66 protein-coding genes and 2 pseudogenes (1 of these 68 cut by a window edge) are annotated in these 56,849 nt (G+C 33.8%); 54 read left to right on the top strand and 14 right to left on the bottom strand.

Going from position 1 to position 56,849, the window contains the following annotated elements:
• From F9279_RS12125 to F9279_RS12095, 8 genes are all read left to right on the top strand, one after another.
• On the top strand, positions 1-428 hold the final stretch of the coding sequence (locus F9279_RS12125) for a restriction endonuclease subunit S (RefSeq protein ID WP_152113346.1). Its footprint begins 817 nt before the window's first position; 428 of the gene's 1,245 nt are visible here — the last part of the coding sequence; its start codon lies beyond the left edge, outside the window; it ends in the stop codon at positions 426-428.
• 34 nt (positions 429-462) lie between these two features.
• Complete coding sequence (locus tag F9279_RS12120) at positions 463-3,522, top strand: type I restriction endonuclease subunit R (protein ID WP_152113344.1); 3,060 nt, start codon at positions 463-465, stop codon at positions 3,520-3,522.
• 103 nt (positions 3,523-3,625) lie between these two features.
• Entirely contained in the window at positions 3,626-4,000 is a 375-nt protein-coding gene (locus tag F9279_RS12115; RefSeq protein WP_152113342.1) for a hypothetical protein, read from the top strand.
• An 81-nt stretch (positions 4,001-4,081) separates the two neighbouring features.
• The gene (locus F9279_RS12110; protein WP_152113340.1) at positions 4,082-4,690 is read left to right on the top strand and encodes a hypothetical protein; all 609 of its coding nucleotides are present in this window, start codon (positions 4,082-4,084) and stop codon (positions 4,688-4,690) included.
• Positions 4,691-4,869: 179 nt separating this feature from the next.
• Positions 4,870-5,445, top strand: coding sequence for a hypothetical protein (locus tag F9279_RS12105; RefSeq protein WP_152113338.1), 576 nt, complete (start codon positions 4,870-4,872; stop codon positions 5,443-5,445).
• A 15-nt stretch (positions 5,446-5,460) separates the two neighbouring features.
• Positions 5,461-5,592 (top strand): hypothetical protein, encoded by a 132-nt coding sequence (locus F9279_RS25970; protein ID WP_264298244.1) that lies wholly within the window; start codon positions 5,461-5,463, stop codon positions 5,590-5,592.
• A 279-nt stretch (positions 5,593-5,871) separates the two neighbouring features.
• Positions 5,872-6,153, top strand: a complete 282-nt coding sequence (locus F9279_RS12100; protein WP_152113336.1) for a hypothetical protein — start codon at positions 5,872-5,874, stop codon at positions 6,151-6,153.
• Between the two features lie 198 nt (positions 6,154-6,351).
• Positions 6,352-6,723, top strand: a complete 372-nt coding sequence (locus tag F9279_RS12095; RefSeq protein ID WP_152113335.1) for a hypothetical protein — start codon at positions 6,352-6,354, stop codon at positions 6,721-6,723.
• Between the two features lie 361 nt (positions 6,724-7,084).
• Here the strand turns inward: F9279_RS12095 and sda are convergent, their stop codons facing one another.
• Positions 7,085-7,255, bottom strand: a complete 171-nt coding sequence (sda, locus tag F9279_RS12090) for a sporulation histidine kinase inhibitor Sda (protein WP_152113333.1) — start codon at positions 7,253-7,255, stop codon at positions 7,085-7,087.
• 251 nt (positions 7,256-7,506) lie between these two features.
• On the opposite strand from sda, the gene F9279_RS12085 reads away from it, so the two are divergent.
• Positions 7,507-7,881: a hypothetical protein gene (locus tag F9279_RS12085; RefSeq protein ID WP_152113331.1), complete on the top strand. Its 375-nt coding sequence runs from the start codon at positions 7,507-7,509 to the stop codon at positions 7,879-7,881.
• Positions 7,882-7,988: 107 nt separating this feature from the next.
• Positions 7,989-8,354, top strand: coding sequence for a hypothetical protein (locus F9279_RS12080; RefSeq protein WP_152113329.1), 366 nt, complete (start codon positions 7,989-7,991; stop codon positions 8,352-8,354).
• A 53-nt stretch (positions 8,355-8,407) separates the two neighbouring features.
• Here the strand turns inward: F9279_RS12080 and F9279_RS12075 are convergent, their stop codons facing one another.
• Positions 8,408-8,848 (bottom strand): hypothetical protein, encoded by a 441-nt coding sequence (locus F9279_RS12075; RefSeq protein WP_152113327.1) that lies wholly within the window; start codon positions 8,846-8,848, stop codon positions 8,408-8,410.
• A gap of 332 nt (positions 8,849-9,180) precedes the next feature.
• Here F9279_RS12075 and F9279_RS12070 point away from each other — a divergent pair, with 332 nt between their 5' ends.
• On the top strand, positions 9,181-9,555 hold the full coding sequence (locus tag F9279_RS12070) for a hypothetical protein (RefSeq protein ID WP_152113325.1): 375 nt from the start codon (positions 9,181-9,183) through the stop codon (positions 9,553-9,555).
• 206 nt (positions 9,556-9,761) lie between these two features.
• Here F9279_RS12070 and F9279_RS12065 read toward each other — a convergent pair whose 3' ends face one another.
• A complete protein-coding gene (locus tag F9279_RS12065; protein WP_152113323.1) occupies positions 9,762-11,267 on the bottom strand; it encodes a TOTE conflict system archaeo-eukaryotic primase domain-containing protein in 1,506 nt (501 codons plus the stop codon).
• Positions 11,268-11,748: 481 nt separating this feature from the next.
• Here F9279_RS12065 and F9279_RS12060 point away from each other — a divergent pair, with 481 nt between their 5' ends.
• The 4 genes from F9279_RS12060 to F9279_RS12045 all read left to right on the top strand — a co-directional run bounded on the left by F9279_RS12060 (position 11,749) and on the right by F9279_RS12045 (position 14,986).
• A complete protein-coding gene (locus F9279_RS12060) occupies positions 11,749-12,657 on the top strand; it encodes a tyrosine-type recombinase/integrase (RefSeq protein ID WP_152113321.1) in 909 nt (302 codons plus the stop codon).
• Positions 12,658-13,659: 1,002 nt separating this feature from the next.
• Positions 13,660-13,953 carry a hypothetical protein gene (locus tag F9279_RS12055; RefSeq protein WP_152113319.1) on the top strand — a complete coding sequence of 98 codons (294 nt, stop codon included), beginning with the start codon at positions 13,660-13,662 and terminating at the stop codon, positions 13,951-13,953.
• A gap of 97 nt (positions 13,954-14,050) precedes the next feature.
• The gene (locus tag F9279_RS12050) at positions 14,051-14,632 is read left to right on the top strand and encodes a hypothetical protein (RefSeq protein ID WP_152113317.1); all 582 of its coding nucleotides are present in this window, start codon (positions 14,051-14,053) and stop codon (positions 14,630-14,632) included.
• 27 nt (positions 14,633-14,659) lie between these two features.
• The gene (locus tag F9279_RS12045) at positions 14,660-14,986 is read left to right on the top strand and encodes a hypothetical protein (RefSeq protein ID WP_226793459.1); all 327 of its coding nucleotides are present in this window, start codon (positions 14,660-14,662) and stop codon (positions 14,984-14,986) included.
• A 140-nt stretch (positions 14,987-15,126) separates the two neighbouring features.
• On the opposite strand, the gene F9279_RS12040 is transcribed toward F9279_RS12045, so the two are convergent.
• Complete coding sequence (locus tag F9279_RS12040) at positions 15,127-15,837, bottom strand: helix-turn-helix domain-containing protein (protein ID WP_193224551.1); 711 nt, start codon at positions 15,835-15,837, stop codon at positions 15,127-15,129.
• 209 nt (positions 15,838-16,046) lie between these two features.
• Between F9279_RS12040 and F9279_RS12035 the strand changes: the two genes are divergently transcribed.
• The 24 genes from F9279_RS12035 to F9279_RS11925 all read left to right on the top strand — a co-directional run bounded on the left by F9279_RS12035 (position 16,047) and on the right by F9279_RS11925 (position 31,258).
• Positions 16,047-16,439 carry a hypothetical protein gene (locus F9279_RS12035; RefSeq protein WP_152113311.1) on the top strand — a complete coding sequence of 131 codons (393 nt, stop codon included), beginning with the start codon at positions 16,047-16,049 and terminating at the stop codon, positions 16,437-16,439.
• Positions 16,423-16,887: a hypothetical protein gene (locus F9279_RS12030; RefSeq protein ID WP_152113309.1), complete on the top strand. Its 465-nt coding sequence runs from the start codon at positions 16,423-16,425 to the stop codon at positions 16,885-16,887. Before F9279_RS12035 ends, F9279_RS12030 begins: the two co-directional genes overlap by 17 nt.
• Positions 16,888-17,023: 136 nt before the next feature.
• Positions 17,024-17,287, top strand: coding sequence for a hypothetical protein (locus F9279_RS12025; RefSeq protein WP_152113307.1), 264 nt, complete (start codon positions 17,024-17,026; stop codon positions 17,285-17,287).
• 58 nt (positions 17,288-17,345) lie between these two features.
• Complete coding sequence (locus tag F9279_RS12020; RefSeq protein WP_152113305.1) at positions 17,346-17,735, top strand: hypothetical protein; 390 nt, start codon at positions 17,346-17,348, stop codon at positions 17,733-17,735.
• A 73-nt stretch (positions 17,736-17,808) separates the two neighbouring features.
• A complete protein-coding gene (locus F9279_RS12015) occupies positions 17,809-18,195 on the top strand; it encodes a hypothetical protein (protein ID WP_152113303.1) in 387 nt (128 codons plus the stop codon).
• 100 nt (positions 18,196-18,295) lie between these two features.
• Positions 18,296-18,820: a hypothetical protein gene (locus tag F9279_RS12010; protein WP_152113301.1), complete on the top strand. Its 525-nt coding sequence runs from the start codon at positions 18,296-18,298 to the stop codon at positions 18,818-18,820.
• Between the two features lie 76 nt (positions 18,821-18,896).
• Positions 18,897-19,247 carry a hypothetical protein gene (locus F9279_RS12005; protein ID WP_152113299.1) on the top strand — a complete coding sequence of 117 codons (351 nt, stop codon included), beginning with the start codon at positions 18,897-18,899 and terminating at the stop codon, positions 19,245-19,247.
• A gap of 153 nt (positions 19,248-19,400) precedes the next feature.
• Positions 19,401-19,616, top strand: a complete 216-nt coding sequence (locus F9279_RS12000; RefSeq protein WP_152113297.1) for a hypothetical protein — start codon at positions 19,401-19,403, stop codon at positions 19,614-19,616.
• 12 nt (positions 19,617-19,628) lie between these two features.
• Complete coding sequence (locus F9279_RS25175; protein WP_193224549.1) at positions 19,629-19,796, top strand: hypothetical protein; 168 nt, start codon at positions 19,629-19,631, stop codon at positions 19,794-19,796.
• Positions 19,797-19,919: 123 nt separating this feature from the next.
• The gene (locus tag F9279_RS11995; RefSeq protein WP_152113295.1) at positions 19,920-20,138 is read left to right on the top strand and encodes a hypothetical protein; all 219 of its coding nucleotides are present in this window, start codon (positions 19,920-19,922) and stop codon (positions 20,136-20,138) included.
• Positions 20,135-20,572: a hypothetical protein gene (locus F9279_RS11990; protein ID WP_152113293.1), complete on the top strand. Its 438-nt coding sequence runs from the start codon at positions 20,135-20,137 to the stop codon at positions 20,570-20,572. The genes F9279_RS11995 and F9279_RS11990 overlap by 4 nt, the downstream gene beginning before the upstream one ends.
• Before the next feature lie 438 nt (positions 20,573-21,010).
• The gene (locus F9279_RS11985) at positions 21,011-21,886 is read left to right on the top strand and encodes a GGDEF domain-containing protein (protein ID WP_152113291.1); all 876 of its coding nucleotides are present in this window, start codon (positions 21,011-21,013) and stop codon (positions 21,884-21,886) included.
• Positions 21,887-22,065: 179 nt separating this feature from the next.
• Positions 22,066-22,719 (top strand): phosphatase PAP2 family protein, encoded by a 654-nt coding sequence (locus tag F9279_RS11980; protein ID WP_152113289.1) that lies wholly within the window; start codon positions 22,066-22,068, stop codon positions 22,717-22,719.
• A 221-nt stretch (positions 22,720-22,940) separates the two neighbouring features.
• Entirely contained in the window at positions 22,941-23,558 is a 618-nt protein-coding gene (locus tag F9279_RS11975; protein ID WP_152113287.1) for a DedA family protein, read from the top strand.
• 24 nt (positions 23,559-23,582) lie between these two features.
• On the top strand, positions 23,583-24,398 hold the full coding sequence (locus F9279_RS11970; protein ID WP_152113390.1) for an undecaprenyl-diphosphate phosphatase: 816 nt from the start codon (positions 23,583-23,585) through the stop codon (positions 24,396-24,398).
• A gap of 173 nt (positions 24,399-24,571) precedes the next feature.
• Entirely contained in the window at positions 24,572-25,330 is a 759-nt protein-coding gene (locus F9279_RS11965) for an ABC transporter ATP-binding protein (RefSeq protein ID WP_152113285.1), read from the top strand.
• Positions 25,330-26,085, top strand: coding sequence for an ABC transporter permease (locus tag F9279_RS11960; protein ID WP_152113283.1), 756 nt, complete (start codon positions 25,330-25,332; stop codon positions 26,083-26,085). The genes F9279_RS11965 and F9279_RS11960 overlap by 1 nt, the downstream gene beginning before the upstream one ends.
• 1 nt (position 26,086) lies before the next feature.
• Positions 26,087-26,626, top strand: a complete 540-nt coding sequence (locus tag F9279_RS11955) for a DUF2393 domain-containing protein (RefSeq protein ID WP_152113281.1) — start codon at positions 26,087-26,089, stop codon at positions 26,624-26,626.
• A 10-nt stretch (positions 26,627-26,636) separates the two neighbouring features.
• Positions 26,637-26,819, top strand: a complete 183-nt coding sequence (locus F9279_RS11950; protein ID WP_226793457.1) for an aspartyl-phosphate phosphatase Spo0E family protein — start codon at positions 26,637-26,639, stop codon at positions 26,817-26,819.
• Positions 26,820-26,949: 130 nt separating this feature from the next.
• Entirely contained in the window at positions 26,950-27,618 is a 669-nt protein-coding gene (locus F9279_RS11945; RefSeq protein WP_152113279.1) for a PepSY domain-containing protein, read from the top strand.
• A 185-nt stretch (positions 27,619-27,803) separates the two neighbouring features.
• Entirely contained in the window at positions 27,804-28,484 is a 681-nt protein-coding gene (locus F9279_RS11940) for a response regulator transcription factor (protein ID WP_152113277.1), read from the top strand.
• Positions 28,481-29,881 (top strand): HAMP domain-containing histidine kinase, encoded by a 1,401-nt coding sequence (locus F9279_RS11935; RefSeq protein ID WP_152113275.1) that lies wholly within the window; start codon positions 28,481-28,483, stop codon positions 29,879-29,881. The genes F9279_RS11940 and F9279_RS11935 overlap by 4 nt, the downstream gene beginning before the upstream one ends.
• Before the next feature lie 167 nt (positions 29,882-30,048).
• Positions 30,049-30,849, top strand: coding sequence for a prolipoprotein diacylglyceryl transferase (gene lgt / locus F9279_RS11930; protein WP_152113273.1), 801 nt, complete (start codon positions 30,049-30,051; stop codon positions 30,847-30,849).
• A gap of 4 nt (positions 30,850-30,853) precedes the next feature.
• A complete protein-coding gene (locus F9279_RS11925; RefSeq protein ID WP_152113271.1) occupies positions 30,854-31,258 on the top strand; it encodes a YidH family protein in 405 nt (134 codons plus the stop codon).
• 227 nt (positions 31,259-31,485) lie between these two features.
• Here F9279_RS11925 and F9279_RS11920 read toward each other — a convergent pair whose 3' ends face one another.
• A complete protein-coding gene (locus tag F9279_RS11920) occupies positions 31,486-32,844 on the bottom strand; it encodes an MATE family efflux transporter (protein WP_152113269.1) in 1,359 nt (452 codons plus the stop codon).
• 11 nt (positions 32,845-32,855) lie between these two features.
• Complete coding sequence (locus F9279_RS11915) at positions 32,856-33,125, bottom strand: metal-sensing transcriptional repressor (RefSeq protein ID WP_152113267.1); 270 nt, start codon at positions 33,123-33,125, stop codon at positions 32,856-32,858.
• Positions 33,126-33,290: 165 nt separating this feature from the next.
• Between F9279_RS11915 and F9279_RS11910 the strand changes: the two genes are divergently transcribed.
• On the top strand, positions 33,291-33,848 hold the full coding sequence (locus tag F9279_RS11910; protein WP_152113266.1) for a TVP38/TMEM64 family protein: 558 nt from the start codon (positions 33,291-33,293) through the stop codon (positions 33,846-33,848).
• Positions 33,849-33,990: 142 nt separating this feature from the next.
• On the opposite strand, the gene F9279_RS11905 is transcribed toward F9279_RS11910, so the two are convergent.
• The 5 genes and pseudogenes from F9279_RS11905 to F9279_RS11885 all read right to left on the bottom strand — a co-directional run bounded on the left by F9279_RS11905 (position 33,991) and on the right by F9279_RS11885 (position 37,542).
• Entirely contained in the window at positions 33,991-34,557 is a 567-nt protein-coding gene (locus F9279_RS11905) for a YdhK family protein (RefSeq protein WP_152113388.1), read from the bottom strand.
• Between the two features lie 183 nt (positions 34,558-34,740).
• The gene (locus F9279_RS11900) at positions 34,741-35,193 is read right to left on the bottom strand and encodes a putative iron-sulfur cluster-binding metallochaperone (protein ID WP_152113264.1); all 453 of its coding nucleotides are present in this window, start codon (positions 35,191-35,193) and stop codon (positions 34,741-34,743) included.
• Positions 35,193-35,602 (bottom strand): annotated as a pseudogene (gene merR / locus F9279_RS11895) (Hg(II)-responsive transcriptional regulator). The gene F9279_RS11900 and the pseudogene merR overlap by 1 nt, the downstream one beginning before the upstream one ends.
• Before the next feature lie 644 nt (positions 35,603-36,246).
• Positions 36,247-37,191: a cation diffusion facilitator family transporter gene (locus F9279_RS11890; protein ID WP_152113262.1), complete on the bottom strand. Its 945-nt coding sequence runs from the start codon at positions 37,189-37,191 to the stop codon at positions 36,247-36,249.
• Between the two features lie 18 nt (positions 37,192-37,209).
• Positions 37,210-37,542 (bottom strand): ArsR/SmtB family transcription factor, encoded by a 333-nt coding sequence (locus F9279_RS11885; protein WP_152113260.1) that lies wholly within the window; start codon positions 37,540-37,542, stop codon positions 37,210-37,212.
• 323 nt (positions 37,543-37,865) lie between these two features.
• Here F9279_RS11885 and F9279_RS11880 point away from each other — a divergent pair, with 323 nt between their 5' ends.
• Together F9279_RS11880 and F9279_RS11870 are read left to right on the top strand one after the other, a co-directional pair.
• Positions 37,866-38,042, top strand: coding sequence for an aspartyl-phosphate phosphatase Spo0E family protein (locus tag F9279_RS11880; protein WP_152113258.1), 177 nt, complete (start codon positions 37,866-37,868; stop codon positions 38,040-38,042).
• A gap of 1,834 nt (positions 38,043-39,876) precedes the next feature.
• The gene (locus F9279_RS11870) at positions 39,877-40,458 is read left to right on the top strand and encodes a CBO0543 family protein (RefSeq protein WP_152113256.1); all 582 of its coding nucleotides are present in this window, start codon (positions 39,877-39,879) and stop codon (positions 40,456-40,458) included.
• Positions 40,459-41,393: 935 nt separating this feature from the next.
• Here F9279_RS11870 and F9279_RS11865 read toward each other — a convergent pair.
• Positions 41,394-41,720, bottom strand: a complete 327-nt coding sequence (locus tag F9279_RS11865; protein ID WP_134340069.1) for a YnfA family protein — start codon at positions 41,718-41,720, stop codon at positions 41,394-41,396.
• Positions 41,721-42,504: 784 nt separating this feature from the next.
• Between F9279_RS11865 and F9279_RS11860 the strand changes: the two genes are divergently transcribed.
• The 6 genes from F9279_RS11860 (at position 42,505) to F9279_RS11835 (ending at position 48,874) form a co-directional block, all read left to right on the top strand.
• Positions 42,505-43,557: an iron-siderophore ABC transporter substrate-binding protein gene (locus tag F9279_RS11860; protein ID WP_152113254.1), complete on the top strand. Its 1,053-nt coding sequence runs from the start codon at positions 42,505-42,507 to the stop codon at positions 43,555-43,557.
• Between the two features lies 1 nt (position 43,558).
• Positions 43,559-44,593 carry a FecCD family ABC transporter permease gene (locus F9279_RS11855; protein ID WP_152113252.1) on the top strand — a complete coding sequence of 345 codons (1,035 nt, stop codon included), beginning with the start codon at positions 43,559-43,561 and terminating at the stop codon, positions 44,591-44,593.
• On the top strand, positions 44,590-45,621 hold the full coding sequence (locus F9279_RS11850; protein ID WP_152113250.1) for a FecCD family ABC transporter permease: 1,032 nt from the start codon (positions 44,590-44,592) through the stop codon (positions 45,619-45,621). Before F9279_RS11855 ends, F9279_RS11850 begins: the two co-directional genes overlap by 4 nt.
• Positions 45,621-46,442, top strand: a complete 822-nt coding sequence (locus F9279_RS11845) for an ABC transporter ATP-binding protein (protein ID WP_152113248.1) — start codon at positions 45,621-45,623, stop codon at positions 46,440-46,442. The genes F9279_RS11850 and F9279_RS11845 overlap by 1 nt, the downstream gene beginning before the upstream one ends.
• Before the next feature lie 148 nt (positions 46,443-46,590).
• Positions 46,591-47,217 carry a metal-dependent hydrolase gene (locus F9279_RS11840; protein WP_152113246.1) on the top strand — a complete coding sequence of 209 codons (627 nt, stop codon included), beginning with the start codon at positions 46,591-46,593 and terminating at the stop codon, positions 47,215-47,217.
• A gap of 148 nt (positions 47,218-47,365) precedes the next feature.
• A complete protein-coding gene (locus tag F9279_RS11835) occupies positions 47,366-48,874 on the top strand; it encodes an MDR family MFS transporter (protein WP_226793473.1) in 1,509 nt (502 codons plus the stop codon).
• Positions 48,875-48,924: 50 nt separating this feature from the next.
• Here F9279_RS11835 and F9279_RS11830 read toward each other — a convergent pair whose 3' ends face one another.
• Complete coding sequence (locus tag F9279_RS11830) at positions 48,925-49,746, bottom strand: mechanosensitive ion channel family protein (RefSeq protein WP_152113242.1); 822 nt, start codon at positions 49,744-49,746, stop codon at positions 48,925-48,927.
• A 729-nt stretch (positions 49,747-50,475) separates the two neighbouring features.
• Between F9279_RS11830 and F9279_RS26240 the strand changes: the two are divergent.
• From F9279_RS26240 to F9279_RS26065, 5 genes and pseudogenes are all read left to right on the top strand, one after another.
• Positions 50,476-50,594 (top strand): annotated as a pseudogene (locus F9279_RS26240) (methyl-accepting chemotaxis protein); the annotation flags it as partial.
• A 413-nt stretch (positions 50,595-51,007) separates the two neighbouring features.
• Positions 51,008-51,571, top strand: coding sequence for a DNA-3-methyladenine glycosylase I (locus F9279_RS11815; RefSeq protein ID WP_152113387.1), 564 nt, complete (start codon positions 51,008-51,010; stop codon positions 51,569-51,571).
• Positions 51,572-51,759: 188 nt separating this feature from the next.
• Positions 51,760-53,334 carry a hypothetical protein gene (locus F9279_RS11810; protein WP_152113238.1) on the top strand — a complete coding sequence of 525 codons (1,575 nt, stop codon included), beginning with the start codon at positions 51,760-51,762 and terminating at the stop codon, positions 53,332-53,334.
• Between the two features lie 71 nt (positions 53,335-53,405).
• Entirely contained in the window at positions 53,406-53,891 is a 486-nt protein-coding gene (locus F9279_RS11805; protein ID WP_152113236.1) for a GNAT family N-acetyltransferase, read from the top strand.
• Between the two features lie 218 nt (positions 53,892-54,109).
• Entirely contained in the window at positions 54,110-54,448 is a 339-nt protein-coding gene (locus F9279_RS26065; RefSeq protein WP_319020761.1) for a GNAT family N-acetyltransferase, read from the top strand.
• Between the two features lie 41 nt (positions 54,449-54,489).
• On the opposite strand, the gene F9279_RS11795 is transcribed toward F9279_RS26065, so the two are convergent.
• Positions 54,490-55,269: a class I SAM-dependent methyltransferase gene (locus F9279_RS11795; RefSeq protein WP_152113234.1), complete on the bottom strand. Its 780-nt coding sequence runs from the start codon at positions 55,267-55,269 to the stop codon at positions 54,490-54,492.
• A 141-nt stretch (positions 55,270-55,410) separates the two neighbouring features.
• Here F9279_RS11795 and brnQ point away from each other — a divergent pair, with 141 nt between their 5' ends.
• Complete coding sequence (brnQ, locus tag F9279_RS11790; protein ID WP_152113232.1) at positions 55,411-56,766, top strand: branched-chain amino acid transport system II carrier protein; 1,356 nt, start codon at positions 55,411-55,413, stop codon at positions 56,764-56,766.
• Positions 56,767-56,849: the final 83 nt, after the last annotated feature.

Genomic DNA, 56,849 nt, shown 5'->3' with positions numbered 1-56,849 from the left:
AATCAAGTACCAAATTACTACCAAAAGGGACAACGGTTTTGGCAATTACTGGAGCAACATTGGGGCAAATTAGTAGATTAGAAATTGATTGTTGTGCAAATCAATCAGTAATTGGTGTAAAGGGGAATGAAATCATTTCCTCTGAGTATGTTTACCTTTGGATTAATCACATGATAGATTACATTATAAAGCACCAAACCGGTGGAGCGCAGCAACATATTAACAAGGGAAACATTGAAAATACAACAATTTTAGTGCCACCTATTAAAATATTGAAAGAATTTAATTCTATAATAAAACCAATTTTTGATAATATTTCTCTGAATTGTTTTGAAAATAGTACCCTTATGAGTACAAGGAAATATTTACTTCCTCAGTTGTTGTCAGGGGAGTTAGAATTAAATAGATTAGAAAATAAAATTATTTAATTTATGTTAAAACTTTTTAAGGAGGTGTATCATCATGTCCAGACCTCTAGGTGAATCAGCATTTGAAGAAACTACGATAGAAAGATTGAAAAGAATTGGCTATGAATATCTTCATGCACAAGAACTGTTCCAGCGTGGAGAACGTGAGCAATTACAGGAAGTAATTTTATTCAATAGGCTACAAGCCTTCTTAAGGAAGGCTTATCCTACTATTCCAGAGCAAGAGGTACGACGATTAATAAGCATATTTACTTCACCCGATGGTGTCAATTTAATACAGCGAAATCAAGAATTTCATCAAATGTTAGTAAAGGGAATAGAATTTAATTATGAATGGAATGGACAGACATTTACTCCACATGTTTTCCCAATTGATTGGGGAAACCCTGATAACAATGACTTTCTAGTAGTAAACCAACTTTCTGTTGATGGAAGAATGTCCCGTAGACCAGATATAGTTATATATATAAACGGGCTTCCACTAATTATTTTTGAGTTAAAAAACCCTAATAGTGAACAAGCAACGGTTAAGGACGCTTATACACAAATTCAAAACTACACTTATGATATTTCTCAACTGTTCAATTACAATACTTTCACAGTCGTATCGGATAATGTAGAGACAAAGCATGGAATGCCGTTTGCTGATTATGATTTCTTTGCATCTTGGAAATCAATTGATGGTCGAAATGTAGACAATAATCGGGCTAATACTATGCGTACATTAATTGAAGGTCTTTTTCCAAAAGATCGATTGCTCAACTATATTCGTAACTTTATAGTCTTCCTTAAGGCAGGGGATAAAACTAAGAAAATAGGGGCTAAATACCACCAATTTTTTGGGGTGAATTTCGCTGTTAAAGAAACCGTTCGTGCAACCAAACCTGATGGAGACCGTAAAATTGGTGTAATGTATCATACTACTGGATCAGGTAAATCACTTAGTATGCTTTTCTTTGCTGGTATTTTAAGCAGACACACTGAACTAAATAACCCTTCCATTGTAATCCAAGTGGATAGAAATGATTTAGACGAGCAACTGTATGATACCTTCGTTGAGGGAGAATCTTTAATCGGTAAGGTTGAAAGGGCAAGTAGTACTGAGAAATTAAGAACAATCCTTAGAGGGGAAGCAACACCCGTTGTCTTTTCTACAATTGAAAAGTTTCGTTTGAAAGGAGAAGAGACAAAACACCCTGTGCTCTCCGAAAGAAGAAACATTGTAGTGATAGCAGACGAAGCACACCGTACACAAGCAGGGTTTGAGGGTGGTTATGCAGCACAATTACGTTTTGCTCTTCCTAATGCTTCTCATATTGGATTTACGGGCACACCGGTTGATTTTGTTGGAAATAATACAGAGGAAATATTTGGTCACACCATTCACCGTTACGACATGGCTCAGGCTGTTGCAGATAAGGCAACATTACCAATCTATTACGAAAGTCGCTTAATTCCGTTAGATTTGACTGCTGAAGATATTGATGGTCAGTTCGAAGATATATTTTTAGATAATGGCGAAAATGATGACGCTGAAGGATATAAAAGAAAATGGGCCGCTTTAGAAAAAGTTGTGGGAACTCCAAAACGGCTCAAACGCCTCGCAAACGATATCGTATCACATTTTAATTCATTGGCCAATCCTTTTCAAAAGGCGATGATCGTATGTATGAGCCGCCAAATTGCTGCTGATTTATATGAATGTTTAAAAGAAGTAGATGGCTGTCCAAAAATGGAAGTTATCATGACCGGTGATGTTTCAAAAGACCCAAGAGAGTGGAGAGAAATTCAAGAAGGAAGCGAGTATTCCCATATTAAGTCTAAGAAAGAACAAGAAGATGTTAAGGCTAAATTACGCAATCCAGAAGACCCACTTAAGTTTGTTATTGTTGTTGATATGTGGTTGACTGGAATGGATGCTCAGCCACTGTCTTACTTGTATGTTGATAAGCCTATGAAGGGGCACAATCTAATGCAGGCCATTGCTAGGGTTAACCGCGTGTTTCCCGGTAAAGAAGGTGGAGTCGTTGTAGATTATATAGGGATTGCTACTTCTCTTAAAGAGGCAACACATAAATATACTACTGGTGGAGGCACAGGTAATCCCGCTTATGATATTGCTGAGGCAATTCGGATCTTTAATGATAACCTTGAATCAGTTAGAAACTATATACCTTCCAAGATAAAAATAGACGGTTGGAGAAAAAAAGGACAGATTGATAGAGAAGACTTTATAGCAGACATTGTAAATATTTTATTAAACTCTGATACAGAGGATTATATACAATATGCAACAAAACTAGAAAAATCATATCAACTTGTTAAAAGCCAACCAGAGGTAATGGTAATAGCAGATGAAGTAACTCTTTACTTAATGTTAAAAGCACAGTTAAGAAAACATCTACGTCCTCCGGGTGGGACTGCAGGAGGAAATAAAACTTTAGAGGAACAATTATCGGCATTACTAGACCAAAATCTTCTTGCTAAAGAAACTGTGGATGTCTTTAAAGTGGCAGGAATTGAACGACAAGATATTAGTATCCTTGATGAAAAGTTCTTAGCAGATTTAACAAAGAAAGAACACGAGGATCTACGATTAAAACTCCTAAAAAAACTGCTTGAGGATAAAATTAAAGTTACATTTAAGCAAGGTAGTCCTCAATCTAAAACAATGCAAGAGTTATTGGAGAAAACGCTGACAGATTACCATAATCGTGTTATTCAAGCAGCAGATGTCGTTAGAATGATGATAAAAATACGAAAAGAAATGGAAGAGGAAATTCGTCGACGTCATGACTTAGGACTTTCTGAAGAAGAGGTTGAATTTTACAAGGCAATTTCATCGTTAGAAGAAGGTGCCTTTTCTAATGAGTTTCTCGCTCACATAATTCATAAAGTTGTTAAGGAATTGAAAAAGAAATTAGACGTTGATTGGACTAGCCCCCACCGTCAAGATGTATATTCAAAGGTAAAACTTGCTGTGAAGATGGTTCTAATAAAGGAAAAGGTTACAGGACAGCAGTTGCAGTTTCTGACAAACCGATTTATGGAACAGGCTGAACAACAATATAAAGATTGGCCAATTGATGCCTAGGTAGTTGTTTGAAAATCAGGGGAGTTGGCACTTACCGCTTGCTCTGATTTTCTTCATAATAGAGTAACGAAGTAATAAAGTGTATTTTGGAGGAGAGGACTTAATGGATAATGAGTATCTTTCTGCTTTTAAATTATTTCAAAAACAGCAAGACAAGATAAATACAGTTCTAAGAAATCCAGCAATTGAAGCAACACAAAGACAACAGGATAATATGAATAGATTAATTGGCAATTCAGCAACTTTGGGGCTTAATAGTTATCAGGGGATTGCCTCCATTATGGATAATTCGGCATTTAGGAAATTACAAAGGCAACAAGATACTTGGAACAGATTAACAGGGAATTCTGCTGCATTTGGATTGGAAAAATATCAGAGTGTTGCAAGCGTAATGCATAGTCCAGCATTTGATAATTTAGTTAAACATCATTGTAAAATAAATGGAATCTTTAATAATTCAGCATTTGAGGCAATATAAAAACATCAAGATACTTGGAGTAGGATATTAGGTAAATCAGCATTCATTGGATTAGAAAAGTATCAAGGTGTTACTAGTGTGATGAGTACTCTTGCTTTGGATAATTATCAGAGTGGTATAACTCAAGGCATGAATAATTCAACTTTTGATGTGTTACAAAAGCACCAAGATAGGTGGAGTAAACTTTTTAAGAAGATTTCAGATTTAGGTATTAACTCAAATACTTTTTCAGAAATGGTTGAAGAATTACAAGAGGTATATGACGAAATAGACAGTAGTTCATCAGTTTCTAAAGAAGAGAGTATAAATGACAAGGAAATCAAAGAAGTAATTCAAAGGATTATTTCATATTGTATGCATATTGTTACAATCTTCCATGTGGTCGATACAAAACATATTTGGGATATTCTAACTAAAATATCAGTATTAATGACAATTCTTCTACCACTTGTTCCTATCGATCAACCGAATACACAAGAGGAACAAGTACAGATAATAAACGTTAATGGAGATAATAATACAATTAACATTGAAAATAGCGATTCCGGCACAATTATCATTAACACAGGTGATAAAGACACCGATGTGAATATTAAACAGGGAAACTCCATGAATGAAAAGGATCATGGAAATAAATTTGAAGATATAGAAAAAGATGAATTTGATATTTCAGCAGGACTTAAAACATAGTCATAGGCTCGGTCAGATATACCGAATATTTTCATCCATGATATTAGTACATAGCCCTAGTGTGGAACAGTTTTACTATGGCCTTTATTAATATCAAATTACATTTGCTGAGGAATTACTCGTTCTAAGCATTTTTAGTCTTTCTTGCTGACTTTAATATTATTTCGAGGTGATTCAGTTTGGTAGGTAAAAAACCAAATTTTATAGATTCCCCATATTTCGTAGGAGAGCCAGACAATTGGCACTTAAGGCCGGATGCACCAAAAGAGGTCGTAAATGGATACAATGAGTTCATGAAAGAAGAAAATCCTGAACCATCAAAGAATCAAACGGAGTCACAAGAACAAGAACTAGATTTTAGAGCATTTTATGATATTGAGAAGTACCTATTGGGCACAGTACATAATAGATTTAAAGAACAAGGATATTTAAGCGCCCCTGATTTTTTCTTGATTGTTATTTGGAAATCAAATCGCTCCAAATCCAAAGTTGCAAAGCGAGTATTAGAAATGGGCTATCCTAGTCTACAGGAGGCTGTTAAATCAATTACGGCTGAAGTTAATTTGTTGAATGATTCTATGCAAAGGTTAAAATATTTAATGGCAAACTGTGGGTTTAGATTGCCGATGGCTAGTGCAATTTTAACTGTATTATTTCCTGACTCTTTTACTGTTTATGATGTTAGAGTGTGTGATGTCCTTCAAGTAAGTGGATATCGTTATCATAGTTTAACGGATAGAAAGTTTTCTGAATGATTATGGGAAGAATACATGGATTATATTAGTGCTGTTTCAACTACCGCTCCAGAAGAATATTCATTAAGGGACAAGGATAGATACCTATGGGGAAAATCTTTTTATCACCAGTTAATAACGGATATTAGCAACAATTTTAAAGTATAAAATGAGGGCTAGTAATGGATATAGATACGAGAAAGACAATAGATAACGCTATAAAAGAAATCTGGTGCAATAATATAAAGTCCGACTATGAAAACTTTAGTTTACTCAAGGAGAATACACTAAAGAATTCGTTTTACTTTCATCTAGGAAACAAGTTAACTGAAAGATTTTTAGAAGAAAATAGACTAAAAATATATACAGAGTATTTTACGGGCAGATTTAGTCATAGCACAGTTATGTGAAGAACCCGGCTTTAATGGACATTTAAGGAATGACGTAGTGGATATTTTAGCAGTAGTTGAAATGAAATATAAGTATGACACTAATGACGATCCTTTTAAAAAGGATATTGTGAAAGTGAAGAACTACATTAGAAATCCAGAGTATAAGAATTGTCTGTACTACTTAGCGTTTATTCATGAGGTTGTTAATCCTGATGATAAGGAGTATTCTTGGCTAACGCAGAGAGACTTAAAGTGGGCCAATGGCCAAGTAACAGAACTTAATGGCTATTTTATTGAAGGCAATGATGAGCCAGTATTCCAAATTATTTCATACTAATTCACCAAAAATTTTTGAAATGAAATAAGAAAGGAATGTGGTGAAATGTCCGAAACCTAGAAGAATTATTGTATATGGCAGCGCTAAGAGACGGAAAAAACCGTCTCTTTTATTTTGATAAAAAAACAAGGAAAGAACATACGGTCGTTTAATAAAATATATGTAAATATTTTACTAAGAAATAGGGAGGATAAGCAAATGATAAAAGGAAAAGACAAAAAGAAAAGCCCGGATTATGTAAAAGCCTTTCATAATGATTATGTTATTACGATAGGTAAGCATCGCCGCTTTAGTTGGGTCACTCACACGGATAAAGATTATATGTATTTCCTATATATCACCCGTACAGAGAAGAATTTTGTCGGTAAAAATACAGCACATATTGGGAATTTTAATGTTTTATGTCACCAACAAACATTCTACGATTATCATCATTTAATGTTAGTCATTGAACCGATATTAAGTGAATATATCTTGGAGAGTGAGAAAATCTTTAAGATTTGTATGCTTGTGCAGGAATTAGAATACCAAAGTGAAGACCCGCTCCACAAAGAAGCAAGCGGAGAATAACAGTAGGGAATATCCTACTGTCTTTTTTATTTCTCACTATATATATGGCAAAGAAAGTGCCAAACTTCCTGCTTGGGCACTAGGAAGAAATTTTTAAAAAGTGTAATCGAGTAGAAGGGAATTGCCACTTGATATTGAATTAAACAGTGTCAGGAATAAAGATTTCTCCCAGTATCCTGATGGATAGTATTCCTTGAATGTCCTAGAACTCTTTCTTGTGTATACGCCCTTTCATTTGGAATAATTATACACTTAAGACCTGATAGTTTTATTTGCTATTAGGTCTTTTCTTATAAAAAAATAAGAAAGACCTAATTAGTTCCAGTCAGTAATACTTCATTAATGATGGATAAAAAATTAATTATTTTTGATCTCTTTCATACTTCCGAACTATTTCCCTAATCAATTCATCATTAAAAAGTTTTCGCCTTATAATTTCATCTTCTAACAATTGGATAAATTCTTCTTCAATCTTCGTCAGTTTTGCTTTTATATAAGTTTCAATAAGCATTTCATCACTAAGGTTTTTCATTTTCCTTGCCCCTTAAAAATATAAGTATATCCATTTTTTCTCCTTCTTTGTCTCGCATACTTTATCAAGTTTTTCCAGCAATATCCCCAATTAAACTCAACATAATCATAATGAACAGTTTATTAATAGTCTATTAAAAGAGTAGATAAAAATAATATCTGCTTTTTTTATTTTGTTTTAAAGGGGAACGCTCGTACGCATTCAACTGTATACATGTGAAATTAAAACTTAGGATAATGGAGGAGATACTCTTGAAAAAGGGGCATTTTAAAGTGGAAGGAATGGATACTCAATTTGTCGAATTTCAACATGAAGGAAATAATATATTGTTTACTAGGTTTGAGAGAATACGTCTTGCAGGAACAGTGGTTCAAGAAGAAGCAAAATATTTATATTTCATCTATATATTTCGAAAAGAGCATAAGATTTCAAAGAAGAAAAAGGCGGATATGGATATGGGTCCTTATAATATTATCTGTTTTAATAAGGTCTATCACACGTTTAAAGAAATGACTCAAAATCTTGATGCCATATTAAGTGAATACATATTAGATGAAGATGAAGTCTTTAGGTGCCAAGAATTAGTACAAAAACTTGATCCAGAAAACTATCGAAACAAGGAGTAAATCCTTGTTTTTTTGCTGACTTTTAAAGATATTATAAGATATTTTTGTCAAAAAAAGAGAAAGTCTTGTTTTAGTGTCGAAGTATGGAAGAGAAGGGAGGGATTTGAATGATTAATATGAGTGTTGAAAATTTAATCAAGGTAAACCAAATGTTTAATGCAGCAAAGGGAATCCAAATTACAAAGCATGAGGATGTTGTTATAATTGAATTTATTGATGAAATTGGAGAAGTTGATGCAACTGTACTGACTTATCGGGAATATGAATTAGTTCGCATCGATTTCTATGCTGAAACACTGGATGAAATAATTAGTTTAGCACTGGATAAAGACCAGAAGATGAAAGTAACTATTACAACATCCGTGCAGAATTTCCCGGTGTTTATAGAATTTGACTACTGTGAGTTTTTCTGTGACTTACAGGAGTATAGATATATTTTAGAGCAAGTGAAAATAGAAAAAAGTTCAAATTAATGAACTTTTAGAGAAATTAGAAGGCGAACAAGCCTTCTTTTCTATATAAATAATCATGCTTCTATGTTAAACAAAACATACCTTTTAGGGTCTTTCTCTTCATAATATGTCTTTATCTCTTGTTCCAAATCGGCGAAGTGATATTTTACACTTGTATAGGTAAGGATACCCATTATTATACCTAAGACTGAAACTAGTGATTTGTCTCCCATATCTAATAGGCTTATTATGAGCAATATTGAAAATGAAGTAAGGACAAAAATCATTTTAATCATTTTTTTGCTGACTTTTCCTTTAAGTACTAGCCTTGCAGAAAGAACCCCTACGATCGTTCCCAAAACAAACAGTACTAAAGATTCTTTTGTCAAATCGCCCTCAGCCAAAATTAATATAAATGGATAGGTCAACATTGTTAAAATTCCCGCAGTAACTGCTTTTCCAACTAGTAAAGCAAATTTAGTGGTTCGTTCATTCTTAAATCTTGGCACTCTCATTTATTATTCCTCCTTTTGGTCCAGTTTTATTTGAAGCCATATTACCTGAAATTACTTTGACATTGTTTGACTCAGTATTATAAAGAAAATCAACGAAGGCGCCAAGTTTAGACCTATAATGATTTAAATTGATTCTGATATATTAATTTTATCTCACTCACGCTGCTTCTCGAACTTTTGTACGTTATAATTAGTTGTGAAAGGAACAATAGGGGAGTGATACAGTGCTATACACTATTAATAAATTTTCTCAAAAATTATTTTTCTTTTGTATGGAACTTTTCTTTGCGTTTATAGTAACGATCTTGTTTTACCCTTTGGCGACATTCTACTTGAATATTAGTTCTACAGATTATTTTATTCTTTCGATGTTTCTAGTACTTTTAGGTGGAGTACTATTTGATAGAGCATTTACCTTTTTCTATTTTGATTTGGATAAAGATGTTGAAAAGATTGAAATAATGCATTACATGGCGATGTTTATTGCCAAGTTACTTGCATATTTGGTACTAGGAATAGCAATTTTCTGGGTTAAGGATAATCTGTTTCTTTCATTATATATACCGTTTCTTCTTTTTGTTGGTGGCTTTATTTGGTTCATTATTCTTACTGGATTTATTAATGAGAAAAAGCGGAAAGAGGAATACTCGGAAGTAAGACTTATTACAAGAATTGTTAGAAGGAAAAACCTTGGGAGCGAACAATAGAGTTTGCTCTTTTTATTTGAACAAAATTTGATTTGTTTAAACAATTAGAGTATTACTAGTACTCAAAAAGGGAACTTCCGATTTCAGAAGTTCCATGATTTCTAAAAGTAATCAACATATCATATTTTGAAATATTGATTAATCAAGTTAAGACATAATGGGTATAGTGCAATATATCTGGATAAATCTACATAGAAGTACTTATATTATTCATTACTGTTTGTTGCTTTCGCTAACATATTGTTAATGTCCCCTATTTCTTCTATTGTGAACATAGAGGTTAGCAGGTTAAAATATTGTTTTCGATAATCTGAAACATTCTCAAATGTCATTTCTTTGATAATATCATTTGGAATGCTGAGTTTGTTTAGTAGAACCTGATATGTGTTTGGATAGTTTCTTGGAGCCACACCATCAAAAATGGTGGGAGATCTTGTGACTTTTATGACATTATTCTTTTCCAAAATAGCAACATGATTCATCAATGATTTAGGGGATAACCCTGTTGATTTTTTCAATTGCTCATAACTCATATAGAAATTATTATCCTCTGCTGAAAAGCGTTTTGAATGAACCATGAGTGAAAAGATAACTGCTCTTAACTTTTTATCGTATTGGTAGAGTGATAGCATTTCACTCTTAGAAATTTCCACTTGTTTTACACCACCAGATAATCTAATGTTGTTATTATATGCTGATTTTACTATCCTTTTAATTTCTTTTCTGCAGGTAGATAAGGGAGTAGAGTATAGCACTGGGTCTTGCCGCTTCATCCATTCAAAAAGTTCCTCCTCACAAATGTTTTTTTCAATACCAAGACTGTTACGATACACTGCAAGTTTGCATAAGGAAGCATTTCGTGTTCCTTTTTGTTTCATACCTTCTTCATATAATTTACGACAGGTGGCAAATGTTTCATTACTAAGATCGATGTCATGAAAATTACTATCTTCATTGGTTTTATCTTTTTCCTTATCGTTATCTGTATCTTTATTATCTTCTTTATCCTTATCCCGTTTTGCACTGTTATTTTTGCTGTTTTTTTCCTCATCCGATTCTTCTATATTGCTTAATAAATCAGTGATTAAATTGCTATTTAATTTTTTTATAGCAAGAATATAATCGTAAGACTCTATTGGCATAAAATTGTTATAGACATCAACGTACCAGCATATATTTGTCTTTTTATTCTTATTTTTGTGATTAATTCCTAGTGGTAACTTCATTCCTTTATTATGCTGCGGACGAAGTTCAATCTTCCGTTTAATATTTCTGCCTAAAAGTTCCTGTGTCTTATCTATAACAACGTCATAAAGTTTTTTCATTGATTTGTAATCTATTGGGTTCGAAAAATATATATCAACATGGTATCCTTTATTACCGCTGTTGCTAGTGTAAATTAATTCTTTAGGAATCCTAAGATTCTGCAATACTTCATATAGTGCATAAACTGCTTGTTTGGCAGTATCTTTTTCTGGAAAATCTACATCAAAGGAAATAAACTTTGAGTTTTCTTTATAAGAAAAGATTCCATATGTGGACTCATGTTGCAAGTGAAGTTTAATTTGCCAATCTGCTAAGGATTTATGACTTTTTTTCTTATACTTGTTATAAAAAGTGTAGTCACCATCGGGTAACTGCATGATATACTTGTATCTAACAGAAATGAAAAGGTCACTTATTGCTTCAACTATTTGTTTCATATTTTCCATTTTATCAACTCTCCTTTCTTTTCTTTTCCTTGTCTTTTAAAAGTAAATATTTTTTTACAAAAGACTTTTAAAAAGGACATCATAAATATGATTTAGTATGATTGAAAAAAAGTTCATAGAAGTACTTTATATATATTATTTAATGTTTTAGGCTCTTGTTTTTTAATAGGTAAATATAAGTACTAGTATACAATTCAGAATGCTCCTTTAATATAAGTATACTTCAAAAGTCTGTTCTTCCCTTGCTGATAAAGCAAGTCCGTCCCAATTATGTGTTTAAATATTCATATGGTTTTCTCCAATTCCCCCGCTGCGTTCTTTAACGGTCCACGCTACAATATGAATACCACCTAGATTTTCGTCGCCTAACAGTAATTATGTGACGAAATACTTACCTTACACATCAAAATTTCGTCGCATAACATTTAAAATCATTATTGTTTTTTCGTCGGATAACAAGAGTCAGAGGAGGTGTTTATTTTTGGAAGACAATTCTTCAGTTTCTGTAGTCAACTCCATTCAATTATTTGAGCATTATTTAGAAACAAAAGGGAACAGTATTAAAACTATTAAAAGTTACAAGGAGGATATCAACTATTTTCATAATTGGCTGAAAAATAGATATCAGGGAAAGTCCCTACCTGTCAATTTTATAACCGCAATAGATTGTAAGGATTACGAAAACTTTTTAAAAAATGAGAGTGGGCTATCAACTGCCACAATTAATAGACGAATTGTTGCTGTAAGAAAATGGGGTTCGTTTCTCCTTATAACAGGAATACAAAATGCTGACATTGGTAAGGAATTGAAGACAAAGAAGTTTCAGCGACAGAACCAGATTAAATGGCTGGAACGATCTGAAGTTGGCCAATTGTTCCATTTAATAGAAAGGGGTAATGGGAAGAATTATGCAAAGGTAGCACTTCATAAGGCAATTATTAGTATCCTTGTAAACGCTGGTCTTAGAGTAGATGAAGTAAGTAAACTCGAAATTGACCATTTTGATTGTGTAAACAAAGTTGTACATGTGTACCATGGGAAAGGAGACAAGTACCGTGTAGTCCCTGTAGGTGAAAATACCATACAATCAGTTAAGGTATGGCTGGAATTTCATCCTCAAAACACACGTTACTTATTTCCGAGTACGAGGAGTGAAAAAATAACTGTTAGAGCAATTGAACATATTCTTAAGCGATATTCCAAACAGTTAGGGATTGAAATTACACCCCACATGTTACGGCATACCTTTTGCAAACAATTAGCCAGTAAAGGAGTTGGTCTTGAAACGATTGCCTCATTGGCTGGTCACAACTCTATTGAAACTACAAGGATTTATGTAACGCCTTCTGTAAAGGAATTACAAAAGGCAGTTCGTTCCATTGAATTCTAATTTGCAATTAGTAACAGGAGGACAATTTGCATTATTCAGATCCTTCATCTTTTCTGAAAAACAATTTATAAAAAAATCAAGGAATTATATTTAGGAAAAAGAACTGTAGGGTATTAGGATTATTTTTCCCCTTAGATTTTCCTAACGGTACACTCCAACATTCTTTTGCTACTCCATTTCAAAAGGATAAAGACAAAAAGACCATTCAGTCCTTCATAGGCTGTCTGGTCTTTTTAATTTAATTTTTTCTAAACGCCTAGTTTGGGATTCTGTATGATGAAAATACTTGATCGTTAATCTGTGTACTTGGCCAAAAGGGTGTCGCAAATTAAACAATATGAACATCAAACTAAAGTTTTCGTTTATCAAAAGATAACTTGCTGGAACATTAATAATGATTATAAAAGATATTAATCAATAATCTTATTATACAATGCTTTAACAAGAGATTTATAAAGAGGTTTATTAGGTAGATTATAGCATTTATAACTATTATAAATGAATAATGTTTAAAGATAATGTTTCATTGTCAAGCAATTACGATTGTCAAGGGTACACAAAAAGCGAACTATTTCTACAAAAGGCATTGTCTTTTATGGAAAAAGTGATTAAAGAAAGGCTTTTAGTAATAATTTTTCGAGAAATTTAGGAAAATATTCAACTGAAAAAAATAAATTCAGCGAGGCGAAAAAAATGATGAAAAAAATCCATACCATGTAACCAAATAAAATAGTTGATATTGTTAAAAACGAATAAATGAGAATAAATTAGATATTTAACGACATTTAATCTTTTTTAGCCAAAAAGGGTTTAAATAGTTCAAAAAGGCTTAAAATCGGCAATTCATAATTGAAATTTCTTGAACCTTTTTTCAAACTAGTTACATAGAAAATGTGACATTAATTGTTGGAATCCGTATTATTTTTTCAAGGATTCCCTTCTCCAGAGTTGAAGTAAACATATAGATATTTGTTTAACAAAAGAGAATTGGAGGAGAAGGTTATGACAGACATTTTTAGATTTAATGGAAATATACTACATGATATTGACATGTTTTCTACGGCTGGAATAGTGGTTGGTGGCTTATGGATATTAGTTCTTATACTTGGTGTATTATTAGGAAGATTACTTTCACAATTCTTTTTGGTTGAATATGATGATGGTTCAAGAAGTAGTGAGCCAATATTTAATTTAACTGTTGGAATTTTTACAGTGGGAGGAATTCCATTTTCATTCTTCTTTGGACTATACCTATTTGCAGAATATGATCTATTCAGGTTTTTAAGAGTGGTTTGACACTAAAGATAAATTATTAATGAAGAGGAGAGGGCAAGTGGTAATTGGAGTATATCCATTTCATTACTTGTCTTTATGCTTTTTAGGGGGAGAAAAAATGAATTTTGATCATTTGAAAAGACCTTTTGAAGAAAATCAAATAAGAGAGTGCAAAGGAAAAAAAGTTAATGAACAATATTTATATTTTAGGTATGTTCCTTCAGAATTTGTTGTAGAACATTTAAATGAATTAGGTCCGGGTAACTGGAGTTTCGTTATTAAAGAGAGCAAAGTAATAGCAAATGAGATTGTTGTTTTAGGTAGTTTAAGAATAGCGAATACAGTTAAGGAGGCTTTTGGTTCGTCTACAATAGATGAAAAGAAGACAGCAGCCGATTCCTTTAAGGCTGCTTCTGCACTTTCTTTAACTAAATGTGCATCATTATATTCAGTGCCTTGTGTCTTCCATACTAAACCCAATACTTATCAGCAGCCTCAAACAAGTCAGAATAATTACCAATCAAATCAGTCCCAAAATGAACGGGAATTTTTTCAATATACTTGTGATGATTGTAATGTGGTGATTAGTAAGGCTGAAGTTGATTTTACAAAGAAGTATCCACAAACATACAATGATAAGCAAGTATGCCGGACCTTTCAGCAAAAATACCGTAAAGGAAATATTAGGAGAGTGCAGTAATGCCCTCTTTTTTTAAACCAATTGTGGATGATTAGATTCGCTGTATACTGTAAATCAAGAAAAGGGGATAGGGTGGGTATGTACATTGGCATTAGTTTTAATATGGAAAGATATAGGGATATAGAGGAGAGTCTAGGGGTTTATTCAGACATCCTTGATAAAAAACTAAAAATGTATTTGTTGGCTGATCTTAACCTACTGGAATTACACCTTCAGTTCATCGATAAATCATCCATTGATCGAGTATTACTTTATGATTATAAAGAATTGGGGACTTGGGAGAACTTTAAGCAGTTTAGTAATGTTTGTAAAAAATATGGGGTTGAATGGGGAATAGTTAAAGAGGATATATAGCGATGTAAACGTTGTAATTGGATATCTAACAGATGTATTATAGCAGGGTTCTGAAACCCTGCATTTTTTAATGCTTACCTCAACCCTTTCAAAGTTTATAAAAAAGCCTGAGATTTACTCATACCTTCATAAAATATCTTTTATTTCTTTTCAGTTAACTCATCAAGTAGGTTTAAAGCCCTTTGACTATTAGCCATATTTATTTGAATATAAGATTTTAGGATTTCAATCATTTCTTCTTCTGTTTTATCAGTTCTTTTTTCCAAATTATCAATGATTGAAGAATTTTTAAAACTGTAACCACCCTCAATAAAATTGAAAATACCGTCCAGTATCCCCTTTAATTCATCAATTTTAAAGTCTGTCTGTTTAGTCATTCTGATAATTCCATAGTAAATACTAATAATGTGGTCAATCAATTCTATTTGATACTCTTTTTCCTCCACTGATAAATCCTCAAACGATTTTCCCTCAGAAGATAAAAGATGTGTTAATCCAAATAATAAAGTATAAGTGGGATCACTATCGGGTATGTTTACTCCTTGTCTATCCCTAAAATGAATTTTTATTTTATCAGAAGCGTAGTTAGTAAATTCCTCTAAAAACTCTGGGCCCCAAGTGTCTAACATATAATCGCTATTCTTAACTAAATAATCTACTGTGGTATTGAATATATTTGCCAACTTAATAATATCTTCTAAGTTTGGTCTTCTAACATTATTAAGATATTTATGCAAATTTGATTTATTAAAACCATGCTTATCCATTAAAGATCCTTTAGAAACATCCATTCCATTTTCTTCAATTAAAACCTTTAGGCGGTCTCCAATCATTAATTTTTCATCACTCATATTTAGCCCTCCGAATCTAAGTTTATATTCAACATTATAAACCATTATACCATAAAGTCTACTTTTAAATAGAAAAGTTTCCCTTTAGGTATTTACAACTTGTTAATTTTCAGATATCATAAAACGCACAGTAACAAAAGAGGATTCAAAATAATTTAATTGTGTCGCTTTTGGTAAAAACATTAAATGAAATCGTGGAGGGACGAAACATGAACACACAAAAGGTTGAAGAAATATATTTTTCAAGTTTGAAGGAAATAGCCTCAAATGGCGAAGGTTTAGTAATGCTAGGGTGTGGAGGAGACTTAAGCCAATGGATTAATGGTGTATCTGAAGAATTTCGTAGTGCTGGAGTAACAACTACAAATGATCCTAAAACACTTTGGGGGAATATTTACAAGGCCACTACAAAAGATCAAAGAATTGACTTGATTTTCGTGTTTAATGAGGACTTTAAAGAATTGTTTGATGTATCTAAGTTGGCAATGTGGAGAATCAGTTGGGGTGGCGCTAGTTGGTTAAGTGATTATGTAAGAAATTTTGTAAGTGATTTTGAAGATAATGATATGTCAGGGGGAGAATTAGATGTTCACATTGGATGAAACGAAAGAATTAAGAGAGATGTTTCCTGATAGTAATGATGTACTTATAGACGAGGAATTCAAAGTAATGGGGTGGTACATTTATTCTCTTTGGGAAAAGAACGATTTTAAGAATGAAGAAATAATCTACCGTAAGGAGACGGGGGATATCTTTAACTACTTTTTTGAATATGATAATCAACTCTTTATGCTGTCGGATGAGTCAATTTACTGGGGACAAGGTGAAATAAGTATAAGAAAGGTATGTGATACCACTTGTGAAATAAGCAAGGATTATATTAAGAAGTTTATAAGGAATGTGGAATGGATCAACCAATATGACTACTTTGAAGGTAAAGAGGACGACTTTGACTTTGAGTTGCACGGAGATGGCCATGAACATCATGTTGAAATGGCATATGGTCTCATTGAAATTTTAAGAAATAAGGGTTATAAAATTTCAGATTAGAATCAATTCAAATCGTAAAGTAGATATAGAATAGAATCCTGCTGCCACTTAAAAAGGAGTCTGTTTGATAATTGAAGGGATATAAAATCAGCGCACCACATCATGTGGTGCCCCTTAAAAAGGAGGAAATTTAGTGATGAGCGATGAGGAAAACAAATTCCATATTGGAGAAATAACTGCAAGTTTCGGTGTAAATATTGCGGGGATAGATGTTTGGCATAATCAGGGCTCATTAGTTTACGTACTAGCAGAAGTTTTTGACGAGGAAGATGCTAATCTTGTTCTGTGGTACGTTATTATGAAACCTGATAGCAAGGTAGTTCAGAGGGTAAATTCTGATTACCTCAATATAAAAAGCCGTGGAATCATACCAAGATTTCCACATTTTATAGAAGATTAGTATCGGTAGGTTTTTCTTGTCAGAGCATTTCAATATGAAAATGAGGGAGAGATTTAGAATGATTTGTAATATGGCTTTTATTGTTTCATGTTCTAAAGAAGGTGAAAAATCTGTTGTGAAATATTGTAAAGAAAATGACATTATAATCTTTGATTTAGTAATTGATCCATTAAACAACGAGATTTATCGAGGTGCATTTTCGTCATTTTTGCAAGCATCCAGTTTCGGTAAGGTATTAAAGGAACATAAGGTTACAGAAATCATAGTTGATAGCAAGGAAAATTTTAAGAATAAAGAATACCTCCAAGAATTTTTGGTATTGACTATGTTTTTCATGGAAGCAAAAGTCTACTTTTTAAAAGAAAATTTAGACGCATCAATGTCTGAGGATAATGTTGAGTTAGTATTTAGATTTAATAGTAGGAACTCAAATAATCTAAAGAGTTAATGATGTTCAAAGTTTTCCCAGTAGAATTCGATTGAAAAACTTAACAATAATGAAAACATTAGGAGGAGAGATTATGGCTTTTAAAAAATTACCGTATAAGAAGGCTTTAGTAGTGGATGTAAATGGAAACCTTGGGCATGTCAGTGATCTGACCGAGGAGTTTTCGATTGATATCTATTCAGTTTTTGAAATTGAAGATGAAGAATATAAGGAAGTACGAAGAAATATTGGACTTACTTTAAATTTTAGAGAACTTCTAAGTGAAAATGATGTAGATGTTATTGTTGTAAATAGCATTTCGGACTTCTCTAATTTTGAACAACTATTTTCCCTTGTTCATTTTTTCACCTTTATAAAGTTTAATATAGTATTTGCAAACGAAAGAATCGATACAGGTAAGAAGCAAAGTCTTTTTGAAGTACTCCAGTATGTCCAATCCTCCTTTTCAAAAGCAGGATAATAATCCTATTCTTTTGTGTAAGGATATTTATTTCCTTATTGAGATTGGTTTCTACATTGAATCTTTGTTTCACAATATGTATTCCAAAGGAGGAATTATTATGGGATTTGAAAAGTTAAGTTATAAACGAGTAGGGATCGTGAGAATGATTGGAGAAAGAAAGTGCTCTGACGAAGTTGCAAAAACTAATGTATTTAATATGGTAGATATCTATAAAGATACTACTGCTGAAGAAAGCAGGGAACAATTCACTGACATATTCTATGATTCAGATCTTCGAATTGCTTTTGAAGAAATGATAAAAGAGGAAAAAATTGAAGCCGTTATGTTGGAAAGTATTGAGACATTTGAAACGTTTGATGACTGTATGTGGTGTATTGAAGTATTTAATGAATGTTTCAATATTCCGTTGATATTTGCTAGAGAAAGAATTGACACTAGTGAAAAAATCAATGTATCGGAAATAGTTTTTCCTTTCCGCTACTATCTCGATAAAATACGATATCAAATTGAAAATGAGTTGGAAGAGAAATTGACGGAAACAATTAATCAGTTTTTTGGTAAAGGGAAGTTTATTGATATAGCGGAGGATGACTTGCCCGTGTTTGGTGAAATCATCAAATAAAAATTGACCAGTTTGATAGAAAGACTAAGATAAGTAGCCAAATTGAAAGTAAAAATATGAATAGGGGTGTTAAGAAATGTATCCACTTAAAAAATTGATATCGGAAGGAAATGCTCAAATTGTGGCCAAGACAGAAGAAACAAAAGAACCAGAAAAATTCATTTTAATTGACTGCGAACCACTGGCTCCAAGACCAAATCTAGTTCTTAATAAGGTATTAAATGGAACAGGCATTACTAGTGAAAAGGAGCCAATTTTTAAGATTTTTGGAGCATGGAAATGGGATTATAGTGAGGTTAATGATGAAACTTGGGATAAGGTTATTGAAACAATTGAAGAAAGGTTAGATTTAGCCTATGAAAATGGCTGGGCAGGAAGGGTAAGTTGGATGCCCACGAGTAGAAAATACCGACAAAGTATCAAATAGGGACATAGACCACTTGGGGGGCAGAAAGTAACAGGCATTTGCCTAAATTAAATATGGAGTTTGACTATGTGCCCAACACTAATCTTAAATATAATTCGACTTAAAATTGTTATTACTATAAGCAAAAATGCACAAGATTAAGGGGGCGATTAAATGGTTCAGGTAATTGATTATGATGAACAGGGAAATATAAGAACAACTAGAATTTTTAACGGTCAGATAAAAGAAGAAAGAATCTATCGTAATGAAGATATTGAAGTTATAAGTGAAGGGGAATTTGGAATTCCCGTGAGAGGATTAATCTTCAAAATCCAAACAAAAGTGAAATTAAAGACCTTTTTGATTCCCTTATTGAAGAGGAGTTATTAGAGGGGGCAGGCAATGAATAATTTGAGGCATAAAAGATTACAAGACTTAGAAGAGGAATTGCGTATCATTCGTTCATTATATGACGGTTTTTGGGCTGAAATGTCCAAACAACAACAAGACTATCTAGCAAACATAGAGCACGAAATTGTTAAAGAAATTCGTATACTTGAGCACCATTAATAGGTTTGCCCCCAATAGGAAAAGTCAGTAACAAAGTATTTGCTACGATATTTTAATTAGAACAATTGTAATTACATGTTATTTGAAAAACGGATATCAAATTAGTAGCAGGGGAGAAAAATAATGAACTGGATACGAAAAACAATTATAGAAATGAACTATAAAGGAATGGCTATTTACTCACTTATCATGGGGATAATATTAGGATTGGCAACAATCTATATAGTAGATAAAAAACCTGATTTCGCCGTAACATTTCTTATTCTTCTAATATTATCCTCAGTATCATGTAGTGTAGAACATTGGACAAAAGCAAATGAAAAACGGGAGGCAAAGAAATGATAAAACCGCGGTTCAAGAGTGAAAAAACTACAGAGTTTGCCTTACTAATCGGAAAAATTGTGACAATGATGTTCGTAACTGTGCTAACTTACCCATTCATACTTTTTTTAGGCGAAATGCAAATGTCACAAGAAACTTGGCTTTTATACATCGGGGGCACGGCTGCGGGGGTTCTGTCTGGGAAAATAAAACTTCACGGAGAGGTAAACAAAAGAATGACCAGATGGATTATATTCTTGTCATGTTTAACCATTATGCTTGTAATTAATTTTCTAATGAATATTGAAGACAAGGCGCTTATCACGGTTTTAGGATTACTTGTAGGAATCCCAACCTACGTAAGCCTAAAATATCATTTTAGTGACTTGGAAAAAGAAATAAAGAATTATTATGATAGGAAAGATAGTAAAAGGTATAAAATATTTAGAATATAATTTGAACAATTTATTTTATGGAACATTCTTTTGGTACTCTTTTAAAAAGTATAAAGACAAAAGACCGTTCAGTCATTCATGGCTATTAGGTCTTTTTTCATATTATATGTCTAAATTAAAAGATTCTTCAGGATGGAAATTCTTTGATCACCAAGCGCTGTTCTTCTTCAAAGGGATGTCGCAAATTGTACAATATGAACGTCATATTTTCAGAAAATATAATAGAAAAGGTAGGCTATAAGGTAAAATGCGAATAAGGAAAAAGTACTAGGTAGAGATCCATATTGATAAAAAAGATGATAATAAACTCCTTTTAAGTTAAGTACATGTTAGTGAAATGGCGGATTATAAAATTTTTTTAATAACGGTATACTATTTATTTCATTATTTGATGATATATTTTTGGAGGATTTAATTATTCTTATTGGAGTTGGAGAAATGAAGATTACCAGAAAAAATAATAATTATATGTTTTGGATTCCTGTTGTTTTCTTTTTAATTTTACCCATTATTTTGGAAAGGTATTTACCGATACATTTCTTTAGCAGTTATTGGTTCTTAAGTCTCCCTTCAATCTTTATTGTTTTATTTAGGTTTGGTACCAAATCAGGTATTACAATACTATGTGTATCTTCACTTATCCACATCTTTTGGGAAGTTTTTGAGTTTATTCGAACGGGGGAGTTAATATCCAAAGAGGAATTTGAAATGATTGCTATTGTAAATTTGGTGAAAGTTTCCGTTACTGTACTTACCGCAGTCTATTTGATAAAGATAAATCAACAAAAGAAAGAATTACAAATATTGAATGATAGGCTTGAGAAACTGGCACATATGGATCACCTAACAGGCTTACCAAATCGATTAATGCTGCAGGACTACATTAATAAGGAAATCACTGAAAGTGAGAAATACAACCAAAAATTTTCTGTTATGTTCTTAGACTTAGATCGATTTAAGGAAATCAATGACACTTTAGGACATGCTGCTGGTGATTCTTTATTAATACAAGTCGCTGAGAGATTACAAAGAAGTGTGCGAAAAAATGATGTCGTTTTTCGATTAGCAGGAGATGAGTTTGTTATAGTTTTGAAAGATATAACTAAAGAGGAATGTAGAAATGTGGCGGATAGAATAATTAGTGAAATGTCCGATTCATTCATATTGGAAGGAATGGAATCTAGTATTTCCCCTAGTATCGGAATTAGTTTTTATCCTGAAAATGGTGGAAATTATCAGGAGATATTAAAAAATGCTGATAAAGCCATGTATTTAGCCAAACTAAAAGGTAAAAATAATTTTCAATTTGTTTAAATTTAAACTGCATTTATTAAAGGAGATAAAAACTCCTTTTTTTATTTTGAATTACATAATAAATACAACATTAAATTTTTTTAATCATTCAATCCTTAAATTTTCATTCTTTCTTGTTACTCTTTATTATATGTTTCCAAAATACCATTTTATTGATAAATGAAAGTAGGAGTAACGAAATGAAGTCAAAAGGGCATTTATTAAGTGCTTTTCTCATAGGGCTTGTTTCACTAATTGGTTTTAGTTTTATAGCGATACTAATTAGCGCTCAGAAAATTGTTCGATTTGATCAAACATTGATTTCCTTTATTCAAGGTTTTGAATCAGAAACATTGACGCCAATCATGAAGTTTTTTACGTTTATCGGTTCGTTTCCTGTGGTATTGGTTTTATTTCTTATAGTGTCCTTTATTTTGTATAGGGTATTGAGATCCTGGGCAGAAGTTCTTTTGTTAGGAACGGTTATTATAGGAACACAAGTGATAAATCAGGTTTTAAAAATGTTTTTCCATCGGGCTCGACCAGACTTCCATTTGTTGATTGACGTTGGTGGGTATAGTTTTCCAAGTGGACATGCAATGAGTGCCCTTGCCGTTTATGGTATTTTGACATTTGTTCTTTGGCGGCATATTCCTAATCTGTTCGGGCGAACTTCAATTGTTTTATTAAGCAGTATATTTATCCTCATAATTGGTACTAGCCGCATTTATCTGGGGGTACATTATCCGAGCGATATTATCGGAGGGTACTTTGCTAGTGCAGTATGGCTAACTGTTGCAATTTGGTTCTTCCAAAGGTATAAAGAGAAGCAATATAAAGAAAGTTTCTTATAAGAACAAGAGTTTTGTTGATTTATTTATGAAAAGGATGACAAAGGGAATTTAGGTGTCATTTTTTAAAATTGTGGGTTAAAGAAAAACCCAACATTAAATTTTTAATCATTGTACCAGTAGGATTTTCATCCTTATTTGGTACTTTAATGGTGACATTTTTAAGGTATCGATTTTTTGCTACCACAAACTTAGATCTTCCCACTACTAAAGGAGAGGTTTTTATGGAAAATTGGATTACTGAAATAATGAATAGTTATGGGTACATGGGGACATTTCTCTTAATTATGTTGGAAAATATATTTCCTCCTATCCCATCAGAGGTCATCCTAACTTTTGGCGGTTTTATGACCACAACCACAAATATGAGTGTACTAGGGGTAGTTGTTGCCTCGACTGCAGGTTCAGTGGCAGGTGCTGTTGTTCTATATGCTATTGGAATGCTGATTAATGTAAATCGGCTTGAAAAAGTTGTGGACAAATGGGGACACTTTTTACGTCTTACTAGAAAAGATATTTATAAGGCACAGTCATGGTTTGATCGATATGGAGTTTGGACTGTTTTCTTTTGTAGATTTATCCCTCTAATTAGAAGTTTAATATCCATCCCGGCAGGTATGGCACGTATGAATTTTTGGTTGTTTTTCCTTCTTACTACAGTGGGAACAATGATTTGGAATATTGTTTTGATTAAAGTGGGTGCTGCAGTTGGTTCATCGTGGCATGATATTGTTAATTATATGAACATATATTCGAACATCGCCTATGCAATCTTGGCTGTGTTGTTCATTATTTTATTGGTTATTTATGTTAAAAGGAAAACAAAAAAGAACAGCAACTGATAGGGGTGCTTGTACGTGGATTCAATGAATGTGATTGAACTATTAAAATATTTATTTTTGGGATTAATTCAGGGGATAACGGAGCCAATTCCTGTATCGTCGAGTGGACATTTAGTTTTATTCGAACATTTTTTCGGCTTACAAATTTCTGGATTAAGTTTTGAGGTGTTGGTCAATTTCGCCTCGTTACTTGCTGTTTTGTTCATTTACCGCTCTGATTTAATACAGTTAACAAAGAATAGTGTATCCTATTTAGTTGTTTCGAATAAAACTGAAAGTATGAAAAAAGACTTTTATTTTGTTCTTTATCTGATTATTGGTACCATACCTGCTGGAATTATTGGAGTCCTATTTCAGGACCAAATAGCAGACATATTTAAAGGCGTAAGGGTTATTGGCTTCACCTTAATAATAACGGGTATTGCACTTTGGTTAATACGAAATCTTAAGGGTAGTAAGGGTGATGGCGAACTAACTCTCAAGGATTCTATTATAATAGGGTTATCTCAGGCTGTGGCGTTAATACCGGGTATCAGTCGTTCAGGTGCAACCATTGTATCTTCTATGGCCTTAGGAACTAAACGTGGGACAGCACTTAAGTTTTCCTTTTTTCTCTATATACCTGTTAGTGTAGGTGGGATGATATTGTCGCTTTCCGATTTAATTCATGATCCAAGAATGGGAGAACTCTTTCTTCCCTATACACTAGCCTTTATTGCCTCTTTAGTTGCTTCCTATTTTTCATTAAAGTGGTTCATTAATATTATGCAAAAGGGAAAACTCGGTTACTTTTCAATCTATTGTTTTGTCGTTGGAATTGCAGTCATTATTTTAGGATAAATAAATTCTTATATTTCTACTCCGCCTAAATGGTGGAGTTTTTTTATATGGTCAATTATGAAAAATTTTTCATTAAAATTTTAATTTGTATTTTTTTAACCTTCGGGAGAGATTCATAGTCATTCTTTATATTAAATCTGTACTTAAAAAGTGGGTATTAAGGAGGATTTGAAATGATTAAGGCAACAAACTTAACAAAACAATATGACAATGGTTTTGTGGCTGTTGATTCTTTGAATCTTCAAGTGAATAAAGGTGACATATACGGATTTTTAGGTCCAAATGGTGCAGGGAAAACGACTACCATCCGAATGTTAAATGGGTTAATAGAACCTAGTGATGGGTCAGTAACCATTGAAGGAAAAGAGGTAAAAAGTGAAAATGCATTAGTAAGCAAATTAATTGGGGTATTGCCTGAATCCCATGGTTACTATAATTGGATGACTGGAAGAGAATATTTAAAATTATTTGCTGAACTTTATGGCGTTGATAAGAAAAGGATCAAGTCGCGGGTTGAAGAGGTTCTTGAATGGGTAGGAATGGCCGGGAAAGCAGATATTCTAATTGGACAATATTCACGAGGGATGAGGCAAAGGATCGGTATTGCGAAAACTATTGTGCATGAGCCCTCTATTATATTTCTTGACGAGCCTACATTAGGTTTGGACCCACAAGGGCAAAAAGATATACAGTCGATTATTACAAGATTAAATCAAGAACAGAATGTTACTGTATTTATCACTTCACATTTATTAAAAGAAATCTCAGAAATTTGTAATCGTGTAGCCATTGTCAAACAAGGTAAACTGCTTGAAGAAGGGTATTTAGACGAATTAATAAAAGGCTATCGCTTAGTCTTAAGGAATGAGAATCCTACATTAGAGGATATATTCTTTAGTTTAACAACTGATGAAGTTGGGGGGAGCATCTAATGTCCAGTTTAATAAAAAAGGAAATAAGGGAACATGTCTTTTCCCGAAAAGGCGTTTGGATTTTCTTTGCCATTTCCATTCTATTCAGTGGTTTGACCTATAGTTTCATCTCGGTGAAGGAACTAAGTTTACTTGCTCAAGTCGAAGTAAACATGACTTTTATGAAAGCGTTAATTGGTATCAGTATTTTAGTATCTATCATATTAGGATCAACAATGGTTTCTGGTGAAAGGGAGCAAGGAACTTTAGAAAGTCTTTTATTAACACCCTTATCAAAGGTGAAAATAATCCTTTCTAAAGTAGTGGGAATTTTGGTTTTTTGGTTGATTATTTCGGTTATATCTATCCCTTATTTCTATGCTTTGACATATGGAACGAATATGTTGCTTACGATTTTATCCTATTTATATCTAATCGGATTACCGCTAGTTATTAGTTTTTCATTGCTGTCATTAGCATTTTCTACATGGATATCGTCAAGTAAAAATGCAACCCTTTTGTCGATTGTCTTGTTTTTAGTGACAGCCATACCAATGTTTCTGTCAACAACGATGAAAAAGTCAGGATTTGCATATTTAGTTGATTTATTGAGTCCAGTTTCTGCTAGTATGCTGACTTTAAAGGATTGGCTAGTAAATAGATTAGGTTTCTTCTCTATCTTTATGGATAGTTTACCTGTGCTATGTTTCTTGGCTATATCCATCATTTGCTTATTCTATGCAAGTAAAAAAATGGACTTTTTAGGAGGGGAGTAATTTGTTAAAAAAGGCAGGAATCGTTCTGGCGATACTTTTAGGATTTGTAGTTACTGGGCAAAATGCATTTGCTATGGAACAACCTAATGTTGAGGTTAAAGTAATCTCTCCTACTCAGGTTAAAGATTATCCGGGGAAAGAGACAACAGTTAAAGCACAAATAACGAACCATACCAACCAATCTATAAAAGATCTAGTCGTCTATATTACAATGGCTGATATGGGAAAAAAATGGACGGTTAATCTGGAAGACTATAGTGCAGATAAACCGGAACAAGTTAAAGAATTAAAACCGGGTGAAACAAAGGAATTCTCCCTTCCCATTCGTTTTGTGTATACCAGCAATTATTATCTTTATGTAACGGCCGCTAGTACTCATAGTTTAGATATATATTCAAGTAATGGAATTCCCATCGATATTATGGGTAACACAAAGATTAATCCGACGATTATACAAGTTGTTTCAATGGGAACCCCGCTTATTGTTTTAGTTTTTGTGGGATTGAATTTTACAAAAAATAGAAGAAAGAGAGTTGCTTAAGGAATAATATATGGCTCCGGGAAAAGACCTAATTTTACTGAAACAGGATATTGAAAAAATGTTGGCAGAAAAGCAACAAGAGTTAAATAATGTAGTGTTGAAATATGGATTAAGAAGTAAAGAGGCCCTGTATATAAGTCAAGAATTGGACATAATGATCAATCAAGTAATGAAGGAAAAGGCACTCACATAATAACCTATAAGAAAATGAAAATTTTTTCACGTAAAGGTTAATTAAATTTTAAATTCAATTCAGACTTACTTCATGGTAGGGGCTTAAGATAAGGATGTACCACAGTTTAACAATATGAGGAGGAAGACAAATGAAGAAAAAGTTTATAGTACCAGCATTGGCAGCAGCAATTATTGGAGGAGGAATAGCAGGGACTGCTCTAAATACCTCAGTATTTGCAGCAAGTGCAGACACTAGTAATAGTAAAGTAGAGGTAACAGATGAACAGGAGCAGCAGCAATTGGCTAAAGAAGCAACCATCACTAAGGAAGAAGCGATTTCAGCCGCATTAAAAGAGGTTGCTGGAAAAGCAGCAAAGACAGAACTTGAAGACGAAGATGGAACCGTTGTTTATGGTGTTGAAGTTACTGACGATCAAGGAAAGAACCAAGATGTAAAAGTAGACGCCAAAACAGGCAAGGTTTTAAAAGTAGAGGCAGATGACGAAAATGAAAAGGCTGATAAGGAAGAAAAAGAAGATAAGGATAGTGAAGTTTCCGATGAACAAGAGCAGCAACAATTAGAAAAGGAAGCAAAAATTTCGGCTGAAGAAAGTACAACCATTGCTTTAAAAGAAGTAAAAGGCCAAGTAACGGATACTGAACTTGAAGATGAAGATGGAACTGTTGTTTATGGAGTTGAAATAACAGACGACCAAGGAAAGAAACATGATGTAAAAGTAGACGCCAAAACAGGAAAGGTCTTAAAAGTTGATTTGGATGATGAAAATGATTCCGAAAGTGACAGCGAACAAGAGTAAAAAAGTAAATTGAAATAGGGTCCTACTTGCTTGTAGCAAGTAGGACTTATTGATTTTATATGAGCCACTAATTTCAATTAAAATGCATTTTGTATCGTAACCTTATTTTTTGGTTTAAGATAATAGTGTCATTTTAATCAAATCTTGAAGGTAATGCAAAATAGACAAAGAAACGTTTGGAGGTCATGAATTTGGATATTTTAGTGATTGAAGATGAAGAAGCACTATCAGAATTTATCGTTCTTGAGTTAACGCATGAGGGATACAATGTAACGGCTGCTTATGACGGTAGAGAGGGGCTTGAACTTGCATTAGAAAGAAATTGGGATGTGATCCTTTTAGATCTAATGCTGCCAAAGTTAAACGGTATCGAAGTTTGCCGAAGATTAAAGGCAGTAAAGGATATTCCGATTATTATGATAACGGCAAGAGATAGCGTAATGGACCGGGTATTAGGGCTGGATAGTGGCGCTGATGATTATATCCCAAAACCATTTGCGATTGAAGAATTACTAGCGAGAATTAGAGTCATTATGAGAAGAGAAGAAAAACGAAATGATTTGCCTACCTTGCTTTTATCATTTAAAGATTTAGAATTAAATATTGAATCAAGGTTATTAAAAAAAGGCGAACAATTGATAGAATTAACGAAAAAGGAATATGACTTATTGTTTATGTTTATGAAAAATATTAATCGTGTCCTAACAAGGGAGGTTCTCCTAGAAAATATTTGGGGTTATGATGCAGAAATTGAAACAAATGTCGTTGATGTTTATGTAAGACATCTTAGAAATAAACTAGATTCTGTAGATAAGGAAAATTATATTCAAACGATGAGAGGGATGGGGTATGTGATGAGAGAATGAGAAACGTAAAAGATTTAATTCCAAAAAGCATTAATATTAAATGGAAATTAACCTTATGGGCTGCCCTTTTAATGCTATTTTTATTTTTTTCTTATAATATTTTGCAGTATTTTGTCATTCAGAACTGGGTAGTTAATCAAGAAAAACAAACCATTCATAAAAAGATGGACGAAGTAACCGCGTACATTCAAGATTCAAATTTTAAGGGGAATGTTTCGGAAAGTGAACACTATTTAGACGTTCTGAACGAAAAATATCAACTGATAAGGATTGTGAAGGAAAACAATTCTCCACTATTTACGATATCAGACGAGGTACCACAAGGTTGGGTATCTCCGAAAAACGTAACAAAAGAGGAACTGGTGGAATTTTCTCCAAAAGGAGATCGTTTGTTGATATTTAGGAAGCCAATCGAAGTAAATGGTTTTAAAGGAACAGTAGAAATAGTTCGTAACTTAGAAAACTTTGATAGTTTGATTAATCAAATATTTATGTTGGTTATCGTCGCAGGACTGGTTGCTATTCTTCTTAGTTTAATCGGCGGCAGACTTATTTCCTTTCAACTACTAAAGCCAATTAATTCAATGATAAGAACAATGAAAAGAATAAAAGAGAATGGACTAAAAGAAAGGGTTCTAATTAACAAGCAACGAGATGAAATGACAGAGTTAGGAATTATGTTTAATGAATTAATGGATAACTTAGAGAAGTCATTTCAGCAGCAACAACAATTTGTAGAAGATGCCTCTCATGAATTAAAAACACCGTTGTCCATCATACATGGACATTTATCGCTTATCAATCGTTGGGGGAAGGATAATCCAAAAGTTTTAGAACGCTCAATTGATTTAAGTTTAAATGAAACCAACAGACTTATTCACCTAGTTTCGGAATTATTGACTCTCTCAAGAGCAGAAGAATCCACTACAAATATGAACTCATTGGAAGAAGTCAAAATGAAGGAGATTATGGAAGATATTGTTGAAAACTTTCAAACAATAAATAATGATTTTAAAATATCCTCCACTATAGATGTTGACACCGATTTTACTATAAAAATACTGAAGAGCCACCTTGAACAAATCATGATCATTTTATTGGACAATGCCACAAAATATTCAACAGATGAAAAGGTCATACAGATTAATGTAAGAAATACAGACAAAGAATTGACAATTGAGGTAAAAGATTATGGAATGGGTATCCCGAAAGAAGAATTACCTTTTGTGCTCAATCGCTTTTATCGTGTGGATAAAGCAAGAAGTAGGAAACATGGTGGGAATGGGCTAGGATTATCGATTGCAAAAAGGTTATTGGACATTTATCAAGGAACCTTGGATATCGATAGTGTGTATGGGAAATGGACGAAGGTTCAGATTACTTTTCCACTAGATTAATAAGAAGTAATACTCCTTTGTTATATCAATTTCTATACAAGAAAATGAGAATTTTGTATTTTAACGTGAACGGATTTTATATAATAAGGAACGGAAAATTTCAAATTCTTCTAGATAATTATTGTGTTACTATAGAGGATAGAGAAAATAATTGTGGGGAGGTAAATATGACTGATAATGTACAACCGTTAAACCCAATTGCCCTTGAACTTGGACCAATATCCGTTCATTGGTACGGTATTATCATTGCCTGTGGAATTATACTAGGGTTATGGATAGCGACACGAGAGGCCAATCGTTTAGGATGGGATAAAGATATTATAATTGACTTTATTATGATTGCTGCACCAGTTGCAATCATTTGTGCACGAATTTATTATGTAGCATTTGAGTGGGAGCATTATTCACAATATCCGTCTCAAATTATTGCCATATGGCAAGGTGGAATTGCCATACACGGTGCGTTGATTGGTGCCGTTTTAACCGCAATCATTTATACAAGAAAGAAAAATATTTCTTTTTGGAAACTTGCTGATATTGTTGCGCCAAGTTTGATTCTTGGACAAGCAATTGGTCGATGGGGAAATTTTATGAACCAAGAGGCGCACGGTGGGGAAACAACAAGAGCATTTTTGGAAAGCCTCCATCTACCCAATTTTATTATCAATCAAATGTTTATTGATGGAACTTATTATGTACCGACCTTTCTTTATGAATCTTCATGGGACCTATTAGGATTTGTTATTTTGTTTTTTGTACTTAGAAGGTTAAAGTTGAAGAATGGCGAATTATTCTTAAGTTATCTTGTTTGGTATTCCATCGGAAGATTTTACGTTGAAGGTTTACGAACCGATAGTTTAATGCTGACATCACAACTACGTATTGCCCAAGTTGTCTCTTTGGTATTAATTGGAATCGGAATAATCATATTTGTGTATCGAAGACTCAAGATACGTACTTCAGGGTGATGATATGAATACAAAACAAATAGATAAGCAGGAAAAAAGGTCCTTAATAAATGAAAATAATCAATTAAAGTATGCTCAACAGCATTTAGCGAACGAAAGAACATATTTGGCATGGATAAGAACTGTAGTTTCAATTGTTGGTGTAGGGTTTCTAACAACAAGTTTGCATTTTACGATTGGTGTTAGAAGGAATCCAACTATAGATATGATTAGTATAATTTTAGGGATATTTGCATGTATTCTTGGAATTGCAGTCATTCTTTTAGCAACGAAAAATTACACTAAAAAGAAACTCCAGATTTTCGAGGAAAGGTTCAATCCCTCGAATACTCAAATAACGATGGTCTCCACTCTTATGATTATTTTAATAATCATGGTTATAATCTACTTCTTATTGATAAAGTTTTAAAGTGCTAAGGGGTCTAATAATCTTTAGTAATCTTCTATAGTGAGGTATGGGAAATAAGATAAGAGGGGGCTTCCCTACAAGTGATTTGTTATGACTTATGGGAAGCCCTATTTGTTTCAAAATTAATGGAACTGTACCTGTACCTTACCTTTTGTTTGTACCTATAAAAAATTACTTCCTTTACCATGTTCTATATAGGATATGAACATAAGTCTTCCAAGGGTTATTTATTTAACAGTTAGTTCTGTAGATCTAACCCATTTATTATTGTGAATTTTAAGGAAAAGCAGAATTGCCCTGAATAGGTTGTCTAAACCTATTGCGATCCATATTCCAGCGATACCCATTCCAAGCCATACACCTAATACATAAACACCAACGGTCCGAAGAAGCCAAATGCCAATTGTTGTGAGATAGAAGGGATATTTAGAATTTTCCGCACCTTGGAAAGCCCCTGTAAGGATAAGAACAATGGCTAGAATTGGTTGAATAAATGCGTCAATCTTTAATGCGATTGTAATTTGTTGAATTACAAAGACATCATTGGTAAAGAATGAAGCAGTCCACTCACCGAATACAAATAAAAACAATCCGAAAATTGACATGACTCCTATCCCTAATAAAGTAGAATAATAGGCTATTTTTTTTGCTAATTCATATTGCCTAGAGCCTAACACTTCTCCAATTAAAGTGGTTGCCGCTGTTGCAAAACCATAACCTATCATATAGGAAAAAACCTCTATATTACCTGCAATTTGGTGAGCCGCAAAAGTATTAGTCCCAAGTTGAACTATAAACCCAAAGTATAAAACCTGCCCAATTCTCATTGCTAAGCGTTCTGCCATGGCTGGGGTCCCAAGTTTGATAAGTTCCTTTTGTTGCTCTTTATCCCAACTCCACTTTGTTAAATTTAAAACATTCCCGATTTTTGATTTTTTTACATGGATAATAAGTAAGATTACTCCTACTAGTCTAGCGATAACTGTCGCCCACGCGGCTCCAGCAAGACCAAAGGAAGGAATCAACCAAAAGCCAAAGATAAAGACGTAGTCCAAAATAATGTTAATAATATTAATAAATATAGTTACTTTCATTGGTGTTTTGGTATCTTTAGTTCCTCTTAGTATACTACTTAAACCAAACATTAAAGAAATTAGTACAGAGGGTATTGCAACAATTTTAAAATATATAACACCTTGGTCCAATACGGTTTTTTCTATGCCCATAAGTTTCAGAAGTGGTTCAGCAAACAAAAAAGTAATGATTCCAAATAATAGTCCTATTATCACACTTAATAAAATTGATTGTTTGGCCACTTTTCCTGCTTTTTCAATTTGATTTGAACCTATATATTTTGCAATATAAACATTAGTAGACACGCCAATTGACATAAATATTGCTAAATAAATTGCAAGTATGGCATTTGTCACTCCTACCGCAGTAACTTCATTAATCCCAATTTGGGACACAAAATATGTATCAACAAATCCTAATATAGTTTGAAAGAAATTTTCAACAATAGCAGGTGCAGCGAGAACAACAATCATTTTTAAGATATCTTTTTGAGAGTATTTAGTCTCAACCATTGGGTTTCTCCCTATCTTATAAATTTGTCTATGGCATCATTTAAATCCTTTAATACTTCTTTATCCCCCTTTATTATTGCTTCGGTGACACACCCTTCTAAATGGTCTTTTAATATCAGTTTTCCGCAATTATCCAAAGCCGAACGTATAGCCGCTATTTGTATGAGTAAATCGCTACAATCACGGTCCTCCTTGGCCATCTCTTTTACTGAACGAACATGTCCTTCAATTCTTGCTAGACGGTTAACAATACTTTTTCTATGTTTATGGTGACTAGACATTTTTTCCTCCTCATAACCCCCTAGGGGGGATATTTTATATAAAAAGTTTAGGGGAATATATATAAAAGGTCAACTAAATATTTATAAGATGGGGAAGAAAATAATTTTTAGATACTATAAAATATAAGTAAAGAAACAAAAAGTGAAACAAGTATGGGGGTCAAAATGGAAGAACAAATACTTTTTTACTTTGAGAAGTATGCTAGTTTTGCAATTTTAATAAGTTTATTAATTAATATCTTTATTAGCCTTGCTGGTGTTATCCCAAGTGTGTTTTTAACCGCTGCAAATATTATTTTTTTCGGTTTTTGGTACGGTCTAGTTATTTCATTTGTGGGAGAGGCATTAGGTGCAATTGTTTCTTTTTATGTGTATCGGCAGGGTTTTAGGAAATTACCGAAGACAATTTCTATGGAAAGGATTCCAAAGGTCAAAAGATTATTAGAAGTAGAAGGAAAAAAAGCCTTTCTTCTTATTCTTACCTTGAGGTTGCTCCCGTTTATCCCATCGGGGTTAATTAATATATTTTCGGCTATGGGAAAAGTATCTTTAATACTATTCTCACTTGCCAGTTCACTTGGGAAAATACCTGCACTAATTTTTGAAGGATACTCAGTCTTGCAAATTACCGAATTTACATGGCAGGGGAAAATCATATTAACTGGGATTTCCATATACCTTTTGTTGTACCTGTTAAGGAAGATTATCAAGGGAAATTCATAACAAAAACTATTAAGTATCTTAAAGGGTACAAGTCATTATTTGTGGACTTCAATGGAAAGAAAAGCCTATGATTTAAATTGACCACAGAAAAAGAGCAATTCCAATCTGCGAAATATGCTCTTTCTATTGTTCTTTATTAAAATTACTCATTTTCAAGTGGTGCTAGTTCGCTTTCTGTTACCCATTTATGATTGGTCACCTTTTCTCCACCAGTAGTTGGAGTATAGTCAATCATATAAACAGTTGTCTTTTCGGCTGAATCAATTTTAGCAGTTGCACCATCCATTCCTGACATATGTGAAGCCTCTAAAGTTACCTCTGCGCCGGGTTGTAATGGTTTTGCACCTGCTTCTGGAATTTCTTCATGGATAACCCATTTGTGATTTGTTACTCCTTCTCCACCAGTAGTTGGGTTGTATGAAACAGCATATGCAATGGTATCATAGGCACCGACAACTGTTGCCTCTGCACCCTTCATGCCTTCCATATGCCCTTCTTTAATAATCAATTTACTTCCTACCTTATATGTTGGGTTTTCTGCTGTTTTTAGATTATTAGGAACTTCACCTGAACTAGAGTGATCCATATTTGCATGATCCATTTGAGTACTTTCATCTGAAGTTGTCCCTTCATTTGCCTTTTCCTTGTCAGTGTTACCACCACATGCAGAAAGCGTAAACACAATAATCAATGAACCTACAAGAAACATTATTTTTCTTCTTTTCACTATTTCTCACCTCAAAGAAAGATTTTAATGAACTTACCAACGAATGTCAAAAACTGGTTCCGTTTTGTTTCTTGGTGTTCTCTCAATTCTGATTCAACTTTTATTTTAAATTTTCATAGAGTTATTTAAGTAAGCACCTCATTGTTGAACGTTATATTATAGTTCTTAGGATAATTCTCTGATATACGCTGTTACATTACCTAAACAGCAACTACCTTGTGGATTGTTAACCTCACACCCACAGCGGTTTTCTTTTATGTTTTCACGAATATGTTCTACAATAAGGTCTTTTTTCACATATTCCTTTATTTTATATTTAGTCCAATCAAAACAATAACAAATAGGTGTTCGTGGCGATTCATCCTTTTGATGCACTGGAACCTTTATATCTGATGTAAGATACTTTTTATTATTAGCATCAAAATAGACTACGTTACAGTCTATTGTCGAACAAAAATAGTGATTTTCATTTGCACTTAATGTTTCTAATGCAGATGGTTTAAGTAATGATTTTAATGTTATTAACTGCACCTTTTTACCTTTACAATTACATAACCTACAGATTCGAACATTACTTTCTGTTTTCACTTCTTTAGAGTTACTGCAACAATTTTCCATTATTCATCCACCTTTTCTACGTTCATTATAGTTTCTATAATTGGGCATTCATATAGAGATTTTTCATCAGGACAGCATTCTTTCAATACTAAAAGCATAAGTTCTATTCTTTTTAAGTCTTTAATCTTTATTTGTACTTCATTAGTTTTTTTACTACAAAATCATACATTTGCACACATCGATCATCATCTTTATCAACAACTCCAAGTAATTTATGAATTTCAGATAAAGAGAAACCTAATTCTTGCATTCGCTTAATAAACCGTATGCGATCAACCGTTTCTTTTGGATATATCCTATAACCAGAACCTGTACGAGATGGCTCTGATAATATCCCCATCCTTTCGTAATAACGTATCGATTCTTTATTTACACTACATTTTTCAGCAAGTTCACCAATAAGATACATTACTATTCACCTCTCAGTAAATTATAAACCCTGTACCATAGTACAGGGTAAACCTTGTTTTAATATTTTCTTGGAAGTCTTAAAAATCCAAACAGATTTTTATTGCCGTTTACTCTTTTTATTTGAAAAAATAAGGCTGACATAATGTTTAGCGGTAAACTTATTTTCATAAATAGGCGTAACCGTTTTGTATTTATGTCAAACTATAATAAAGGTTGATGTATGAGAAAAAGGTCCTCACGAAGCCTCGTGAGTGGAGTTTGCTCAGTAAATGGGATATGTTAATGAGTTTATTTAAAGTAGAACCGTGGTCGTATTGAGGTGTCCCTAAGGCTAAGATTTCCCATAAGGGTTAATTAACTACCCTTAAATTGACTATACATATTTCCATATATTATTTATGACCCAAATTTCTTTACTTGATATTTTTAGTACTAGGAAGAATTGTAGGATATAAAAGAAGAATTTAAAACCCAGATACGCTTTTCATATATGAAAAGCGTATCTGGGTTTTAAAAGTTGAATTTAGAAAATTTTATAGTACATGAAAATTATTTAGCCAAAGTGTAATTTATCCTAAACTGTTTCTCATTTTATTTGGTATTAAGCGTTACGTTTTTCGTTAATTAAAATTGCAATAACCATTAGTGATGGTGGTGTCCAGATGAATTCGCCTTAGCGTTGCACAAAATCGTATCTTCATGCTGATGGGAAGTCGTTTCTAATTGGATCGTCATATGGTGAATATTTTTGTGTTCAAGGTCGTGTTCGATTTGATGGATCAATTGTTCACTTTCAGCAATGGACATTTGTTCATCTACAACTGCATGGCAGGATAGCGCATTTAATCCGCTTGTAATCGACCAAACGTGCAGGTCATGAACACTATGAATTCCTTCTTTATTTTGGATTGTTTGAATCACGTCATCCACATCAACATTTTGTGGTGTTCCTTCCATCAGGACATGGAGTCCAGATTTCGTAACATAGTAGCCGCTGCGTAATACGAGTGCAGCAACAATGACACTTGCTAGTGGGTCTGCCCAGCCCCAACCGAAGAACATGATGAGCAGTGCAGCAATAATAGCGCCAATGGAACCAAGCATATCGCTCATTACATGCAAGTATGCACCACGCATATTCAAGTTCTCTTCTACATCCCCACCGCGCATCATAATCCACGCAACAAGAATATTGATCAGTAAACCAATTATAGCGATGATTAACATACCAGTTGAAGCAACTTCAGGAGGATTTAGAAAACGCTGGATTGCTTCATAAAAAATATAAATTGCAATTAATACGAGTGTCACTCCGTTAAGAACTGCCGCTAATATTTCAAATCGTTTATATCCGTATGTTTTACTATAGTTGGCGGTTTTCTCCCCAAGTGTAAAGGCCAATAATGCAACCCCAAGTGATATGGCGTCACTTAACATATGTCCTGCATCAGATAATAATGCAAGGCTGTTGGTAATATATCCCCCAATTGCTTCAATAACCATATAACTTGTAATTAGAATAAAACTTATTAATAACGTCTTTTTATTGGCACCATGTGAGTGGTCATGTCCATGATCGTTTCCCATTTTAAGTTCCCTCCTAAATTAATGATGTGAAGCATGCTCAATTGCCTGCTTCAGTAAATTCATGACGTGAAGGTCATCTTCTGAATAATACAAAGTTGTCCCTGCTCTTCTATATTTGACTAATCTTAAATTTTTTAAGAAACGTAATTGGTGAGAGACACTCGGTTGGCTTAATTTTAACGTCTCAGCAATATCACTGACGGAATGCTCCCCTGTACATAATAAATTTAAAATGCGAATTCTAGTTGGTTCGCTTAACGCTTTAAACGTTTGCGAAACGACAAACAACGTTTCTTCATCCAAATGCTGTGCACCCTCATTAAGGGTATCTCCAAGACTTCGCTTCTCCACTTACCTATTCACCTCTCTATAAAATCTAAAATTGTATATATGAACATATATTCATATTTAAATATAAAGACTATTATATTCTTCACTGAATGTCAATAAAAAAAACTATTTAATTTCAGTCCAGTATATGGGATGTAATCACGGGGTTTTTTAATATAGAACTGTGGTCATTTTGTCTAATTACACATAATCGCGAAAAAATTCATGCAATTGAATTGTGAATTTAATTACAAATTTTGTCGAAAGCCTTTAAAAAACCTATAATTTTATAGATAATTAGTTTTGGGTAAATGGACCCGAAATAAAAATTAAAGAGGTTTCTAATGTATTCGATTATGAACTCTAATGATTTATTAAATGAAATAAATAGACTTAGGAAAGAAATGATTTACACAGGCATGAAAAAGGGATTATCTAATGCTGATACTATTTCCTGTAGTAAAAAACTTGATGAATTAATAATTAAATATCAAAGGAAAAACAACTTCAAAAAAATATAAACAATTAACCAATAGTATATAAACTTTGACAGTTCGTTAAAGTTTAATAAATTTCTGAAATGATCAAAATTTCCTTAGTTTGTTAGTAATATATATATGCGAAGATCAATTGACCAGAAATTAAAACAACATTTATCGGCTACTTCCTGTGATATTTTTTGTAACTTTTTTAATAATGATATTACTTTGAACTATTGACACTCCGGCGGCAAATGTTGCAAGAATTAAAAGTAGGAAATAATTCCTTTTATTAAATCTATTGGCATTTTTAATGATTTTTTGTGTTTGAACAACGGAAGTGCAAAATGCCAATACAGTCTCGAATATGTTAAGGCAAGAGAGTCTTAAATACAATATAAATTCTCCTACTATACAGGTTTAAATGTCCCAACTTTTTTAAGTTTTGGTAATACCAATATTCCAATACATACCAAAAAGCATATGAAATTACCGTCCAATTAACATTCCAACCGTTACCATAAGTTACTTTTCCCAAAAATTAAAATAAAAACCAAACTCGTTAATTGTAAACGCAAGGACACTACTAAATGCACCGATAAAAAGTATTATTCTTTTGTCTTGTTTACAAAGATGAAAAACCCCGACAACCCATGGTATAACCAATGCCTATATTACATTTAAAAACATTTATCAATTCCTTTTTATTAAAGTTTTCTCTGTATAGTTACTGTGTATTTTTCTAAAAAATTATACGCCTTTTTTGGCGGACAAAATATGCTTCCGGTTTTAAAGTAAGAAATAACGAGATATGCAGTGCTTCGAATTGAAAAGAGGTGGGGACTGAATCATCTTGCTTTTTTTGTTTAGGAACGCCCCAACAATGTTGTATATATGTTTAAGTAAAATAAAGTTTGCAGAATGAGAAAAAAGTTCGCTTAAGAAGAAAAAAGTTTGCATAGAGTCTTGTGAGTGTATCCAGAGTTGGGTATATTCATGGGACTTTTTTATGTTTATTGTGGGTTAACAAAGGTCTTCGTGGGGATCAAAGTTCCTTGCGGGTTGAGGGAATTCATTCATAAGTAAAGTATATGGGCGTTTATATCCCACTGAATGAGGAGCACTGGAACTTACCCCAATTTAGGGAAGCGCACGTCCAGCAACATATACTATTCCCAAATAAGTTCTTCGCTCTTAAAAATCCCACGAGGTAAGGGAATGGTGGTGTTATAGCGAAACCGTAGGGTACAGTAGAGTGCCTCATCATTCAAGGGAAGTCCACGTCCATCAAGGTATATCATGCTTCAGACATAAGTACTCGCCCATAAAGAAATAAATAAAAATAAAAATAAACAGTTAGGTATCGGTAACTTGGTAAGTATGGGAATGAGGGTGATATAGGAGAAACCGTAAGGTACTACGTATGAGGTTGATGATTAGATTATCGGATCGGGAACGTATCTACGATACTACTATCGTTTTTTGATTTGGAGAAGGTTTGAAAATTTCTATTCACAGACAAAGGAGGAAAAAGGTCTGACTAATAAGAAAAAAGTTCGCACGAAACCCCGTGAGTGTGTCCAGCAAATGGATGTATTGACGGGGTTTTTTTATGTAGAACTGTGGTCGTATAGAGGTGTATTTCAGGGCTTAAGGTTTCCCTTACGGGGATAATTAACTCTTGAATAAGTACAACTCAAATTGACGTTAGTATGTCTCTCTGAGGTGATACAGACCGGCAACCCTTCCAATCAACGAATGGCACAAATCCTGTAATATGTAAAACGATCCATGTGGCAATGAATAAAAATGGAAACTTTTAATTAGAATAAGATAGCATTACCTTCTGGGTTCAAGGGATAAAGGAGTTATTTAAATGAATGAAAAACAGAGAAGTATTTTTGATAAAATAATCGAAGATTATGAAAACCTAATGTCTGAAGGTATTGATTATTGGGCTAGATTTTCAAACTTAGATACGTGGCAGTTTTGGGTCAATGTTGTATTCCTCATATTGCCTTTAATTGTTATATGGTTTTCTATTGATAAGAAGAGGGCATTATTATTGGGATTCTACGGTTTTAATGTGCACGTTTGGTTCACATACATAGATAGTTTGGGTGTTAATTTTGGTACATGGGGTTATCCATTTAAGGCGATTCCGCTATTTCCCGTTAGTTTTGCATTAGATGTATCATTAATACCAGTTGTGTATATGTTGGTTTATCAGTGGACTTTAAACCATAGAAAAAATTATTATTTGTATTTAACGGTAACAAGTGCCTTTCTTGCATTTATATTTAAACCAATCTTGGTGTGGTCAGGCTTGTTTATTTTATTGAAGGGGTTTAATTACTTTCATTTATTTTTGGGTTACTTAGTCATTATGTTGGTATCTAAATGGATAACCAATATATTTGTACATTTTCAAAGAAATGAACCGAAAACAAGTATCTGATATTTTTATGAATAATTAATCATAGGTCATGTCGGAAGTATAGAAATCATAAGATGTCCTATAACTTCCTGTAAACTAAAGTGGAGGCAAAGTATAACATGAGGCTAATAGATTAGTCTAAGAATCGAGAAACGTATCTGCGATACCTCTTCTCGGTTTTTTTATTTGGAGAGGTTTGGCAATTACTTTTCACAGACAAGGAGGAAAGAAATGGATAGGGATGGTGCATATGTTGTTTAGGAATCCCTTTAAAAGATTAGTGGTACTCCCGGCTTAGTACAGCACAAGGGCCGTGTCAATGTCTCTCTGAAGGGAGTACATTGGAATCAACACAATAAGGGCAGCCCAAATCCAGCAACGTGTAACATGCCCTAAGGAAAGTCCTCTCCCTTAAAAATAAATATATATAAATAATTAGGTATAGGCCACGAGGTAAGTATGGGGAGGGTGGTGATAAGGCAAAACTGCAAGGCAAGGTAGGTGCTTCATCTTCCAAGGGAAGTCCACGTCCATGAAGGTATACCATGCTTCAGACATAAGCGCTCGCCCATAAAGAAATAATTAAAAATAAAAATAAATAATTTTGTATGGGTAACGTGGTAAGTATGGGATTAACGGTGGTATATGTGAGAAACCGTAAGGTATTATGTATAAGGCAGATGGATTAGACTATCGAATAGGAAACGTATCTTCGATACCTTTTATCGGTATTTAATTTGGATAAAGGTGAAACGCAGAAAATCCTTTCTCCTCATTCCTCAATTCACCTTATAAGTTCAAGTCCTATTTTGAAAGAAGCAAAAGAGTAAAAGGAAAATGAGGAATTTTGGGGCATAGTCGTAATTGTATGGCTTCTTTCAAACTCACACCTAAACGGTTAAGGACATCCCCTTCTTTCGTTGATTCCCCTTAAATGTATTCTTGTCTTTTTAACACTATTGACGAGGTGCAAATAATATTACTGAAACACCCACTAAGCATATACCCGCACCTATCCAATCGTATAAATCAGGTGTTTTTTTATCAATACCCCATCCCCACAATACAGAAAGAACGATAAATACTCCTCCATAGGCAGCATATACTCTGCCGAATGATGGGAATGTTTGAAATGTGGCAATAACACCATATAACGCCAAGGCTATTCCTCCGAAAACACCCCAATAGAAAGGCTTACCTTCTCTTAACCATAGCCAAATAAGATAACCTCCACCAATCTCAGCAAATCCAGCAAAAATAAACAATACAATTGCGTAAATCATTTAAAGCCCACCCTTGATAAATTAATTGACATGGTAATTATACCGTATCCCAAAGGTAGTAAAGCACTGCATTACCATAGAACAATCAGAAGGCAAGAATCGGTTGTGGTACAGGGGTCACCGTAAGGTGCCTTCATGAGTTTTAGATCACTCCATTTGTTTGGTGATCTCTCTACTATGTTTAAGCAAACTTTATTATTATCTTTTTTACTTTTAGAGTACTTTTCGGCTGAAAACGGGCAAATCTTTGAGCAAACTTTATTCTCATGAAATAAGTTGCGTAATGCCTTTGAAGTCAGATGTGGCAAGGGGTGAACGTGATTCCTCGCTTCTGCAAACTTTATTCTAATTTAACAAATAGATACATCCTTTCTCCAATAATAGAATGTTCTACTATCATTTCATAGGCATTTATATAAAATTCAGAATAACCATCTTTTTTATGAAGTAATTTAGAATGAACGTATGTGTTTTGACACAGGCTAATAAGGAATATAGTCTTATTATGAAAAAACAAGAGTAATATGCTTATTCATAATAATTAAGAGAAAGAGAGGAAGCATGTCAGGAAAAATGCAAAAAACGACAGAATCTCTCTATTTCTTTAAAAAACCCAATTGACAGAAAAATAGAAAACAAGTATCATTATTGAGAATGATAATCATTTCGAAAGTGAATAGGATACTCATCAGATTTTCTGCCCTATTTTAAGAAGCAGTGGTTATCTAAGTTAGAAATAAAAAAAAATAATATACAATACATAACAAGAAAGGAAATACAAAGAATGAAAAATCACAAAAAGTCATTACTACAGATGTTACTATTTTCATTAGTAGCTATTATCCTACTAGCAGGCTGTTCAAGTGAATCAGCTCCTAAATCAGATGATTCTAACTCTGATTCTACAAATACAGAAACAGATTCTAAATATCCAATTACTATTAAACATGCATTTGGTGAAACAGTAATTGAAGAGAAACCAGAACGTGTTGCTACTATTGCATGGTCGAACCAAGACGTTGCTCTTGCTTTAGGTGTTGTGCCAGTAGGTTTTTCAGCAGCAAATTATGGTGTTCAAGATGACAGCGGGATGTTACCTTGGACTGCAGAGAAATTAGAAGAGCTAGGTGAAACAAACCCGAATATTTATCAAGATACAGATGGTTTAGATTTTGAGGCAATTGCAGATTCACAACCAGATGTTATTCTTGCTGCATATTCTGGAATTACACAAGAAGATTATGATACATTAAGTGAAATTGCTCCAGTTATAGCATATCAAGAAACTCCATGGGTTGCTTCTTGGCGTGACCAAGTAACATACAACTCAATGGGTATGGGTATGGAAGAAGAAGGAAAGAAACTTATTGCTGATACAGAAAAGCTTATTGCTGACAAAGTAAGTGAGCATCCAGAATTTAAAGGGAAGAAAGCAGCATTTGTAAGTATTAGTGCGGCTGACTTATCTAAGTTTTATGTATATACTCCAACAGATCCACGTGGTGAGTTCCTTACTGAATTAGGAATGGAATATCCAAGTAGCATCACAAGTCAAGTGAAGGATGCTGATAGCTTTTATATCGAAGCAAGTGCAGAGAATGCTGATATGTTAAATGATGTTGATATCTTTGTATCATATGGAGATGATACTACTCTTGCAGCTCTACAAGCAGACCCGATTTATGGAAAAATCCCAGCGGTAGAAAGAGGATCTGTCGTGATTATTGGAGATAATACTCCACTTGCAGCTGCAGGAACTCCAAGTACACTTTCAATTGAATACACTCTTGATGAGTATGTAACTTTACTTTCAGAAGCAGTAAGTAAAGTGAAGTAAAATGGATCATATAACCGTTTCAGAAAATAAGCAGTTACTAGTACCGAAGAAATTTATAAGCATATTAATTTTTTCAATCATTTTACTCGGTATTAGTGTATTGGCATCTCTTGCTTTTGGATCTCGTGTTGTTGGATGGAATGAAATAATGGATGGTTTATTCCATCCTGAAGTTCAATCCCATGGAGCTAATGTTGTTCGACAAAGAATAGCTAGAACAGTATTTAGCCTTTTGTGTGGAGCAGCACTAGGTGTTTCTGGTGCTCTTATGCAATCAGTAACACGAAATCCGATTGCAGATCCTAGTATCTTGGGAGTTAACACAGGAGCCGCATTATTCGTGGTTTGTGGAATCTCGTTCTTGAATATTAGTTCAGTTAGTCAATATATTTGGCTTGCATTAGCTGGAGCAATTTTAACTGCCATTTTTGTATTCGGGATTGGTTCAATGGGGAGTGGCGGTGCCACGCCCCTTAAACTCGTTTTAGCGGGTGCTGCTACAAGTGCTGCTCTTTCTTCACTTGTAATGGCGATTATGATTCCTCGCTCAAACGTTTTGGATCAATTTAGATTTTGGCAGGTAGGTAGCGTAGGCTCTGGGAATTGGAGCTCCATATCTATTTTTGTTCCATTTCTTATTGTTGGTATTTTAATCGCCCTATTCTCAGCTCCTGCACTAAACGCATTAGCATTAGGGGATGAAGTAGCAACAGGATTAGGTGTACGTACAGGCACACTTAGACTGGTTGCCGCCTTTGGGGGAGTAATATTATGTGGAGCAGCAACAGCGTTAGCTGGTCCTATAGGTTTTGTTGGTTTACTTGCAACACATGTTATTCGACTCCTTATTGGTCCTGACTTACGATTAATAATTCCCATGTCAGCTTTATCAGGGGCTATTATCTTAACCATATCAGATGTATGTGGTCGAATACTTGGCAGTCCTGGTGAGCTTGAAGTGGGAATAGTGACAGCATTTATTGGAGCCCCAATATTAATCTTAATAACTATGAAAGCGAAAATGCGTGCGTTATGATGAATCAATCATTGAATCTTATACTAGTAGGTAGAAAAAAAAGACATCGTCGTTTTATCCTTGTAACGGTCTTGCTTGCTGTCATTGCTTTTGCACTTTGCTGTACAATGCTAATGCTAGGAAATACTATTTACCCTGTCTCGGATGTAATCAGTGTTTTACTAGGTGAGAAAGTTAGAGGGGCTTCATTTGCAATTAGTAATATCCGACTTCCTAGAATGGTTGCTGGTGTTTTTGCCGGCTTTGCCTTTGGGGTATCTGGATATGTGTTTCAAACGATGCTACGTAATCCTTTAGCAAATCCAAATGTTATTGGAATAACAGCTGGTTCAAGTGCTGCTGCTGTTTTTTGTATCCTTGTTCTTCATGCAAGCAATGTGTTTGTTTCTATTGCATCTGTTATTGGGGGACTTGCAACTGTACTCATTATTTTTCTATTATCAAAAGGTTCTTCTTTTTCTATTGGTCGATTAATCTTAATAGGAATTGGAATTCAAGCAATGCTAAATGCGGTAATATCCTATCTGTTGATTATTGGAAAAGAACATGATGTTCCAACTGCGATGAGATGGTTAAGTGGAAGTCTAAATGGTGCTAAAATGGAGAATTTATTTCCTCTTATCATCATCGTTTTAATCTTTGCACCAGTCATTATTATACTTGGAAAACAATTAGAGATGTTAGAACTCGGTGAGCAAACGGCAACATCACTTGGAATCAACACAGATAAAACAAGACTTGTCTTAATTATTAGCTCTGTACTGATTATTGCATTAGCAACAGCAACTACAGGACCAATTGCTTTTATTGCGTTCCTTTCTGGACCAATTGCTAAAAGATTAGTTGGCGTCGGGTTCTCTAGCATTATTCCAGCAGGTCTTGTGGGAATCATTCTGGTACTCGCCTCTGATCTCGTGGGACAATTTGCGTTTGAAGCTAGATATCCTGTAGGTGTAATCACAGGAATTCTTGGAGCACCATATTTAATTCTGTTATTAATCCAGTTGAATCGAAAGGAGGCATTGTGATGGAAAAGATACATGATTTCCGAGCTAGTAAGTTAACATCTGGTTATGAAAATAAAATGATATTACAAGAGATGGAGTTGGAAATACCGAGCAATAAAATTAGTGTTATTATCGGTTCAAATGGTTGTGGAAAATCAACTCTCCTAAAGACTTTGTCCAATCTTATTAAGGCTACATCTGGTGAAATTATGCTTGACGGAAAGGCCATTAATAAAATCCCATCAAAGCAATTAGCTAGGATTCTTGGTATATTACCTCAGTCCCCTATTGTTCCAGAAGGGATTACGGTAGCTGATTTAGTAGGTCGTGGTCGATTTCCTTATCAATCTTTCTTAAGCGGCTGGTCAAAAAAGGATTATGAAGCTGTTGCAGAAGCAATGGAAATGATGAATATAACAGAATTTGCTAATCGTGATATTGATGAGCTATCTGGCGGACAAAGACAACGTGTTTGGATTGCTATGGCATTAGCTCAGCAAACAGATATTCTTTTTCTAGATGAACCGACTACTTTCCTTGATATTACATATCAAGTGGAGATTTTGGATTTATTAACAGATCTTAATAGGAAGTACGGAACAACGATTGTCATGGTGTTACATGATATTAACTTATCAGCACGTTATGCCGATTATATATTTGCTTTGGAAAAAGGACGGCTTGTTGGAGAGGGGAAACCTTCAGATATTATCACTAGTTCACTAGTTAAAGACATCTTTGGGTTAAATTGTACCGTTATCAATGATCCCGTTTCTGGTAGTCCTTTAGTAGTGCCAAGAGGCAGATATCATGTAAAAGCAGAAGCAGAAGTAGAAGTATAAAACAAAAACTCTAGGATGCGAGATCCTAGAGTTTTTTGCTATCTACCTTATAGTATTTACGAAAATATCTATAATACTATTAACCTATCATGTACAATAATATAGTTATTTTAATGACAAATTAGTTTTATTAGAGGAGAAAACCAACTTGAAAGGTACATCACATGCTGCGATTGGAGCAGCAACAGGATTCGTAGCTGCGAATTATGTTCAAGGAACACCGTCAGAAACAGTATTTTTAGTGGTGTTGGGAAGTATTTCAGGATTAATTCCTGACTTAGATATTGACGGGAAGCTGCGTGGAAAAATAACCTTATCGCATAAAATGATTCAGCTATCTGCCCAACTCATTGGCTGTATGATGATTATTTATAGCTTCATGGAGAAGACAGCCGTTGACACATGGTATGGAGCAGGTGCAGGGCTATTGATAATCATTATAGCTTCTTATATTAAGCAAAAGCATATGCTTACCATCACAGGGATTGCAACATTAGTAGGTGGAATATCCATAGAGGAAAGATGGTTAATTTTATTAGGAGTTTATGTTGTAGTAGCATCCTTTACTTCCCATCGAAGCTATACCCATTCCCTACTAGGAGTGCTCTTTTTTGGTATGATAGCATCTGACCTTGAAACGTCTCTTGGGATTCATGGAATATTTATTGCTTGTATTGGTGGTTATATTAGTCACTTAATAGCAGATATGAAGGTACTTCCTTTTAATAAACGAGGAATAAAGCTGTTCTTACCATTATCCTCTAAGGAGATATAGAATTCATTTCTGTTATCGTATATGATTAATTAGGAATATGAATGTATTGTGATTATGAAATCATATGCGGAAGTTAATAAGGAAGCAGCTGGATGAAGAATTTACAGATGTGAAGTACTTATATAAAAAGGAAGAAGGAGAGGGTATGATGCAATCAACAGATCGCAAAACAGTAAATTTTGTGGTAGTAGGGCTGTTGCTAGGTATTTTAATGGGAGCAATGGATAACACGATTGTTTCTGCGTCAATGCCGACCATTGTTGGAGAAGTAGGAGGACTTGATAAGTTTGTATGGGTTACTTCTGCTTACTTAGTTGCAACCATGGCTAGTATGCCTATATTTGGTAAGTTATCGGATATGTATGGTAGAAAACGATTCTTCCTAATGGGATTAATTATTTTCTTGATTGGATCTGCACTATGTGGAACAGCTCAAAGTATTACTCAATTGAGTATTTACCGAGCTATTCAGGGGATTGGTGGAGGCTCTTTAATGCCAATAGCATTCACTATTATTTTTGATATTTTCCCACCAGAGAAAAGAGGGAAAATGACTGGTTTATTTGGGGCAGTATTTGGTTTATCTAGCGTGGCTGGTCCATTACTAGGAGCTTATATAACTGATCAGATTGACTGGAGATGGATTTTTTATATAAATGTTCCAATTGGTATTGTCTCTTTACTCTTTATCATTTTATTTTATAAAGAAACTATTAATCTTAAGAAGCAAAAAATTGACTGGGCTGGAACTATTACTCTTATTGGATCAATAGTTAGCTTAATGTTTGCATTAGAGCTTGGAGGCAATCAATATGCTTGGGACTCTAGTATGATTATTAGTTTATTGTCCTTTTTTGCTATTCTATTCATTGCTTTTGTTTTTGTAGAGAAGAAGGTAGAAGATCCAATTATTCCGTTTAGTTTATTTAAAAATCAGTTGTTTGCTGCAACACAATTAGTAGGCTTTTTCTATGGATCTGTCTTTATTATTACGACAGTATTAATACCGATTTATGTTCAAACCATCTACGGAGGAAATGCTACTAATTCTGGTGTGATTTTAATTCCTATGATGATAGGGTCTGTAGTAGGAAGTCAGACTGCAGGACAATTGGTTAACAAGCTTAGTTACCGAACTATCATGCTTATCTCTATTGTCATTTTTTTCACTGGGATGTTCTTGTTAAGTACGATTGATGTAGATACAAAACGAATGGCTCTCACTACTTATATGATTATTGCTGGGCTTGGAATGGGATTCTCATTCTCTTTATTAGGATTGGCAACACAGCATAAGATAGAGCCAAGAAAGCGTGGAGTAGCAACATCTACTAATAACTTCTTTAGAACGCTAGGGATGACAATTGGTGTCACCATCTTTGGTACTATTCAAAACCATTTATTCGCAAATGGGTTAGGTGATATCCTTGGACAAATGAATTCGTTCTCTGGGGAGATAGATTCACAAGCATTGCTATCAGCTAGTGCAAGAGAAGCTATACCACCAGAGATACTAAGCAATATTCTAAAAGCAATGGCTGATTCTATTTCTAGTACATTTGGCTGGACACTCATTCCACTTCTATGTGGGTTTATAGCTATTCTTTTCATGGGGAAAGAAAGACTAATTGTACCTAAAGAGAAACAAGAAGCATAAAAGTCACTAAATGTTTTAACCAAAAATAAGTGCCTAATTAGGCACTTATTTTAATAACTGGTATCAGGACTCTCTGCCATCATTAAGTCATGTTCATAGGCAGCAATGGCTAACTCATATCGTACCTTTTTGCTCGCTTCTGCGTAGTCATCTTCTTTAACAAGCGCAGACAAGGAGTAACGATGGCCCTTGTAATCTACGTTAAGCTCTGTAATTTCATTAAACTTAAAATTCTCCAAAGGAAAACCATTTTCGTCTCTTAAAAGGTATTTACTGTACTTTAAGTTGCAGGTCATAGCTACTTCTTCCATCACTTCAAAAGCCTTATCTGGATTTTGTCTATAATGTAGGATAAGCCCTTCATTCACCCGTCGTTTTCCTCTATTACCATTATGAAGTTCATTTATATTACTATAAGAAACTGTATAGAGATATCCGTCATATTGACGAATTTTCAGATGACGCATGCTAATCTCTTCAATTTCCCCTTGGCGATTACCATTGATAATAACTTGATCCCCATGATGAATTTGACGCTCAAACAAGTAGGTAAGGCCCATAATATAATCTCGAATGATATGTTGAAGGATTAATGCCAAGGCACTGGCAAGAACAACAGAGCCGGTTAATAGTCTTGCAAAATCAAAGAAATGGCTAAGTAAATAAATGATAAATATAACGATTCCTAATACTTTAGTGACTTGGTTTGCAAAATGCATTAGTGTTTCTTCGCGCTTTATATCCAAAAAGCTAGTTTTATCAAAAAACAGCTTGATAGATTTTCGGATTATATAAACAGTCGCAATAATGACTAGTGCTACTATGATCATTTTCAAATAAGAAAAATCTTCTGTAGACTCTAAAGATAACATTCGAACACTCTCCTATATAAAACAAATAAAAAAGATATCTTAAACATAGCATGGTTTGGTAAAAAGGAAAAGTTTATACCTATTCCAACTGCTGTGGTATTTATTGCTTTTTAATTAAAGAATATTCACAATTTCTCAATAGTATATTTCTCAATAATATTGCATGATATAGGAAAATATACCTACTATTATGAGGGGGAGAAATGTTTACCACTATGACAGAAAAACAAGTAGAGAGCAGCTTTATTCAGCTTGAGTATACTTCCTATTATTCATTCTCTAATGCCTGAAATATCAATTGGTATAACGGATAAAGAAGAATGGATTGCTTATTTTCCAGGGAAACGTATTGATGTTGGTGCAAAGCCAGGGATGAAAATAGACCCTAAAGAACCATTAGCAGAATGTATTGCATCTAATAAGATAATGGAAGCAGAGGTACCAGAACATTTCTTTGGCATTTCTTTTACAGGATTAGCTGCACCTATATGCGAAAATGGGAAGGTCATAGGGGCATTAGCCATACAAATACAGAAGCACAGCTCCAGAGCATTACAAAGAATATCTGGTAACTTAGTAGATTCCTTGATACAAGCTAATAGTCAAGTATCAAACATTTCGAGTGAAGCAGAAGAGATAAAAAGTATTAGTACTCAATTAGTTGGAGCTCCTGAGAGAGCAACTAGTGAAGTTCATCATACAGATGAAGTATTGCTTTTTATTAAGAAAATTGCCTTCAAACAAATTTATTAGGATTAAATGCCTCAATTTAAGCAGCTAGAGCGGGCTCTCATGGAGCAGGTTTTTCCATCGTGGCCGAAGAAATTAGGAAGCTTTCTCAAGAAACAATAACCTAAACAGAGCATATTAGGCAAACACTAGGAAGAATAAATACTTCTATACAAGAAGTGAATATGGCTGTCCAAAAGCTGGTAGAAGTTGGCGATAATCAAGCAGTTTCTACCATAGAAATGAATAAGCTCATATTTGAAATTGAATCAATGAGTAAAGAAAGGGATATGCTTTAGAGATTTAAATAGACATTGACTTTGGCAATTTGTAGATAATAAAAAGAGTGTACATGGGATGAGTTAAATAATATGTTTATAGAGAAGTAGATGTATTAATTACATCTGCTTCTTTTCGTTATCATTTGGTGGTTCCAAAAGAAATAATAGAATATTTTCGAGCATGACTATAAGTAGCTATGTTTTCTAGTTTATACTAAATCTATCAAGGTAGGATAGGGTGGTAAGCGATGATGGAAACAATATGTTCATGGGCAACTTCAAATGAGTTAATGAGAGAGTATCATAATAAAGAGTGGTGCATTCCAAACGATGATGATCGCTATTTATTCGAAATGTTGGTGCTAGAAGGAGCGCAAGCAGGATTATCCTGGTCTATTATTTTAAAAAAGCGACAGGCATACAAACAGGCTTTTAACAATTTTAATTTGGATTATTGTGCAAACCTAACAGAAGAAGAAATGGAAAATATTAGAGATAATACAGAGGTAGTAAAGCATTTATTAAAGATACAATCTGTTAAAAAGAATGCTTTAGCAGTGAAAAATGTCCAAAGTGAATTTGGTAGCTTTGCTAATTATTTATGGGGATTTGTAGAGGGGAAACCAGTTGTTTCTAATTGGACAAATGTAAGCCAAATGCCTGCAGAGTCAGAACTATCTCGAATTGTGAGCAAGGATTTAAAAAGACGAGGCTTTAAGTTTGTTGGACCTGTTACCATTCACTCTTATTTGCAAGCAATTGGGATAGTAGATGATCATATAATCACATGCCCATATCACACAAATAATAGGTAGTATTCTTAATTTTCATCAGTATATAAAGTCGGTATGTTTCATTTATCTTTTATTCTAAACTTGGCATCCTGATAGATTTTAACAAGGCTCCTATTGACCTGTAAGATAGAATTAAATAGCATATTTTGTCAGAGGATATGCTATTATTATTCTATTCGAAATAAAAAGAGAACTTGTGGGGGATTTAGATGAATAGCCGGTTAAGAACAAATCTCTATTGGATTATTCCAGTTGTAATAGTATCACTGGGGCTAGTCCTATTATGTTATCAAAATTATTCTAAAGTAACAGAAGCTCCAGATGATGATTGGAGTAGAGGTATTGTAGTTGGAGAAACTCAGTTCAACAAATTGCCGAAAATCAGGGAAACAGCAGATGGCAAGTACGTTTTCTCTTTTTTTCAGGATAATAAATTAATAACGAAAGAACTAGATAATGATTTTAATATGGAAAACCAGACAAACTATGAAATTCCTGTAAACAAGTGGACACAGGTATATTTGCATGAAGATCAATTGATTTGGTTTGATTTTAAGAATATTTATGATGAAAATAAACAGCAGTTAGTTACAGAAGTAGACGGGTTTTACCCTTTAAATACAACCGTTCTATATGTAAAGGAAAAAGCCCTATATCAATTGCATCCAGATACGAAACAGTCTGTTAAGTTAATGGATATAGATTTAGATCAAGAAAATATCTCCTTAGAAGAGAATCAAGATGGAATTCATCTCATGGTATTTAAGAAAGGAACAAACGAAGTACATCTTGCTTTGTATAAACTTGCCGAGGAGAAAGTAGATAACGTATATGAAACTACATTAAAGGTAGATCCTGGTAAAGTCGTTAATCAAATAGCTTATACTTTTGATAATCAGAAATTGTCTCTTTTACTTCAAGAAGAATTAGAATCTACTCAAGGAAAGCCAGTATTCTTTAATTACTTTGTGCAAACGGTAATAACAGATTCAAACACGCCAAAGCAATATGAATTAACTTTTTACGATCCGGCACAGGAGAATACAGAGTTAACAGAGGTTTCAGATGTCACTTTTATTTATCGTGATGGTGTGCCTATGCTGTTATTTAAAGCAAATGGATATACAGATACGAAATATAATGAAAAAACAACATTTAATATTTTTGAAGCAGAAATTGGAGAAGATGGGACTACTAAAACAGAAAGAAGAAGCAATACTTCTGCCATATCCACTATTCCTCAATGGGTAAATGAAAATACGATAGCTTGGGTTGATTTAAATGGTGACAGTAATACAGTCAATGTGTCCTCAAGCGATTTAGATACTATTAATCTAAAAGTGAAAACCACATCAGATGATTGGTTACAGGCATTAGGTAAAACATTTGGAATGCTTGCATTATCCTTCTTTGCTCTTGCTATTACCTTTATCTGGTTTATGTGGCCAGTCCTTTTTATTGTGATTTTATATGTAATCAAAAGTAGAGCCATTGATTATGATCGTTCTTGGGTTTTCTATACAGGAATAGTTCTTTATCTTGCTGCAGTAGTTCTATTCAAGGATCGGTTCTTTATTCCTAACTTGTTGAATAATGCTCCTGATTATCTAACCTTTACAGGTGGAACGTATTTCTATTTGTTGCTATTTGCTCTAGTTGCTTACCTTCTTACAAGTATAACTAAGCGTGTTAATGAATGGACGGGTGCTGTAAGAGTCCTATACTTTGTAGCAGTACATGTTGTTCTTGTTACCATTTTTTATGGACCATATATTATTTACTAAAGTATTTAGCCAAAGAGCAGCCCTAATGTTTGGGCTGTCTTTTCATCAATCAAGGAGGCTTAGATGTCAGTATGAATAAGTTATCGTACAATAAATTTACTGCTAATGATTTTAGTAATTACTATTCGTTAGTTTCTGATGAAAGAGTAATGGCTCAAATAACAGAAAGAAGTATACCTTTAGCTGAAGCGAAAGATAATTACAAAAAGCTACTAAAACGTAATGAGAAGCATACTATTTTTGGTTCCTACCAATTTTATTGTTCTGAAACAGGCGTATTTATTGGGTTAGGTCACCTAACAATAAACGAGGAGCAAGAAAAAGAGGCGGAACTTGGTTATATGCTCTTACCAGAGCACTGGGGAAAAGGCTTTGGAAATGAAATAGCAAGCCTGTTAATGTCTTTAGCACAAAAAACGGATGTTACTGAGTTAAAGGCCATTATTGATCCAGCCAATATTCCATCCAGGAAAATCCTTATAAATCAAGGATTTATATCAGAACATGTTGCCGAAATAGATGGATTACCTGGAGAAATTTTAAGTCTTACTCTTTAGCAGTAGGGAGTTATTATGGAAGTTCATATCCGTCTACCGAAAATACAGGACAAAGCTAACATACACAAGTTTTTTAGAGCGGTGATAATAGATACATTCCAAAAAGATGGAATTCTACATAAGAGGAAAGATTTAGAAGCTGAAATAGTACAAAGAAAAAGTACTTATCTCTAAATAGAACTGGAGATGAGAAGGCTCGCTACTTTTTTGTGGCAGAATTGGATAATAAGATAATTGGAACCATCGAATTCGGACCTTCAAGTGACCTTATCAATGCCTGCACGAGTCAAAAACTTAAGCATGTTATGGAGTTAGGTACATTTTTTGTACATCCTCTTTATCAAAGAAGAGGGGTTGGGAACATGTTGTTAAAAACGATCTATCAGGAAATGAGTAACTATGGAGTAACCGAGTTTTGTTTAGATAGTGGCTACCGGGAAGCACAGAAGCTCTGGAGAAAGAAACTTGGAGAGCCTGATTATTTACTAAAAAATTATTGGGATGCAGGTTGTGACCATATGATTTGGAGAGTAGATTTAAAATCAGTAATAGAGTAGGTTGGAAAGGGGACTAGCTTATATGCTGTCCCTATCTCTATCTAATAAGAAATCTCTTTCCTTCCAATCACTCGAATACGTTTATAGTCTGCTACCCATATCTCATCTTTCTTTAAAATGGCTTCAAGTTCATAATGGACTCTTTCAATAATAGAGTGCTGATCTTCTTTGGGTATTCCTTCTAACAATTGTCCACCAAACATATGAATCCAGTTAGTTAACCCTTCTTCTCCATCTAATGAAGTTGGTCGATCGAAATGCTGTGCAAGGGTGACACGAAATCCTACCTTTTCCATAAGAGTGGTGTATTCTGCGATGCTTGGATAGAACCATGGAAAGAGTGAGTAATCATATGCGTATCCTGCTAACGTTCGTTGTTTTATCAGTTCATTCACGATAGATTGGACATTTCCCTTTCCTCCAAACTCTGCTACAAATCTTCCACCTACTTTTAATGAGTTGTAAATTTCACTTAGCGATTTTTCAGGTTGTGTAATCCAGTGGAGAGTAGCATTAGAAAATACAGCATGAAATTGTTCTTGAAAACCTAAGTCAGTAGCATCTTTTACCATAAAGGAAATAGAGGGATACTTAGCGGTTGCTTGAGCAACCATATTGAAGGACTTATCAACTCCAGTCACATCGACCCCCTTGTCTGCTAAACGTTTTGCTAAATCACCTGTCCCACAGCCAAGATCAAGAATATGTTCCCCTTTTTGTGGAGCTAGCAATTCTAGCAAATCTTGCCCGTACTGTGAAACAAAGGAATGATTCTTATCGTACAGTAAGGCATCCCACTGGTCTTTATGCTCTTTAAACATCGTCACACGCTCCTTATAGAATATTGATAAGTATATTCTTCTATAAGTGGAGAATTCCTCCCTATTTTAAAATAATATTGTGAACTTTGACTGAATCAAGTATCATCTAAACATTATGTTAATTTGTAAAGGAGTATTTGTATGCAACCTAGAGTTTCTTTTTCAACTTATGCTTTAATTGGTACCATGCTTTTTGGTATGTTTTTTGGAGCAGGTAATTTAATTTTTCCCATCCAACTTGGACAGTTAGCGGGTACAAATTTTTGGCTTGCATTATCAGGTTTCTTAGTTACGGCAATAGGACTTCCTTTTCTAGGAATCTTGGCTATTGGGCTATCAGGAAGCAGTGGGTTACGTGATTTATCTAATCGGGTTCATCCTATCTTCGGATTCTTCTTTCCCTTATTTTTATATCTAACGATAGGCCCGTTTTTTGCTATTCCTCGTACAGCTACTGTGCCATTTGCTGTTGGAATCGAACCATACGTGGCAAAAGATCATGTAACCTTATTTCTAGGAATATTTAGCCTAGTTTTCTTTTTCATTGTTTATTATTTCTCTCTAAATCCAGCAAAAGTTATGGATGTAATCGGAAAATATTTAACACCTGCATTTTTACTGTTTTTATTTATTTTGATTATCATAAGCTTTATTAATCCAATGGGGTCTTTTGAACAACCACAAGGAGAATATGTAAACAATGCGTTTATGACTGGTTTTAAGGAAGGTTATAATACCATGGATGCTCTTGCTTCCTTAGCATTCGGAATTGTAGTAATCAGTGCGATAAAAAATCAAGGAATTACGGATATCAAGAGTATAGCAAAGACTACTTGGAAGTCGGGAATCTTTGCCATGGTTCTTATGATGGTTATTTATGGAGCTATTACGTATATGGGTTCCTCCAGTGTACAAGCAGTAGGAGCTTTTGAGAATGGTGGTTTAATTTTCGCTGCTGTTGCAGAGCACTATTTCGGCTCTTTTGGTGGAGTTCTTCTAGCTGTCATTATAGTTCTAGCTTGTCTAAAAACAAGTATTGGTTTAATCACATCCTGTAGTGAATTCTTTCATGAAGCCTTTCCAAAGGTAAGCTATAAACAATTTGTTTTCATTCTTTGTCTTGTTTCCTTTGTATTTGCTAATTTGGGTTTAAGCAAGATCATTCAATTTGCTGTACCTGTGCTTATGTTTCTATATCCACTTGCTATTGTACTTATTTTGCTAACATTAGCAGCAAGATTTTTTAGATCAAGAAGTAGTGTGTATTTAGTTTCCATTATCTTAACTTTCTTTGTGAGTATTATTGATGGTTATAAAGCGTTAGTTGCAAGTATTCCTGGAGCTGAGGTTAGCTTTTTGGAAAGTATTGGATCGTTTTATCAAGAAGTTTTACCATTCTATGAAATTGGATTAGGTTGGTTGCTTCCAGCCATTGTAGGGGCAGTGCTTGGGTATATACTGTCTATTAATGAGAAATACCAAAAGGATCCTCTATGAGGGTCCCTTGTTATCTTTAAGAGGAGTTTGATAAAGATATAGAGAAGATTGTACTATTAATTAAAAGAAGGAGAGAGGGAAGA

It is taken from the genome of Bacillus sp. B1-b2 (genome assembly GCF_009183415.1).
GTDB lineage: Bacteria > Bacillota > Bacilli > Bacillales > Cytobacillaceae > Niallia.
Note: the sequence above shows the minus strand (reverse complement) of the source record. Positions and strands in the feature narration are given on the sequence as shown.

What these genes read in the sequence shown, in the direction of transcription:
- F9279_RS11880 (WP_152113258.1), top strand. Translation starts at nt 37,866, where the DNA reads ATGTATTCGATTATGAACTCTAATGATTTATTAAATGAAATAAATAGA.
- F9279_RS11910 (WP_152113266.1), top strand. Translation starts at nt 33,291, where the DNA reads ATGGAAGAACAAATACTTTTTTACTTTGAGAAGTATGCTAGTTTTGCA.
- F9279_RS11810 (WP_152113238.1), top strand. Translation starts at nt 51,760, where the DNA reads ATGAATAGCCGGTTAAGAACAAATCTCTATTGGATTATTCCAGTTGTA.
- F9279_RS11905 (WP_152113388.1), bottom strand. Translation starts at nt 34,557, where the DNA reads ATGTTTCTTGTAGGTTCATTGATTATTGTGTTTACGCTTTCTGCATGT.
- F9279_RS11830 (WP_152113242.1), bottom strand. Translation starts at nt 49,746, where the DNA reads ATGTTATCTTTAGAGTCTACAGAAGATTTTTCTTATTTGAAAATGATC.
- sda (WP_152113333.1), bottom strand. Translation starts at nt 7,255, where the DNA reads ATGAAAAACCTTAGTGATGAAATGCTTATTGAAACTTATATAAAAGCA.
- F9279_RS11940 (WP_152113277.1), top strand. Translation starts at nt 27,804, where the DNA reads ATGAATTTGGATATTTTAGTGATTGAAGATGAAGAAGCACTATCAGAA.
- F9279_RS11975 (WP_152113287.1), top strand. Translation starts at nt 22,941, where the DNA reads ATGGAAAATTGGATTACTGAAATAATGAATAGTTATGGGTACATGGGG.
- F9279_RS12000 (WP_152113297.1), top strand. Translation starts at nt 19,401, where the DNA reads ATGGTTCAGGTAATTGATTATGATGAACAGGGAAATATAAGAACAACT.
- F9279_RS11950 (WP_226793457.1), top strand. Translation starts at nt 26,637, where the DNA reads ATGGCTCCGGGAAAAGACCTAATTTTACTGAAACAGGATATTGAAAAA.
- F9279_RS12065 (WP_152113323.1), bottom strand. Translation starts at nt 11,267, where the DNA reads ATGGAAAATATGAAACAAATAGTTGAAGCAATAAGTGACCTTTTCATT.
- F9279_RS11890 (WP_152113262.1), bottom strand. Translation starts at nt 37,191, where the DNA reads ATGGGAAACGATCATGGACATGACCACTCACATGGTGCCAATAAAAAG.
- F9279_RS12080 (WP_152113329.1), top strand. Translation starts at nt 7,989, where the DNA reads ATGATTAATATGAGTGTTGAAAATTTAATCAAGGTAAACCAAATGTTT.
- F9279_RS11850 (WP_152113250.1), top strand. Translation starts at nt 44,590, where the DNA reads ATGATGAATCAATCATTGAATCTTATACTAGTAGGTAGAAAAAAAAGA.
- F9279_RS11815 (WP_152113387.1), top strand. Translation starts at nt 51,008, where the DNA reads ATGGAAACAATATGTTCATGGGCAACTTCAAATGAGTTAATGAGAGAG.
- F9279_RS11900 (WP_152113264.1), bottom strand. Translation starts at nt 35,193, where the DNA reads ATGGAAAATTGTTGCAGTAACTCTAAAGAAGTGAAAACAGAAAGTAAT.
- F9279_RS11870 (WP_152113256.1), top strand. Translation starts at nt 39,877, where the DNA reads ATGAATGAAAAACAGAGAAGTATTTTTGATAAAATAATCGAAGATTAT.
- F9279_RS12050 (WP_152113317.1), top strand. Translation starts at nt 14,051, where the DNA reads ATGAATTTTGATCATTTGAAAAGACCTTTTGAAGAAAATCAAATAAGA.
- F9279_RS11855 (WP_152113252.1), top strand. Translation starts at nt 43,559, where the DNA reads ATGGATCATATAACCGTTTCAGAAAATAAGCAGTTACTAGTACCGAAG.
- F9279_RS12115 (WP_152113342.1), top strand. Translation starts at nt 3,626, where the DNA reads ATGGATAATGAGTATCTTTCTGCTTTTAAATTATTTCAAAAACAGCAA.
- F9279_RS11970 (WP_152113390.1), top strand. Translation starts at nt 23,583, where the DNA reads ATGAATGTGATTGAACTATTAAAATATTTATTTTTGGGATTAATTCAG.
- F9279_RS11990 (WP_152113293.1), top strand. Translation starts at nt 20,135, where the DNA reads ATGATAAAACCGCGGTTCAAGAGTGAAAAAACTACAGAGTTTGCCTTA.
- F9279_RS25970 (WP_264298244.1), top strand. Translation starts at nt 5,461, where the DNA reads ATGGATTATATTAGTGCTGTTTCAACTACCGCTCCAGAAGAATATTCA.
- F9279_RS12110 (WP_152113340.1), top strand. Translation starts at nt 4,082, where the DNA reads ATGAGTACTCTTGCTTTGGATAATTATCAGAGTGGTATAACTCAAGGC.
- F9279_RS25175 (WP_193224549.1), top strand. Translation starts at nt 19,629, where the DNA reads ATGAATAATTTGAGGCATAAAAGATTACAAGACTTAGAAGAGGAATTG.
- F9279_RS11985 (WP_152113291.1), top strand. Translation starts at nt 21,011, where the DNA reads ATGAAGATTACCAGAAAAAATAATAATTATATGTTTTGGATTCCTGTT.
- brnQ (WP_152113232.1), top strand. Translation starts at nt 55,411, where the DNA reads ATGCAACCTAGAGTTTCTTTTTCAACTTATGCTTTAATTGGTACCATG.
- F9279_RS11925 (WP_152113271.1), top strand. Translation starts at nt 30,854, where the DNA reads ATGAATACAAAACAAATAGATAAGCAGGAAAAAAGGTCCTTAATAAAT.
- F9279_RS12120 (WP_152113344.1), top strand. Translation starts at nt 463, where the DNA reads ATGTCCAGACCTCTAGGTGAATCAGCATTTGAAGAAACTACGATAGAA.
- F9279_RS12075 (WP_152113327.1), bottom strand. Translation starts at nt 8,848, where the DNA reads ATGAGAGTGCCAAGATTTAAGAATGAACGAACCACTAAATTTGCTTTA.
- F9279_RS12095 (WP_152113335.1), top strand. Translation starts at nt 6,352, where the DNA reads ATGATAAAAGGAAAAGACAAAAAGAAAAGCCCGGATTATGTAAAAGCC.
- F9279_RS11980 (WP_152113289.1), top strand. Translation starts at nt 22,066, where the DNA reads ATGAAGTCAAAAGGGCATTTATTAAGTGCTTTTCTCATAGGGCTTGTT.
- F9279_RS12040 (WP_193224551.1), bottom strand. Translation starts at nt 15,837, where the DNA reads ATGAGTGATGAAAAATTAATGATTGGAGACCGCCTAAAGGTTTTAATT.
- F9279_RS11845 (WP_152113248.1), top strand. Translation starts at nt 45,621, where the DNA reads ATGGAAAAGATACATGATTTCCGAGCTAGTAAGTTAACATCTGGTTAT.
- F9279_RS11965 (WP_152113285.1), top strand. Translation starts at nt 24,572, where the DNA reads ATGATTAAGGCAACAAACTTAACAAAACAATATGACAATGGTTTTGTG.
- F9279_RS12045 (WP_226793459.1), top strand. Translation starts at nt 14,660, where the DNA reads ATGATTAGATTCGCTGTATACTGTAAATCAAGAAAAGGGGATAGGGTG.
- F9279_RS12025 (WP_152113307.1), top strand. Translation starts at nt 17,024, where the DNA reads ATGAGCGATGAGGAAAACAAATTCCATATTGGAGAAATAACTGCAAGT.
- F9279_RS12035 (WP_152113311.1), top strand. Translation starts at nt 16,047, where the DNA reads ATGAACACACAAAAGGTTGAAGAAATATATTTTTCAAGTTTGAAGGAA.
- F9279_RS12010 (WP_152113301.1), top strand. Translation starts at nt 18,296, where the DNA reads ATGGGATTTGAAAAGTTAAGTTATAAACGAGTAGGGATCGTGAGAATG.
- lgt (WP_152113273.1), top strand. Translation starts at nt 30,049, where the DNA reads ATGACTGATAATGTACAACCGTTAAACCCAATTGCCCTTGAACTTGGA.
- F9279_RS11805 (WP_152113236.1), top strand. Translation starts at nt 53,406, where the DNA reads ATGAATAAGTTATCGTACAATAAATTTACTGCTAATGATTTTAGTAAT.
- F9279_RS11960 (WP_152113283.1), top strand. Translation starts at nt 25,330, where the DNA reads ATGTCCAGTTTAATAAAAAAGGAAATAAGGGAACATGTCTTTTCCCGA.
- F9279_RS11795 (WP_152113234.1), bottom strand. Translation starts at nt 55,269, where the DNA reads ATGTTTAAAGAGCATAAAGACCAGTGGGATGCCTTACTGTACGATAAG.
- F9279_RS12055 (WP_152113319.1), top strand. Translation starts at nt 13,660, where the DNA reads ATGACAGACATTTTTAGATTTAATGGAAATATACTACATGATATTGAC.
- F9279_RS12015 (WP_152113303.1), top strand. Translation starts at nt 17,809, where the DNA reads ATGGCTTTTAAAAAATTACCGTATAAGAAGGCTTTAGTAGTGGATGTA.
- F9279_RS11865 (WP_134340069.1), bottom strand. Translation starts at nt 41,720, where the DNA reads ATGATTTACGCAATTGTATTGTTTATTTTTGCTGGATTTGCTGAGATT.
- F9279_RS11860 (WP_152113254.1), top strand. Translation starts at nt 42,505, where the DNA reads ATGAAAAATCACAAAAAGTCATTACTACAGATGTTACTATTTTCATTA.
- F9279_RS11935 (WP_152113275.1), top strand. Translation starts at nt 28,481, where the DNA reads ATGAGAAACGTAAAAGATTTAATTCCAAAAAGCATTAATATTAAATGG.
- F9279_RS12020 (WP_152113305.1), top strand. Translation starts at nt 17,346, where the DNA reads ATGATTTGTAATATGGCTTTTATTGTTTCATGTTCTAAAGAAGGTGAA.
- F9279_RS11915 (WP_152113267.1), bottom strand. Translation starts at nt 33,125, where the DNA reads ATGTCTAGTCACCATAAACATAGAAAAAGTATTGTTAACCGTCTAGCA.
- F9279_RS11995 (WP_152113295.1), top strand. Translation starts at nt 19,920, where the DNA reads ATGAACTGGATACGAAAAACAATTATAGAAATGAACTATAAAGGAATG.
- F9279_RS11945 (WP_152113279.1), top strand. Translation starts at nt 26,950, where the DNA reads ATGAAGAAAAAGTTTATAGTACCAGCATTGGCAGCAGCAATTATTGGA.
- F9279_RS11835 (WP_226793473.1), top strand. Translation starts at nt 47,366, where the DNA reads ATGCAATCAACAGATCGCAAAACAGTAAATTTTGTGGTAGTAGGGCTG.
- F9279_RS11920 (WP_152113269.1), bottom strand. Translation starts at nt 32,844, where the DNA reads ATGGTTGAGACTAAATACTCTCAAAAAGATATCTTAAAAATGATTGTT.
- F9279_RS12005 (WP_152113299.1), top strand. Translation starts at nt 18,897, where the DNA reads ATGTATCCACTTAAAAAATTGATATCGGAAGGAAATGCTCAAATTGTG.
- F9279_RS12030 (WP_152113309.1), top strand. Translation starts at nt 16,423, where the DNA reads ATGTTCACATTGGATGAAACGAAAGAATTAAGAGAGATGTTTCCTGAT.